Source organism: Streptomyces sp. BK340 (assembly GCF_007827595.1).
Taxonomy (GTDB): domain Bacteria; phylum Actinomycetota; class Actinomycetes; order Streptomycetales; family Streptomycetaceae; genus Streptomyces.
On record NZ_VISR01000003.1, the window covers coordinates 564,779 to 622,449 of the forward strand.

Consider the following 57,671-nt stretch of genomic DNA (forward strand, 5'->3'; position numbering starts at 1 on the left):
TTCGTTGATGCCCTCCTCGGTGCGGCCCGTCGCGAGCAGCAGCCGGCCGCGTACGGAGCGGATGTCGGGCAGCACGATCGTGGACGGGTAGGGCGGGGCGAAGCCGTACTGCTCGGCGATCGCCCAGGCCTCCTCGACATGGCCGCGGGCCAGCAGGGTGTCGACGAGTCCGCAGGTCGACGACCAGTACAGCGGCAGGCCGCGGCCGACGCGCTCGGCCAGCGTCAGCGCCTCGCGCAGCGTGGTCTCGGCGTCGCGTAGCCGGCCCTGCCTGCGGTAGGCGAGGCCGAGGAAGGCGTTGGCCAGGGAGAGGTGGCCGCCGCGCCAGCCGGCGCCGGTGTAGGCGCGCAGGGCCTCGGCGAACAGGCTCTCGGCGCGGTCGAGCCGGTCGGCGTAGGCGTACGAGCTGCCCAGCATCATCAGCAGTTCGATGCCCCACTCGCCGTCGGTCCAGCCGAGGCCGGGTGCGAGGCGGCCGTTGACGAGGGCGCGGTCGCACAGCTGGAGGACCTCCTCGGCGTTCTCGCCGTGGGTCATCGCGTCGAAGCCGCGCAGGATCAGCAGGGCGCGCTCGGAGTTGTCCCGGCCGGTGCAGGTGCCGGCCAGTTCGGCCAGGCGCCGGGAGCGTTCCGGGGAGACGCTCTCGCCGTGGATGCCCTCCCACATGAACTGCACGGCCTGCAGCCGCAGCTTGACCGGGCCCGCCTCGTGCCGGGCGGCCTCGGCCTCGACCGTGCGGACGGCTTCCTCCAGCTGGTCGTTGTGGAGCAGCGCCTGGGAGAGCCGGACCACGGCGTCGACCCGCTGGGTGCCGTTCAGGCCGGGCATGGCGAGCGCGGACTGCAGATGCTCGATGGTGACGGCGGGTGCGGTGAGCAGGGTGGCGTGGCCCAGTTCGAAGAGCACCTGTGCGTGCACGTCGGGGAGCGGCGGCTCGGCCAGGGCGCGCTCCAGACAGCGGCGGGCCGCGTCGGGCGCGCCGACGGCCAGGTGCTCGCGGGCCGCCTCGCGCAGCTGCTCGACGAGTTCCTCGTCGTCGTCCGGGTGCACCTTGAGCAGGTGCCGGGAGGCCTCGGCGGCGCTGTGGCCGGTCTCGGTGAGGATCTGCGCGGCGACGCCGTGCATGGCGGTGCACACGCCCGCCGGGATGGAGTTGTAGACGGCGGAGGCGATCAGCGGGTGGACGAACTCCAGCTCGCCTTCCTCGGTCTCGGAGCCGGCCGCCTGGTCTGGTTCGGTGAGGAAGCGGGCGGTGCGGAGCAGGTCGGCGCAGCGCTCGGCGGTGTCGGGGTTCATGGAGGCGAGCCGTGCGACGAGGTCGACGGAGATGCCGGTGCCGAGGATGGCGGCGGCCCAGGCGAACTGGGTGGCGTCGATGCCGAGTCCCTTGAGCCGGTCGACCAGGCCGCCGCCGCGGGCGGAGCGGTTCAGGTCGCGCAGTTCGCCGGCCCGGGACTCGACCGGATGGACCTCGCTGTCCAGCACCTTGGCGAGGAGTTCGACGGTGTCGTACGGGTTGCCGCCGGTGACGGCCCAGACCTCGCGGCAGAACGGGTCGTCGGCGTGCCGGCCGACGGTGGCGCGGGTGAGCCCGGCGGTGGCCTCCGGGGTCAGGGCGCTGAGGTTGCTGACGGGATGCCCCGCCGTGGCGGCGACCGCTTCGAGGAGGCGGGCGCTCTCGCCGCTCACCTCGCCGGGGCGGCGGGCGACCAGGACCAGCACCGACAGGTCGTCCAGGCGTTCGGCGAACGCGGCGAGCCAGCGCAGGGTCTCCTGGTCGGCCCAGTGTGCGTCGTCGATGATCAGCACCAGCGGCCACTCACGGCGGGCGAGCCGGCGCACGGCCGCGACGAGCCCGTCGCAGACGTACTGCGGGTCGACGCTGCCCTCGCCCGGTTCCACTATCCCGAGGGCGGGGCCCGCGATGTCGTACCAGTCGCCGAGGTACTCGCGTGCCTCCTCCGGGAGCAGGGAGAGCAGCGCCGGCTGCAGCAGCTGCCGCACCACGTTGAACGGCACGGACTTCAGGGTCTCGCCGCCGCGGGCGTACCACACCGTGCAGCCGCGGCGCTCGGCGATGCGGCGGGTCTCGGCGAGCAGCGCGGTCTTGCCGAGTCCGGCCTCGCCCCGGAAGACCAGCAGGCTGCCCGCGGACGACTGATCGGCGCACAGGACGTCGAGCGTCCGCGTGACGGTGGCGATCTCCGCGTCCCGCTCCCACAGGGAAGCCGCGGCGGCCGCCGACGGCCGTGCCTCCGTCATCCCGTTACCTCCCCAGGTCGCCCGAATGACGTACAGACCACGAGCGTAGCCGTCCGGTGGGATGTGTGGAGGCCGGTCCGGGCACGTGTTGCCCCGCCGGGTGAACGATGAGGCGAGTGGGCGACGCGCATGCCGTCCCACCAGCCGCTGTGGATCCGACGAACCGTCAACAGGGCCTGGAATGAAGCTGATTTTCGAACCCCCCGGAGATCGCGGGGGCCATGGGGAACGACACGACCGCGACGAACGGGACGACCGCGACCACCGCGGCGTCCGCGGCGACACGGCCGCCCGCACGCCGACGGTGCGGGCGGTGGCGGCGGGGTCGGTGGGCAATCTCGTCGAGTGGTACGAGTTCGGCGTCTACGGCTATCTGGCCACCGTCCTCGCCGAGCGGTTCTTCACCCCGGCGGGCGCGACTGCGACCGACGGCCTGGTGCGCACGTACGCATCCTTCGCGCTGGCGTTCTTCTTCCGGCCCCTCGGCGCGGCCCTGTTCGGCAGGCTGGGCGACCGGATCGGGCGACGGCCGGTGCTCATCGCGGTGATCGCGCTGATGGCGGCCGCGACGACGCTGATCGGCGTGCTGCCGACGTACGCCACCGCGGGCGCCCTGGCACCGTGGCTGCTGACGTTCCTGAGGGTGCTTCAGGGACTCTCGGCAGGCGGTGAGTTCGGCGGCGCGGTGGCGCTGATGACCGAGTTCGCCCCGCCGGGGCGGCGCGGACTGTACGGCGCGTGGCAGTCGTTCACGGTGGCGCTGGGCCTGCTGGGCGGCGCGGGTGTCGCGGCGGCGACTGCCATGGTGCTCGGCGAGGACCAACTCGCCGACTGGGGCTGGCGGTTGCCGTTCCTGCTGGCGTTGCCGCTGGGGCTGGTGGCGCTGTGGCTGCGGGTCGGGCTGGAGGAGACGCCGGAGTTCCGGGAGCGGGCGCGGACGGCTGCCGGCCCGAGTGGCGCCGGGGTGGTGGCGTCGGCGGTGCTGCTCGGTGTCGGGCGGGTCATGGGCTGGTCGGCGGCCGGATACACGTTCCTCGTCGTCCTGCCCTCGTATCTCCAGGCCTCGCTGCACACGGGTGTCCGGGATGCGCTGCTCACCACCGTGCCGGCCAACCTCGGGTTCGCCGCGGCGATCCTCCCGGCGGGGCTGCTCAGCGACCGGGTCGGGCGGCGCCCGGTGATGCTCACCGGGGCGGTGCTGGTGGCCGGACTCGCCGTGCCGTTGTTCGACCTGCTGCAGAACGAGGGGACTTCCGCCGTGGCGAGGGGCATGGCCACGTGTGCGGCGGGCGCCGTGGTGGGGCTCATGGCCGGGCCCGGGCCCGCACTGCTCGCCGAGATGTTCCCGGCACGGGTGCGCTGGACGGGCCTCGGGCTGGCCTACTCCCTCTCGAACGCGGTGTTCTCCGGAAGCGCGGGACTGATCATCACGGAGGCCGTACACCGGACCGGGAACGTGGACGTGCCCGCCTACTACGCCGCGACGGCCTGCGCGCTGAGTGCGCTGGCGCTGATGAAGCGGCAGACGGGAAAGGTGAGTTGAGCGATGCGGGTGATCGGGCTCATGTCGGGGACGTCGTACGACGCGGTCGACGCGGCGGCCGCGGATCTGCGGCTGGACGGGGACACGCTCATGCTGAAGCCGCTGGGGATGGTGAGCGCGCCGTACGACGACGCACTGCGCGAAGCGCTCGCCGCTGCGCTGCCACCGGCCGCCGTTCCGCTCGCCGAGGTGTGCCGCCTCGACACCCTGATCGGGCGGGCGTTCGCCGCGGCGGCGGTCCGGGCGGACCGTGAACTGTGCGGCGGACAAGGCGAATTGGTGGCCTCGCACGGGCAGACCGTCTACCACTGGGTGGACGGCGGCCGGGTGCACGGCACGCTCCAGCTGGGGCAGCCGGCGTGGATCGCCGAGGCGACCGGGCTGCCGGTGGTCGCCGACTTCCGGTCCCGGGACGTCACCGCCGGCGGCCAGGGCGCGCCCCTGGTGAGCCTCGTGGACCTGTTGTGGCTGCGGGGCAGGCCCGGCACGCCGGTGGCGCTGAACATCGGCGGGATCGCCAACCTCACCGCGCCGGACGGGACCGCCTTCGACACCGGGCCGGGCTGCGCGCTGCTGGACGCGGCGGCCAGGGAGTACAGCGGCGGGCGGCTGGCCTACGACGCCGGCGGGGCGCTGGCCGCGCGGGGCCGGCCGGACCTGCCGCTGCTGGAACGGCTGCTCGCCGAGCCGTACTACGCGCTGGTCCCGCCCAAGACGACCGGCAAGGAGCTGTTCCACGCCGGGTACCTGCGGGGGGCCGGGGTGGACGGCCTGCCCGCCCCGGACGTGCTGGCGACGCTCACCCTGCTGACGGCCCGGACCATCGCCGACGCGGTGCGGTCCGTCGGCGCCACGGAGGTGATCGCCTCCGGCGGAGGCACCCGCAACCCGGTGCTCATGTCCCACGTCCGGGAGCTGCTCCCGCGGACCGCCGTACGCACGTCGGACCAGCTGGGCCTGTCCGCCGCCGGGAAGGAGGCGTACGCCTTCGCGGTCCTCGGTTTCCTCACCGCCCACGGCCTCCCCGGCACCGACCCGCGCAGCACGGGCGCCCGGCACCCGAGTGTGCTGGGCTCGCTGACACCGGGGCGGGAGGGGCTGCGCCTGCCGCCGGCCCCGCGGGTGGGGCCGGTGCGGCTGGTGGTGACGGTGTGAGGAAGCCCGCCGTGCCGTACCGCACGCCGGTCCGACTGTGACGGCCGGAACGCGGGAGTCCTCGGCGAAGCGCGGAAATCCGGGATGAAGGCCATTGAATCCGAGGTGAAATGTACCGGTCCGAGGAATTGGCGGCGGATCCTCTCATCCGGCTTTCACCGATGCCTCATACGGTGGGGGCATGACGCAGGTGACTCCTCCCGGGTGGTACCCCGACCCCGGGCAGACGAATGACGGTCCGCCCACCGAGCGCTGGTGGGACGGCAAGGCCTGGACCGACCAGACCCGCCCCGCCGGGACGGCCGCCACGTGGGGTCCCCCGGCGCAGCAGTTTCCCGGCGGCCCGCAGCCGGCTGCCCCTGCGTACGGGGCCGCCTTCCCGGGATATCCGGTGTACCCGGTCCAGCCGGCCGCGCCCCGGCGCGGTCTGCGCACCGGCATAGCCGTCGTGGCGGCGGCCGCGGTCCTGGTGAGCATCGGGGTCGGGGTGTACGCGCTCAGCAAGGACGGCGGGAACGGCGGGGGGGACGACCGCGCCGGTTCCCAGCAGGGACCGGGCGGACAGAACGGCGGGCAGGGCGGGTCCGGCGGTCCGGGCGGCTCCGGTGGTCCGGGCGGGTCGCCGTCCCCGGGGCAGTCCGCGGCGCCCAAGATCCGGGGCGGCGGCACGGTGCCGGATCCGGTGAACGGGATCAGCATGCCCGTGCCGAAGGGCTGGACCGGGCAGACGATCAGCGTCGGCGCGCAGGTCACGTCCGACAACTCCTACAAGTGCCCCGGCAACAAGGAGCAGACGTGCACCGCGGGCGGCGCCTACTCGGCCCCCGCCGTCGCGCTCGGCACGGACGGCGACACGGCCGAGGCGGTCGCCAAGGCGGACATCGCGGCCAACGCCAAGGAGTCCTACGGCGGCACCTCCTACGGCAGCATCACCTCGCACGAGGTGCTGGCCTCCAAGCCGGTCACGGTGGCCGGGCAGAAGGGCTACCTGGTGCGCTGGAAGGCGGTCACCGCCAACGGCTCCGACGGCTATGTCGAGTCCGTCGCCTTCCCCTCGCCGAACGACACCAAGCGGATCGTCGTGGTGCGCTTCGGTGTGGACGTCGGCCAGAAGGTGTCCGTCATCGACGACATCCTGCAGGGGATCAAGGTCTCGTCGGGCGGCGGGAACGGCCAGAACGTCTGAGGACGCCGCCGGACAGAAGTCGGCCGGGTGGGATTCCCCTCCGCTCAAGGGGAACCCCACCCGGCCGGGGGGTGCGCGCCGCCCCCGTCCCCACGGTGCGGCGCCGGCAGGTCACCGTTCAGTCATCCCGTGAACGGCGGCCTGGGTCCTGGGTCAGTCCGAGTGCGGGCAGCACGGCGGACTCCACGAAACGGTCGAGATAGTCGGCGTCGGCGTACTCGCCGCTCAGCACCGGGCGCACCCGCAGGACGCCGAACATCATGGCCGGGATGTACTCCAGTGCGGGGTGGTCCGCGCGCACCTCGCCCCTTCGCACACCCCTCTCCAGCATCTCCTGCAGTGCGGCGATCTCCGGCGTGACGAGTGCGTCACGCAGCGCCTGTGCCAGTTCGTGGTCGGCCGTGACCGCGTGACCGAGTGCCTGCAGGAGCCGGGCGTCCTTGTTGGACCAGTCGCCCGCGGCGCGTGCCGCCTGGCGCAGGTCCTCGGCGAGTGAGCCGGTGTCGATCCCGGCGAAGCGCACCTTGCGGTTGGCGCGCAGCGCGGCCGCGACGAACTGGGGCTTGGTCTTCCACTGCCGGTAGAGCGTGGACTTGCTGCACCGGGTGCTCGCGGCGACGCCTTCCATGGTCACGGAGTCGTAGCCGCACTCGCGGATCTGCTCCAGCACAGCGTCGAAGAACTCCCGCTCACGCTCGGGCGTGATCTTGGAGCGGCGCGAGGCGGCGACCGTCTCCGGTCCGTCCGCGGCCTGCGACGTCATGCGTGGCTTCCCCTCACTCGTACCCGGTCCGCTGAAGATCCGCGCAAGGACGGCCGCGGACCCTGTCTCCAGTGTGTCGCACATCAATCGATACGCAAGTGTACCGGTACTCAAGCGTATCGGTACACTGCCGTATCGGTACACTCCCGTATCGGTACTGGGAAGTATCGGTACTCAGCCGTATCGATGAGCCCGGACCCCGGTCCGGGCCGCAGCCCGCACCACCACACGCACGACCGTCAGCGAAGGGGCCGGGGGATGAATGCCCGAACCGAGCCTGCAGAAGCGGAGCCGGACGCGATAACGCGCCCGCCGCTCCTCCGCGAGTTCCTGCTCGTCGCAGGGCTCTTCCTCGTGTACAAGCTCGGGCGGCAGCTGGCCACCGGCCATACCGCGGACGCCTTCCGCAACGCCCACCGGGTGTGGGACCTCGAGCGGACCCTGCACCTTCCCCACGAGACCGCCGTGCAGTCCGCACTGCTGCACGGCGACGCCCTCGTGCATCTGGCGAACACCTACTACGCGACCGTCCACTTCCCCGCCACGCTGGCCTTCCTGGTGTGGCTGTACCTCAGCCGGCCCGCGCACTACGTGTGGGCCCGCCGGGTTCTGGCCGTGGTCACCTCCGCGGCCCTGGTCCTGCCGTTCGTGTTCCCGCTGGCGCCGCCGCGGATGCTGACCGGCACCGGCCTGGTGGACACCGCCCGGGTCTACGGCCCCTCCGTCTACGGCCCGCCGTCCAGCGACCACCTCTCCAACCAGTTCGCGGCGATGCCGTCGCTGCACTTCGGCTGGGCCCTGATGGTGGCGATCGGCCTGATCGCCGCCACCCGGTCGCGCCTGCGCTGGCTGTGGCTCCTGCACCCGCTGATCACCCTGCTGGTGATCGTGGGCACGGCCAACCACTACTGGCTGGACGCGATCGTCGCGACCGCCATGCTCGGCGTGGCGCTCGCGGTCGTCCACCCGCCGAAGCGGACGTCCAGTACGGCGGGACGCGGTGCCCGGCGGCTCGCCCCGAAGGAGCCCGTCCTGGTGGGAGCGGGCCGATGAGCCCCGCCGTTCTCCTCGCCGTCGGCCTGTCCCTGATCTCGGCCGTCGCCTACGCCGCGGCCGCAGTCGCCCAGGAACGCCTCGCCTCCCGCAGCGCCGGGCCCGGCCTCCTGCGACTGCTGGGCACCGGCGCCTGGTGGTCGGCGGTCGGACTGAACGCGGCCGCCGCCCTGCTGCACGTCGTGTCCCTCAAGTACGGCCCGCTCACCGTCGTCCAGCCGCTGGGCGCGCTCACCCTCGTCGCGGCCGTGCCGCTCGGGGCGCGGGCGGCCGGGCGGCGGGTCAGCGCGGTGGAGTGGCGCGGTACGGCACTCACGCTGCTGGGGCTGGCCGCGCTGCTGGTCACCGCGTCGGGTCCGGCACCCGAGCGGGTGCTGAGCCTGACCCAGGCGCTGGCGGTCGCCGGTACGACCGCTGCCCTGATCGGGATGCTCTCCCGGCCCGGCGCCCGGCCGGGCCTGCGGCACGCGACCGCCTCCGGATTCGCCTCGGGTGTCGCCTCCGCCCTCACCCAGACGGTGACGGTGGCGGCGACGGACCGCACGGGCCCGGCACTGAGTACCGAGGTGATCGTGGTCGCCGTCCTGGTCGCCGCGTTCGCCACCGGCGGCCTGCTGCTGTCACAGACGGCCTACCGCGGCGGTCTCGGCGGCCCGCTGGCAGTCGTCACCCTGGCCAACCCGACGGCCGCCGCGGTCATCGGCCTGACCCTGCTCGGGCAGGGCCTGCGCGGCGGAGCCGGCGGTGTGCTGCTGGGGCTGGCCGGGGCGGGGCTGGCGGCCTGGGGCGTGGTCCTGCTGACCCGGTCGGCGCCCGAACCCGACCGGTCCGACGAGCACGACGACCACCCGGTCGCCGCGGTGCTGGCCCTGGAGCCGGGCACGGCGGCGGCGGAACCGGTGCTGGTGCCCCGGCAGCCGGAGCAGCCCGGGCATCTCACCGCACACTGAGCGGACACCCGATCCGGCCGGACACACGGCGGCGGCCGGTGCGCGCGAAGTCCGCGTGCACCGGCCGCCATTGCCGTACTCCCCGTGCGGAGTCCGCTCAGTTCCAGCCCCGCGAGTCCTGCTTGAGCGCGGTGTCGACGGTCAGAGCCGTCGCCACGACCAGGCTCAGCAGCGGCTCGGGCAGCTGGTAGTGGATCTGCAGGACGTAGTTGTCCGCCGTCGTGAACAGCGTCTTGGCGAGGCCTTCCCAGGTCTTGGTGATCCGGGCCACCTCGTTGTCCGAGTGGTCGACGATCGCGAAGTTCCACGCCCGCCAGTTCTCCGCCTTGATCGCGCCGACCTGCTGGCCGTTCACGTTCATCGCGAAGTTGATCTTTCCGATCATGTTCTGCTGGACGATCTCACCGACCGGGGAGCCGTCCGGACGGGTCACGATGACCCGGGACTTGAAGATCTTCGCGGGGCGGGTCAGCAGCAGCTGCGGCTGCCCGTAGGCGTCGCGGATCTCCAGCTTGTGGGTCAGGAACTGGTCCCAGTTGGAGATGAAGCGGAAGATCTTCCGCAGCGCGCTCTGGCCGACCTCGGTCACGGCGCCGAGCTCGCGGCCGTTCTGGTCCATGACCTTGTACTCGTTGGTGAGCTCGATCAGCTTGGCCTTCTGGTTCACCACCAGGACCGGCTCGGTGAAGAGAGTGCCGCCGCCGGGACCGCCGGCCGCGACTCCGGCCTGCTGCTGCACCTGGCGCTGCACCTTGGCGTCGGTGGCCTGCTGGTGCGGGATGTGGGCAGCGGGCTGCCGGGGCGCGGCCTGCTGCTGCGGAACCTGCGCGGCGGCCTGCTGGGCCGGGTTCGTGTGGTCGGTCCACTGCGCGCCGTCCCAGTAACGGAGCGTCTGGGCAGCCCCGTGCGGATCGGGGTACCAGCCTGCAGGAGTGTTCGATTGCGTGGTCACCGGGGCACACTACCCTGATGTGACCGGTACCTGACCAGCCCGCACGGAGCGCTGTTCATCGCCAGTTCACGCCGTTCACACGGTGATGATGGCCGGGTCGCTGACGCCGGCGTGCCCGTTCTCCACGTGGCCGGCGAAGGCGCGCAGGAAGGCCGGGTCGCTGTCCGCGGTGACCGTGAGGTCGTACCACCGCTTGCTCGCCGTGAGGGCGACGGTGTGCCTCACGGTGGCTCCGGGCCGCACGGTGACGGCGACCGGGCTGCCGCCGTAGCGGTTCACCAGCTTCAGCTTCACCGTGCCGGTGCCCTTGTTGGTGAAGGTCAGCTCGATGTCGTCGCCGGCGTAGCGGGCCGTGACCTCGGGTCCGGCGACCTTGTTGCGGCCCTTGAACTGGCGCACGAAGCCGTTCGGGCCGTGCACGGCGAGGTCGTACGAGCCCCCGGAGTAGACCGAGTTCCAGGTGTCCGAGAGGGTCTTGCCGGCCTCGGTGGTGTAGGGCCAGGGACCGTCGGTGCGGTTGTTCGAGGTGACCAGGAACGCGGCGCCCGCGTGTGCGCCGGAGGCGAAGGAGAGCGTGAACTTCCCGGCCGACGTGTCCGCGGAACCGTCCACGACGGGGGCGTACTTGAGCGGGCGGGTGGGCCGGCAGCCGCGCTCCTGCTTGGGCAGGGCGGGGTTGGCGGGCGGGACGGGCACGTAGTCGGGGTGCCTGTCGTGGTCCGGCGGCTGGTAGCCCGCCGTGGACGGCAGCGTGACCGGCTTGGTGTCCTTGCGGGAGAAGTCGAAGGCAGCGGTCAGGTCGCCGCAGACCGCACGGCGCCAGGGCGAGATGTTCGGCTCCTGGACACCGAAGCGACGCTCGATGAACCGGATGACCGAGGTGTGGTCGAAGGTCTCGGAGCAGACGTAACCGCCCTTGCTCCAGGGCGAGACCACCAGCATCGGCACCCGCTGGCCGAGCCCGTAGGGGCCGGCGGGGTGGCCGATGTCGCCCTTGTACAGGTCGAGCGAGGGGTCGACGGTCGACAGGCCCTGGGCGGCTGAGGCCGGCGGGAAGGGCGGGATCACGTGGTCGAAGAAGCCGTCGTTCTCGTCGTAGGTGATGAACAGCGCGGTCCTGCCCCACACCTCGGGGTTGGAGGTGAGTGCGTCCAGGACCTGGGCGACGTACCAGGCACCGTAGTTGGCGGGCCAGTTGGGGTGCTCGGTGAAGGCCTCGGGGGCGACGATCCAGGAGACCTGGGGCAGCCTGTCCGCCTTGACGTCCGCCTTGAGCCGCTCGAAGAAGCCCTCGCCCTGGCGCGCGTCGGTGCCGGTGCGGGCCTTGTCGTACAGCGGGTCGCCGGGCTCGGCGTTCCGGTACTGGTTGAAGTAGAGGAGGGAGTTGTCGCCGTAGTTGCCGCGGTAGGCGTCGTTGATCCAGCCCCAGGAGCCGTTCGCGTCCAGGCCGTCGCCGACGTCCTGGTAGATCTTCCAGGAGACGCCGGCCTGCTCCAGGCGCTCGGGGTACGTCGTCCAGCCGTAGCCCTTCTCGTCGTTGCCGAGGACCGGACCGCCGCCCTTGCCGTCGTTGCCCGTGCAACCCGTCCACATGTAGTAGCGGTTGGGGTCGGTCGAGCCTATGAAGGAGCAGTGGTAGGCGTCGCAGATGGTGAAGGCGTCGGCGAGCGCGTAGTGGAAGGGGATGTCCTCGCGCGTCAGGTACGCCATCGTCGTGGACGACTTGGCGGGCACCCACTTGTCGTACTTGCCGCCGTTGAAGGCCGCGTGACCGTCGTTCCACCCGTGCGGGAGGTCCTGGATGAAGGCCAGGCCCAGGTCGTCGGCGTCCGGGTGGAACGGGAGGATGTCCTTCGTGCCGTCGGACTGCTTCCAGACGGACTTGCCGTTCTGCGTCACCGGACGCGGGTCGCCGAAGCCCCGCACGCCCCGGAGCGAGCCGAAGTAGTGGTCGAACGAACGGTTCTCCTGCATCAGGACGACGATGTGCTCGACGTCCTCGACCGAACCCGTGCGATGGTGCGCGGGCAGTGCGGCCGCACGCTGGATGCTGCTGGACAGCGCGGTGAACGCCGTTGTGGCGCCCGCGAGCTGGAGGAAGCGCCGCCGATTGACTTCGGTCATGAGTGAGGGTCCTCTCGTCCTGACGTACGTAGTTGCCGCTAGATGACGGAATCTGCGCGCAGCGAGTGTTCCAAGAGCAGCAAACGTCAGGGAAGGGTCTGATGGCGGCGATGTGAAAGTCGTCGGTACGGAGGGGGTTGGGGCGACTGCGCCCTTTGCCCCCCGGTTCGGAGAAGTCCTCATATCGGAGGATCGAAAGGGTGAAGAGATGTAATATCCCGCGCACATGACGTCAGCCGAGCCGCTCTCGGCGGTGCGGGAGGGGGCGGAAATCCATGATCAGAAAGTGCGCGCTCACACTCGGGGCATTACTGCTCGCGAGCGGCTGCGGCAGCGGCTCGTCACACGACAGGGCGAGCACGGAGGGGTCCCCGTCGGCGGACGTCTCCGCGCCGGCCTCCGACACGGCCCCGGAGACAGCGGACATCGGCAGCTCCTCCCCGGATCCGACCCCCACCACGCAGGAACCGGCCGAGGAGACAACCGCCGAGGAGAGCGCCACCTCCGACGCTCCGGACAGCTGGAGCGGCAGCGACACGACGGAGGACGACGACCGGTCGACGGCAGGCGGGAGCCGGGACTGCGGCAGCCTCGCGGGCAGTGGCACCTTCACCGACCCGCTCCAACTCGGTGTCGTGGACGACCTCGTGACGGCCCGGGACTGTGCCCCGCTGACGTCTGGCGCACCGTTCAACGTCCGCTACTTCTCGTTCACCCTGTCCGGCACACCGGGCGCGAACGCCCACGCGGGGGCGTCCTTCGCTCTCACCCAGGACGCGCTCGGCCCGGTGTACCCGGCGATCGTCCAGCCGAACGGATGGGTCCTCAAGAACAGTCTCGGCTCCGGGTACTGGACCGGAACGGACCCCGACTTCACCGGCCGCTACCAGGAGATCTCGGACCTGGCTCCGGGCACGTACATCCTCCGCACGGAGAAACTCGACTCTCCGTTGCACTCCCTGTCCACGCCTTCGTACGACGTCGTCGTCGACGCGGGCGGGTCCTGAGACCACACGGGACACAGGAATTCACTTCTGTTCTTTATTGACCGAATGTGAATTGACGGCTCTTTAACGCACATTATCCCTTAAACTTTCCTGCATCACGCCAGGAAGCGCGCTGGGGGGCGCGTCGGGGGGAGCTGGTTCTCGTGCGCCGTGGATTCTTGTGCACAAGCCCCTTGAGCTGCGTCGCGTTACTCCTGCCGCTGTACCTGTCCGCGGCGCCTGCGCACGCCGCGGACCCGACCGCGCCCTATGCCGAACTGAGCCAGGACTCCGGGGAGATGGCGCCCGGTGGCGACCCGCTGACCGTGGATGCCACGTTCCACAACACGCTGGACAGCGACATCACGGACAGCTTCGTCGTCGCCGTCGGCATCCGGCTCGCACCGCCCGCCGAGCGGCTGACTCCCGATCAGGTCACCGTGGAATGGTTCGACGCCGGCCCGTCCGTGTGGCGGCCGGTGGAGTTGACTTCCGGGGACACCGCGCTGAGCGGCTACCTCAGCACGGACGCCGGACTGCCCTCCGTGGGATCGCTGCCGGCGGGCGACTCGGCCCGCATCCCGCTGCGCGTCTCCCTGGCCTCCGGAGTGCCGGCGCCCTCCACGCTCCAGTTCGTCACGCAGGGCCTGATCCAGCCCACGACCTCGGTCGACCCGGCGCCCCTGATGGACGGCAAGGCATCGTACTCGGTGGTCGAGCAGGCGACGTCCCCGGCACCGACACCGACGCCGGACACGGCCTCGGCCTCGGCGGGCCTCGCACAGGAGAGTCCGGTGCGCGAGGCGACGACACCGGCCGGCAGCCCGTCCCCGGCACCTTCTTCGCCTCCTCCGTCCGCCACCACCCCCGCCCCGTCGGCCCTGTCCGACGGAACCGCGGAGGACGGGAGCGCGGGCGGCGCAACCGCCGCGGCTGTCGTGGCCGCCGGCGTGGCAGGCCTCGTGTTCGCCGTCGTCGTCACCGTCGGCGTGGCCCTGCGGCGTCGCCGCAGCCAACGCTGAACCCGCAGTGGCCGAGGCGGACCGCCCGTCCGCACACGCGCACCGCCCGCCCATCCGTCCGTTCTCACGGGAGGAACCCATGCACCACCGCACGGGCCAGGACGTCCTGCGCGACGTGGTCCGCCGCGTCGCTCCGGCCGAACTGGACAAGCTGGACGAGACCTGCCGGGCCTACCTGGCCCGGCCCCATCCCCCGCAGCGCCTGCACCGGCCGGCCGGGGACCCGCTGGGCATCGGCTTCGAGTCGGCGGTGCTGCTGCCGGTTCTGGTGTCGGTGGTCTCGCAGGTCCTCGCCGACCTCGCCTCCGGGCGCATACAGGCGGGCGGCACCCGGCTCAAGCGCTGGTGGCGACGTCGCCGCGGGACCGAAACCGAGGGCAGACGGGCCGCGCTGACCTCGGCCGTCCCGGAACTCTCCGGGGTGGCCCGGCAGGAACTCGCCGACTGGACCCTGGCCGTCAGCCGGGCTGCCGGAATGTCCGCGGCCGAGGGCGAGAGCTGCGCGGAGGTCATCGTGGTGGCCGTGGTGCGCGGGAACTCGGGGGCACGGTCCGTGCCGGATGCAGTGGTTGCGCCGACCACGCCGGTTGCACCGGCTGCTCCGACGGCCCCCGGGCACCCGGCAGAACCGGAGTCTGTTCGCCCTGGCGCTCCGGACCCGAGGGCTGCGACCGCCGGGGCGGGCGACGACGCGGGGGCAGGACTCCCGTCGGAGACCGGTGACGCGCCGGAGACCGGTGGCACGCCGGAGACCAGTGGCACGCCGAACGCCGGTGCCGCATCGGCGGCCGCGAACGCGTCGCTGTCGTGAGCACCGCGCCGGACCCCCAAGGCCCGCCCCGCCCCTCCCACTCCCCCACCGCCACCGCCACGGCCACCGCCGAGCGGCCGGACGTAGCCCGCGCGCTCGTGTCCAGCCCCCTGCCGCTGCCGACCACCACCCGGCTGGCCCTGCTGGTCCTCGTCGCGGGCGCCGGTGCCTCGTTCGCCACCTGGTGGTGGCTGGTCCTGGGCCGGGACAACTGGCCCGGGGCCCAACTCGCCTGCCTGCCCGGCACCGACGCCGCGCCCGACGAGATACTCGCCCGCTTCACCGGCTGCGTGAACGACGTACGGCTGGCGCAGTCGGCGGTGGTGCTGTGCGGGCCGCTCGCCCTGCTGGCCCTCGCCGTGCTCTGCCGAGCCGCCGGGCGGCGGCTGAGCCTGTGGCGGTGGCGGGCCGTGCCGGACCTGTCCTCGGCGCTCGCCCGGCGCCTGGCCGCCGTGGTACCCGAAGGAGGGGGTCCGCGGCCGGTGCTGTGGGTGCGCGGCCGGGGCGTCGGGATCCGGGCGCGTGCCTCGGGCACCGTCCGCCGGCCCCGGATCGTGGCCGACTCCTACGTCCTCAGCCTGTCCGACCGGAGCGTGGACGCGATCTTCCGGCATGAACTGGCCCATCTGCGGCTGCGGGACGTGGGCCGGGTACGGCTGGCCACGGCGGCCGGGTGGCTCCTGCTCCTCGGCGTCACCCTGCCGATGGTGGTCGCACTGGCGCGCGACCCCGGGCTGCTGGGCGCCGGCCTGCTGGTCCGGATGGCGATCGTCCTGGTCGTCGTGCTGCTCACCCTGTGCGCCGTGCTGCGTGTGCGGGAGCATGACGCCGACCTCGCCGCGGCGGCGGATCCAGGCGCGCCACCGGACGCGACGGCAGCCCACATCGGCTCGGCCCTCGCGCCGCGCCGCACCGAGCGGCTCGTACGGTCCCTGGGCCTGGCCACACATCCCACCCCGGCGGCCCGCCTCGCCGTGCTCGCCGATCCGGCGCGGTCCTGGGGGCTGTCGTCCCTGGAATGCCTCACCACAGGGCTCGCCGCCGGCCTGGTGTTCACCGACCTCACCCTGCTGGTCGCCGCTCTGATGCCGGATCACACCCAACTCGCCTACATGATCGGCGGATTGCTGACGGGCTGGGTCGTCGCCGGCGTGGTGACCGTGGCGTGGTGGCGGGCCGTCGCCGTGGGACACCGGGACGCGTCCGGCCGGCGCGCGGCACCGGCCGGGGCCGCGCTCGGACTCGGTGTGCTCCTCGGCAGCCAGCTCGCCGGGCGGGCGGCCGGTGACTGGGTACGGGACACGGGCACGGCGGACGGACTGGCGACCGCGCTGTCCCTGACCCAGGTACCGCGCGTGCAGGCGCTGGCCCTGGGGGTGGCGCTCGTCGTCGGCGGAGCGCTGTTCGCCCTCTGGAGCACCTCCCTCGCCAGAGCACTGGGGGCCACGGTGGACGGTCCCCGTTCCGCACACGCCTGCGCGGCCGCCGTAGGACTGTCCGGGCTCCTGCTGGCCGTGCCACTGGGCAGTTGGTTCCTGTTCGCCCGGCTGACGGCGGCCCGCGCCGCTCCCGGCATCCGGTGGGCGGTGATCGACACGCCCTGGTGGGTGGCCGGGGTACTGACGGCCGTCGCCGGCGCGCTGGTGCCGGCAGCCGCGGCTCGCGGGGCGCGGCTCGCGGGGACGCGCGGCGCCAGGCAGCCCCGCCCCCTGGTCCTGTGGGCGGCCGCCACGGTCCTGGTCACGGCCGGGACCGGTTGGGCGGCTTTCGGCAGCGAGCCGAACCGGGCTCCGGCCACACATGTCTCCGGCGGCTCCGAGGCATCCGCAACCCCGGGGGTGTCCGCAACCCCGGGGACGGCCGCAACCCCGACGGACTCGGTGAACTCGCCGGACCCGACTGCCTCACCGGCCTCCGGCAGCGGTGACCGTACCGTCCCCCTGGACCAACTCCCCCTGCTGCCTCCGAAGGCGGAGCGGACGGACGCCCTGCGGTCGGACACCGCCCTCGTCTGCCGTGCCCTGTCCCTGGGCGGCACCGCCGTCTGGACCGAGCCCCGACGCCGCGCCGACATGGCCCAGTTGCTCGGCGGCCTCGACGACCCCGTGCTGCGGGCCGCCTCGGCCGTCCTTCGGCGCGCCCCGTCGGGCCCCGTGGACAGCCATGCGCCGGTCGCCTCCGTCCTGCGCTGCGACCTGTACTTCCGCTACGGCCGCTGACCGGCCACGCCCGACGATCCACCCGCCCTCCGAGGAGGTACCCGTGAGCCCGAGGACCGTTGCGATGTCCGCCCTCGGGCACCGACGGCTCGCCGCCCTGCCGGTCCTGGCGGCGCTGCTGGCCGGTACGGCCCTCAGTGGCTGCGACAGCCCAGGCCGACGGTCGGACTCCGTGGTGCCGACTCAGGCACCCGCGCCGTCCGCCTCCCCCGGCACCGAGGACCTGGCCGCGGCCCTGCTCACCACGGCCCAGTTGCCGGCCGGCTATGTGAAGACCGTCCCGCGAGAAGATCCCCCGACGCGCTCCGACCGTCCCGTATGCCTCAACTCGATCAACTCCCTTGAATCTGCACGCGTTTCCCACCCCGACGCCGTCGAGGCCAGGGTCGACTTCGCCATGAGCCAGAGCGGCCCCTTCCTCCAGCAGGTACTGCGCCGGCTGCCGGGATCCGGGGCACGGCAGGACCTGGAGCAGGCCGCGCGCACGCTGTCGGGCTGCCCCGAGTTCTCCATCGGCTGGAGCGACGGCTCCACGGGTACGGAGCAGGTGGAGCCGCACGGCTCGGCAGGCATCGGCGACGCGTCGTGGCACGCCACGGTCACCGCGACCACCGGGACGTTCACCGTCCAGGAGACCCTGGTCCTGGTGGCCGCGGGCAGGACCCTGCTCGTACTCAGCGATGCGGGCAGCCCGGCAGCACCCGAACGCTCCCGGACACTGGCTCTGGCCCGCACCGCCCTCTCCAGGCTCCCCCGACGTCCCTGACCGGTCACTTGGAGGGCTGCCTGCCGCCAGGACACCGGGCGGGACTGCCGACTGCCCGCCGACGCCTCAGCTCGGCAGCTTCCAGTTCTGGGCCGCCGTACCGTTGCAGGTGTACAGCTGGAGCTGGGTGCCGTTCGTGGTCGACGAGCCGGGGTCGTCCAGGCACAGCTGCGACTCGGGGTTGACCAGGGACCCGTTGGCTCCGGCGGTCCACTGCTGGGCGCCGGTTCCGTTGCAGGTCCACAGTTGGATCAGCGTGCCGTTCGTGGTTCCGCTGTGCGCGGCGTCCAGGCATTTGCCGAGGGTCCGGACCGTTCCGTCACCGGCGACGATCCAGTCCTGGGCGTACGTGTTGTTGCAGCCCCAGATCTGGACGTGGGTGCCGTCGGAGGTGCCCGAGGACGCGTCGTCCGCGCACAGGCTGGCGGCCACCGCGGAGGTGAGCGGACCGATCCGCGGCGAAGCCGGCGCCGTGGTGTCCCCCGCGTACGAGGGCGGGGCCGCGGTGGCCGCGGTCGCCCACGACGTGTTGGCGCTGGTGCCCAGCGTGAAGTCCAGCGTGCCGCCGGCCGTGATCGCCGTGGTGGGAGCGTAGGCGTTGTTCCACGCCGTGCCGTTCCACACGGCGGACTGGACATAGGGGGCGTTGTCGGCGGCTCCGCTGCCGTTGACGGTCAGCGTCCTGCCGGAGGGAAGGGTGATGACGGCCTGCGTGAACAGCGGTGATCCCAGGGCGAGATCGGAGGTTCCGGGTGTCTCGGGGAACATGCCGAGCGCCGACCAGACGTACCAGGCACTCATCGCGCCGAGGTCGTCGTTGCCGTCGGCCAGGCCGCCCGGGGTGTTCGACCAGATCTGGTCCTGGATCGCCCGCACCGTGCCCTGCGTCTTGTAGGGCTGCCCCGTGTAGTCGTACTCCCACGGCAGTTCGATGCTCGGTTCGTTGCCGACCCATGCGTAGCCGTTGGCGCCGGTGTAGCTGCGCAGCACGGTGTCCAGGTAATGGTTCATCGCGGTGTTGCCGCCCTTGGCGTGCGCCAGGCCGCCGATGTCGAACGGGACCATTCCGGTGTAGATCCACGAGTCGGCCTCGACCATGTCCGTTCCGCTGGTGGGATCGAAGCCACCGGTCCACGAGCCGCTGACGTTACGGGGTTCGACGAAACCGGAGGCTGGGTTGAGCACGTTGCGCCAGTCCTGTGCGCGGTTGGCGTACGTCTTCTGGTTCGCGGTGTCGCCGAGTGCCCCGGCCATCGCGGAGAGCGCGAAGTCGGCGGTGTCGTACTCCAGGGTGGTCGCGACCGGGCCGTAGAAGTTGCAGCAGCCGTAGCTGCCGTCGTGGGGCATGTATCCCGGCGAGTTCAGGTAGCCGAGGCCGGGCCGGTCGTTGTTGGCCCTGCTCGCCTGCTTGACCATGTCGGCCAGGGCGGTCGTGGCATCGAAGTCCCGGGCGCCGAAGGCGTAGTAGTCGGCGAGGATGGCGTCCGCCGGGTCGCCGACCATGACGTACGACTCGCCGTTGTTCTCCGACCACTTGGGGAAGATCCCGGTCTGCGCGTAGTCGTCGACCATCGACTGTGCGGTGTCGGAGGCGACCCGAGGAGCGACCAGGGCTTCGAGCTGGGCCTGCGAACGGTAGATGTCCCAGCCGGAGTAGTTCGCGTACACGGCGCTGTGGCCGGCGTCCACGGTGTGCGTCTTCCCGTCGAAGCCGTAGTACTGGCCGTTGGTGTCGCTGATCATGTTCGGGTGCAGCAGCGAATGGTAGAGCGCGGTGTAGAAGGTCTGCTGCTGCGCGGCCGTCCCGCCGGCGATCTGCACCTTGCCGAGCGTGCTGTTCCACGCGTTCTGCGCCGCGGTGCGGGTCGCGTCGAAGTCCCAGCCGGTGTTCTCCGCGGTGCGGTTGGCGACCGCGCCCGCCACCGACACGTAGGAGATGCCGACCTTGGCCTGCACGACCGGGTCGGCGGTGGTGTTGAAGGTGACGTAGCCGTTCGAGGCGGCGGCATCCGGGGCAGCGCCGCCCTTGGCGGACTTCGTGGACTTCGAGTCCGAAGCGCTGGGGTTCTTGCCGTGCAGCACCGGCTTGTTCGGTCTCTCGGCGGCGTTCTTCGACGCCTCGGCCGGCGCCGTGGGAGGCGCGGACGCCTTGGCGGCCGAACTGCCCTGCGAGACGAACGGCTTGTCGAAGACCATGTCGAAGTAGACGGTGTACGTGTTCGCGGCGCCGCAGAAGCGGCCACTGGTCACCTGCCCGCTCACCTCGGTGCTCGACACCTTGGTGAACTGCGTCGAGGTGGCACCGTTCTGACTTGCCGTCAACTTGAAGACAAGGTTGGCCTGACTGGTCGAGGGAAAGGTGAAGCGCGCCATACCGCTGCGCGTCGTGGTGGTCAGCTCGGTGGTCACCTGGTTGTTCAGCGCGACCTTGTACGACCCCGCGGAAGCCGACTCGTTGCCGTGCGAGAACGCGTCCGTCGCACCGGTGTTCACGGCCCCCACCGTGGGCAGCACCGGTATGTCACCGGCCGCGCCACAGCCGGGTCCGGCGATGTGGGTCAGACTGAAACCGGTGATCGACGAGTCGTTGTACTCGTAGCCCCCGCCGTCGGGACGCGACGGGGTGTCCGGGCTCCACTGCACCATGCCGAACGGGACGTCGGCCCCCGGAAAGTCGTCGGCCTGGTTCGACGTGCCGATGAACGGGTTGACCAGAGTCGCCGGCGCGGTGACGAGCGCAGCCTTCCCGGCCGCCCACGCAGGGGTGCACAGCCCGGCCGCGGCCAGCGTCGCAGCGGCGAGGAGACCCATCGCCGCGTTTCTCGGTCTCGCCAGTGGTGTCATCACGGGGTTTTCTCCTCTACTCGGCAGCGAGGGCCGACAACGTTGTCTCCGTGCCGAGAGAGCAACCCCGGGTGAGAGCGAGCTTGCCGGGACGTCCGGATCCGGATCACCGAGGTCTGACAACGTTGTCCAACCGTGGAGATGAGGTGCCTGGAGTGCGAGCGCTTCGATGGCGCCCTGGGGCTGCGGACGCCCGGGGACGCAGGGGAACTCCTCGCGAAGCTAGCCATAAGGCAGGGGCATGTCAACGACTGGTGCGGGCAAGCCCCTTGAGCGCGAGCCCGGGGAGACCCGGCGGACCGGTCCGCGTGGCGGACGTTCCGGACGGCGCCCCGGACCGCCGGGACCCGGTCCTCGCGGCGGAGGAGCGGGCCGCGGGCGACACGATGACGGTCTGTGTGGTCCGGTGCCGGGGCGCTCACCTGGTGGCGGAGCTGTGATGCTCGGGCCGGGTCAGGGCGTGAGGTAGGCCTCCACCTCGCTGAACTGCCCGGCCGGCCAGCCCGTGTTGGCGCTGACGCTCAGGCGCAGGTAGCGCAGGCTGGTGCCGCCGGGCAGGGTGACGGTGGCCGTGTTGCCGGTGGCCGGGTCGAAGCGGTAGCCCTGGGAGCCGGCCACGGTGGAGTAGTTCGAGCCGTCGGTGCTGCCGAGCACCGTGATGGTCTGGGTGCGGGCGCCCCAGGCCGGGGACGGGGGCAGCTTCAGCACCAGCCGGCGGACCGCGTAGGAGGAGCCGAGGTCGACCGTCCAGGACTGCGGGAAGGCGTTGTTGGTGGACTCCCAATAGCTGTTGGCGTCTGCGTCGACCGCCTTGCCCGGGGTGTAGACGTCCTGGGAGCCGGTCGCGGTGGCCGGGCGGCCCTTGGCGAGGTTGCGGTTCGGGTCCGGGTCGGGGTTGCCCTGACCCGGCTGGGGCCAGGTGGAGCAGTCGGGCCAGGTGCTGGACCAGCCGGAGTTGCCGCCGCCGTCGGTGAGTGCGAAGGAGCCGGAGTTCGCCGGGTAGGGGCAGTTGTAGATGCCTGCGGCGCCGACCTGGGTGGCGGTGACGTTGCGGAAGGCGGCCGCGCCCTGCGCCTCGGCCTGGACGACGACCGTGCCCGTGTTCCGCACGGTCGCTCCGGTCACGTTGACGTTCCGGACCGGGTAGCCCTGCCCGCCGCCGGAGACGAACTCGAAGGCGCTGTAGGGACTGTCGGTGATCGTCGTGTTGGTGATGTCGACCGTGGCGTTGATCGCGCTGTCGTAGGAGTCGACGCGCAGGGCGCCCATCGGATGGTTCCAGTTGGGGTTCATGGCGCCGGCGCGGACGAGGGTGTTGCCGTCGACGGTGATGGTGCCGGACAGGGGGTGGAAGGGGTCGAGGAACTTCTGGTTGGAGATCGCGATGCCGCTGCCGAGGGCGTTGGTGTCGGAGATCAGGTTGTTCTTCACCGCGATGTCGGTGCCGCCGTAGATCGCGATGCCGTTGGCCAGGTTGGGCTGCGAGACCGTGTTGTTCTCGAAGCTGGAGTTCGTGTCCGGGGAGTACAGCGACCACATGGCGAGCGCGTCGTCGCCCTGGTTGCGCAGGAAGTTGTTGCTGACGCGGACGCCCTTGGCGGTGCCGTTGAGGTTGAGGCCGTCGGCGGTGGTGTCGAGGATGCGGTTGTTCTCGACGACCAGGTTGTCATTGTTGCCCATCAGCCAGAGGCCGACCTTCATGTGCTGGATCCACATGCCGGAGACCGAACTGCCCGGTCCCAGAGTGCCGTTGACGAAGTTGTCCGGGCTGGAGTCGACGCGCTCGGTGACCTCGCCGATCACCGCGAAGTCCTTGATGTGCACGCCTCCGGAGGAGCTGGACTGGTCGATGAACCGGGAGGTGTGCACGACCGAGTACCAGCTGCCCGCACCCTGCAGGGTCACGTTCTGGACCCCGCCCAGCGAGGAGGTGATCCGGTAGTCGCCCGGCGGGATCCACACCACCCCGCCCTGGGCCGCCGCGATGGCGTCCCGGAAGGCCTGGGTGGAGTCGCCGTTGCCGCTGGGGTCGGCGCCCTTGGACACGACGGACACCGAACCTGCGGGCTGGGCGGCGGCGGCCGCGACCTGCTCGAAGTCGGCGACGTCCACGGTGACCTGGGTACCGGTCGACTCGAAGGCGATCCTGTCGCCCGCCTGGACGTTCTGCCCCAGCAGCAGCCGGGCGTCGTCGAAGAAGTGGTGGGTCTTCGCGCCCGGGATCCAGCCGGTGTCGATGTAGGAGTACTTCGACGTCACCGGGAGCGTCCTGGCGATCCTGGTGCCGTTGACGTACACGTCGAGCGAACCGGACTGCCCGTCCGGGACGCTGTAGGCGACGTTCACGGCGTTGGACGCACGCGGCACGGTGAACTCCACCCGCTGCCCGGAGGTGAGCCGTACGGCCTGCCGTCCGGAGGCCTCCGAGGCTAGGGTGCCCTGCGTGTAGTCGGGGCCGATCTTCGTACCGGTGGTGCTCGCCGACTCGGCCTCGACGGAGGTGAAGGGGAGCGTGGCGCCCGAAGCCGCTCGGGCGGCGGGGGCCACGGCGACGAGCATGCCGACGGCCAGGGCGACGACCGCCCCGATGGCTGGCATGCGCCTGACATGTCCGGCGGTACTCCTGTGCATGTGCTCATCCCTTCGTGGTGGGGGTGCGTGGGACAGCAAGGGGTGCCGGGGGCGGCTCAGGCGCGCAGCCAGGCCGCCGTGTCCTGCGGGAGCCGGCCCCGGTCGTCCAGCGGGCCGCTGCCGAGCAGGAGTTCGCAGTGCGCGGGCAGTTCGGCGGGTGCGGCGGCGAGGTTCACGACGCACGTCACGCCCTTCGCGCGGGAGAAGGCGAGCACGCCTTCGGGGGCGGGCAGCCAGGTCAGGGGTCCGTCGCCGAAGACCGGCCGGGTGGCGAGGGCCTCGCGGTAGAGGGTCAGCATGGAGGACGCGTTCCGCTGCTGACGGTCGACCGCGTACGACGGCCAGTCTGCCGGTTGCGGCAGCCACGGCTCCTCGCGTGAACCGAATCCCGCGTACGGCGCGTCGGCCGTCCAGGGCAGCGGCACCCGGCAGCCGTCGCGGCCCGGGTCGGCCCCGTGCGACCGGAAGTACATCGGATCCTGGATGCGGCCGACCGGGATCTCGGCCTCCGGCAGGCCCAGCTCCTCCCCCTGGTACAGGTACACCGCCCCGGGCAGCGCCAGCGACAGCAGTGCCGCGGCCCGGGCCCGGCGGGTGCCGAGCGCCAGGTCCGTCGGGGTGCCGAAGGCCTTGGTGGCGAAGTCGAAGGCGGTGTCCTCTCGGCCGTAGCGGGTGACCGTGCGCGTCACGTCGTGGTTGCACAGCACCCAGGTGGCCGGGGCGCCGACCGGGGCATGTTCGACGAGGGTGCTGTCGATGGCGGCGCGCAGCCGCTCGGCGTCCCAGGGGCAGGACAGGAAGGCGAAGTTGAAGGCGGTGTGGAGTTCGTCGGGGCGCAGGTAGCGGGCGAAGCGTTCGGGGTCGGGGAGCCAGACCTCGCCGACGAACACACCGCCGTAGACGTCGGCCACGGCCCGCCAGGAACGGTAGATGTCGTGGAGTTCGTCGCGGTCGACGAAGGGGTGCGGCTCGGGGTGCGCGGCGAGGTCGGGCAGGTCCGGGTCCTTGGCCGGCAGGGCCGCCGAGTCGATGCGCACGCCGGCCACTCCGCGCTCGAACCAGAAGCGCAGGATGTCCTCGTGCTCCTGGCGGACCGCCGGGTGGGCCCAGTTGAGGTCGGGCTGCTCGGGAGTGAACAGGTGCAGATACCAGTCGCCGTCGGGCAGCCGGGTCCAGACGGGTTCGGTGGAGCCGGCGAACTGCGAAGGCCAGTCGTTGGGCGGGAGTTCGCCGTGCGGGCCGCGTCCGGGCCGGAAGTGGAACAGCTCGCGCTCGGGGCTGCCGGGCCCTGCGGCGAGGGCGGCCCGGAACCAGGGGTGCTGGTCGGAGACGTGGTTGGGCACGATGTCGACGATGGTACGGAGGCCCAGCTCGCGTGCCTCGGAGATGAGCTTCTCGGCCTCGGCGAGGGTGCCGAAGGCCGGGTCGATCGCCCGGTAGTCGGCGACGTCGTAGCCGCCGTCCTTCATGGGTGACAGGTACCAGGGGTTGAACCACAGTGCGTCGACGCCGAGTTCGGCCAGGTACGGCAGTCTCGCGCGGACCCCGGCGAGGTCTCCGGTGCCGTCGCCGTCGCCGTCCGCGAAGCTGCGGACGTACACCTGGTAGATGACGGCCGAGCGCCACCAGCCGTGGTCCGTCGTGGCATGGGTGGGCTGTCCCACTGGGCTTGCCTTTCTGTAGACGGGGCCGCTGTCTCAGCCCTTGGTGCTGCCCGCGCTGATCCCGGCGATGATGTGCCTCTGGAAGACGAGGAACAGCGCCACCATCGGGACACCCGCGATCACCATCGCGGCGATGAGCACGGTGAGCTGGATGTTCTGCGACAGCTGGACGAGGGCCACGCTGATCGGCTGCTTGTCGGTGTCGGAGAAGACCATCAGCGGCCACAGGAAGTCCTGCCAGACCGCGACCAGCGCGAAGATCGACACCACGCCGAGGACCGGCCGGGACATGGGCAGCACGACCGACCACAGGATCCGCAGCTTCCCCGCGCCGTCGATCTCGGCGGCCTCCAGGACATCGCGCGGCAGCTGGTCGAAGAACCGCTTCAGCAGATAGAGGTTGAAGGCGTTGGCGACGGCCGGCAGCCAGATGGCGAGGGGGTCGTCGAGCAGGCTGGTGTGGATCAGCGGGAGGTCGGCGACGGTCAGGTACTTGGGTACGACCAGTGCCTGGGCCGGGACCATGAGGGTGGCGAGGATGCCGCCGAGGATCACCTTGCCGAAGGCGGGCCGCAGCTTGGACAGGGCGTAGGCGGCGGCCGTGCAGAACACCAGCTGGCAGGCCCAGGCGCCGGCCGCCTGCACCACCGTGTTCCACAGGTGCTGCGGCAGCTGCATCAGGTCCCAGGCGTCGGTGTAGCCGGCGGTGTGCCAGTGCTGCGGGATCAGCGTCGGCGGGGTCCGGGCCACCTCGTCAGGGGACTTCGCCGCACCGGTCACCATCCAGTAGACCGGGAAGAGGAAGGCGAGCGCGAAGAGCAGGACGACGCCGGTGAACACGGTCCAGTAGACGGCCCTGCCGCGGGGGCGGGCGAGCGTGGCCGGGGAGATCAGGGTCCGGGTGCTCATGCGTCCCCCTCGGTTCGGGTGAGCCGCAGATAGCCGGCGGAGAAGGCGCCGAGCAGCACGAGGAGCATCACGCTGAGCGCGCATGCGCCGCCGAAGTCGTTGTAGAGGAAGGCGTACTTGTAGATGAGGTAGAGGACGGTGACCGTGGCGTTCTCCGGTCCGCCGCCCGTGATGACGAACGGCTCGGTGAACACCTGCATGGTGGCGATGATCTGCAGGAGCATCAGCATCAGGATGACGAACCGGGTCTGCGGGACCGTCACGTGCCGGATGCGCTGGAGCAGGTTCGCGCCGTCGAGTTCGGCGGCCTCGTACAGCTCGCCCGGGATGGACTGCAGGGCGGCCAGGTAGATGAGGACGGTGCCGCCCATGTTGGCCCAGGTGGCCACGATCACCAGGGAGATCAGCGCGGTGTCGGTGCCGTTGGTCCAGTTCGAGGTGGGCAGGTGCAGGAAGCGCAGCGTCTCGTTGGCGAGGCCGGCTCCGGGGTCGTAGAACCACTTCCACAGCAGGGCGCTGACCACCGGCGGGATCATCACCGGCAGGTAGACCACGACCCGGAAGAAGGCCTTCGCGTGCCGCAGCTCGTTGAGGACGAGGGCGAGGACGAAGGGGACGGCGAAGCCGATCAGCAGGGCCAGCAGCGTGAAGGTGAGGGTGTTGCGCCAGGCCGCCGTGAACTCGGGGTCGTGCCAGACGCGGGTGAAGTTGGCGGTACCGGCCCACTCGGGCGAGGAGCCGGGCGTGTACGTCTGGAAGGCGATGACGACCGCGCGGATCGCCGGGTACCAGGAGAACAGCGCGAAGCAGATCAGGCCGCCGAGCAGGAAGGCATAGGCGCGGGCCTGGTCGGCGAGGCGGCGCCGCCCCCGGCCCCCTGCCGGGGACGGCGCCTGCACCGGCTGGACGGCGGGCTCCTCGACCGGGCGCCGCTCGGCCGTCTTCGTCATGGCGGTCAGCTCCGGGCCAGAATGCTGTCGATCTTGCCGGACGCGTCCTTGAGCAGGTGGTCGACGTCCGCGTCCTTCTTGGTGAGGACGGCGGAGACGACGCCGTCGAGGACGGAGTAGATCTGCTGGGCGTCCGGCGGCTCGATCTTCATCCGCAGCTGCTGGTTGCCGTCGAGGAAGGCCTGGTAGTTCTCCACCGGGACGTTGGCGTTGGCCTTCTTGACCTGCTGGTCCTTGGCGTCGGCGGCGCCGGTGAACAGGCGTGGCTCGGGCAGGCCGACGGGTGCGTCGTTCTTCTTGGCGCGGGCGTAGTCGCCGAGGAAGCCGGATCCCGGGGTGAGGAACATGTGGTCGAGCCACTTCAGGCCGGCGCGGATCTGGGCGGGTGTGTCCTTCTTGTTGAACATGTAGCCGTCGCCGCCGATGAGGGTGCCCTTGCCGCCGGGCATGGGGGCGAGGGCGAGGTCCTTGTAGTCGCCGCCCTTCTCCTTGACCAGGATCGGGATGTTGTCGGGGGCGCTGAGGTACATGCCGAGCTTGCCCGAACCCATCATCTGCTGCACGTCGTTGATGACGAGGAGCTGCTTGCTGCCCATCGAGTCGTCCGTCCACCGCATGTCATGCAGGTTCTGCAGGACGGCGTGGCCCTCGGGGGTGTCGACGGTGGCCTTCTTGCCGTCGGCGCCGACGACGTCGCCGCCCTGCGAGTACAGCTCGGCGGTGAAGTGCCAGCCGCCCTGGTTCTGTGCGCTGTAGTCGGCGTATCCGACGGTGCCGTCGCCGAGGGCGGCGATCCTCCTGGCGTCGGCGCGGACCTCGTCCCAGGTCGCCGGGGGCTTGTCGGGGTCGAGTCCGGCCTTCTCGAAGAGCTTGCGGTTGTAGATCAGCCCCATGCTGTAGCCGGTACGGGGTATGCCGTAGACCTTGCCGTCCACGGTGTAGATGTCCCGCAGCTGCCTCTGGATGGTGTCGTAGCTCCTGAGTTCCTTGAGGTACGGCGTGAGGTCGGCGGCCTGGTCGATGTCGACGACGTGGCCGGCGTCGGTGAAGTACGTGTAGAAGACGTCCTCCATCTGGCCGCCGGCGAGCTTGGCGTCGAACGTCTTCGGGTCCTGGCAGGGGAAGGCGTCGTGTGCGACGACCTCGATGTCCGGGTTCTGCTTCTCGAACGAGGCGATGTCCTGCTCGAAGAACCGCCGGTCGACCTTGGCGCTCTTGGGCGGCTCGCAGTTGACCGTGATGCGGGTCCTGCCGCCCGCCGCGCCGTCGTCGCCCGACCCGCAGGCGGACGCGGCGAGAGCGAGGGAGGAACAGACGCCGATCGCGGCGAGGGTACGGCGGAACCCGGTGCTTCTCATCGGTGGACCCCTCAAGGCAGGAGCGGTGGGCGCCGCACACTCAAGCACCGACGACATCGGACCGCAAGATGTCGCGCAGAATTTGAAATTATTCGACAGACGGGTGGATGTCAGGAACGACGCACCTGCGCGGTCGACCCGCGGACCACCAGTTCCGGTTCGAACAGCAGCTCCTCCGCCGGTACGGCCGTCCCGCCGATCTGCGCGTTCAGCAACTCGACCGCCGCCCGGCCCATGGCCTCGATGGGCTGGCGGACGGTGGTCAGCGGGGGTTCGGTGCAGTTCATGAACGCCGAGTCGTCGTAACCGACCACGGAGACCTGGGACGGGACGTCGAGCCCCTTGCGGCGGGCCGCCCTGATCGCACCGAGCGCGAGCGGGTCGCTCGCACAGACGATGCCCGTGACGCCCTGGTCGATCAGCCGGGAGGCCGCCGCGTGGCCGCCCTCGACGGAGAACATGGCCCGGGCGACGAAGGCGTCCGGCAGGTCACCCGCGAACGCCCGCGCCGCCGCCAGCTTCCGCGCCGACGGCACATGGTCCCCGGGCCCGAGCACGAGACCGATCCGCTCGTGCCCGAGGGAGGCCAGATGCCGCCAGGCCTGCTCGACGGCGACGGCGTCGTCGCAGGACACACCCGGGAAGCCGAGGTGCTCGATGGCCGCGTTGACCAGCACGACCGGGATGTTGCGGTCGGCGAGCAGCCGGTAGTGGTCGTGCGGGGCGTCGGCCTGCGCGTACAGACCGCCGGCGAAGACGACGCCGGATACCTGCTGCTGCAGCAGCAGCTCCACGTAGTCCGCCTCCGAGACCCCGCCCTTGGTCTGTGTGCACAGCACCGGAGTGAGCCCCAGCTGCGCGAGGGCACCTCCGATGACCTCCGCGAACGCCGGGAAGATGGGGTTCTGCAGCTCCGGCAGGACCAGGCCGACGAGACGGGCGCGTTCGCCGCGCAGCTGGGTGGGGCGCTCGTAGCCGAGGACGTCGAGGGCCGTCAGCACCGCCTGCCGGGTGGCTTCGGAGACGCCGGGCTTGCCGTTGAGCACCCGGCTGACCGTGGCCTCGCTGACCCCGACCTTCTTCGCCACTTCCGCAAGTCGTCGCGTCATGCGCGCAAGAGTAGCGCAAGTTACGCAAGCCGTTTGCGTTGACGATGCATGGGATGTCACAGGGCGGACATGGAGTGCCGTCGGGCGGAGGGGGATTCCGGCCCGGCCCCGTCGGCGACCTGAACGCCGACGGAGCCGGGTCAGTCCTCGGGGTCGGGAACGACCACCAGATGGGTGCCCGCACCGCGCGCCCGGCGCGGCCGGCGCGATGCCGCGGCCGGGCGGCGGGCGTCACGCAGGACCATGGTCAGGCGGGCGCAGCCGATCTCCTGGAGCGTCCGGGGCGTCTCCTCGACGATCCGGCACTCGGTCGGGCCTCGCCGCGGATCGGGGTGGACGAGCAGGCGTACGGCACCGTCGAGCTGTGTCCCGGCCTCGCCGACGGCACGGATCCAGTGCGGCAGACCCTGCCGGTAGGCGGCCTCCATGATCGGGTCCTGGGCGATGTCCCGGCGCACCGCCTGGAGTTCGTGGTCGTGGCCGTGGCGCTCGACGGCGGTCTTGAAGTGGGCCAGCATCGGCAGGCACCAGCCCGCCTCGTGATCGCCGAGGATCTCGGCGGCGTCGGGGTGGAACAGGACGAACCGCAGGAAGTTGCCCCCGGGCATGGCCGTCGGATGAGGGCGCACGCCCCGAAAGAGTGTCTCGAACGCGCCGTTGGCCAGCACCACGTTCCAGCGGTGGTCGACGACCAGGGACGGGAGCGGAACAGCCTCCAGAAGCGTGGCGTAGTCCTGTAGGTACGCCTGGACCTCGAAGCCCTCGGGGACGGGCGGCGGCGCCGGCCACTGCCCTCCTGCCTGATGTGCCATCGGGAGGTCACCCCTCTTGCCTCTGCGGCCTTCACGCGGCGAAGCGATCCTGCTGCTCCGACGAGAGCCATGTCAACTATCGTGGCATTTCATGTCGGTTGACGGCTGAAATTCGCCACAGTTGTGGCGAGACCTGGCTGCGAGTTCGACGCACCCGCTACTCTCCGGGAAGTTCACGACAACCGCTTGTGAGAAGCGACGTACCTCAAGCCCTCGAGAGACGTAGGAGTTCTGTCGGTGACGGATGGCCACGAGGATCCGGGCGCCACGGAGACCGCTCAGCTGCCGGCCGTCGTCGCCCGCGTCACCGCACTCGCCGACCGGCTCGGCGTGCCCCACGCCGAGGTCTTCGACGTCGGGCGGCTCTCCGTCGCCTGCGGTGTCCCGGAACCGGTGGTCAAGGCCCTGCTCAGCGGCCGCCCGGCGGGCGAGCCGGACGTACAGGCCCGCTTTCTTCAGCGCCTGGACCTGCTGCGCCGCACCCGGCTGAAGACGAACGGCCGCAAGTACACCCAGCAGGAGATCGCCGACGGCGCGGGCATGTCCCGGCAGCAGGCCGGCGCGCTCATCAACGGCGACCGGCGGCCCACCATGGAGCACTGCGACGCCTTGCAGCGGTTCTTCCGGGTGCACGCCGGCTTCCTCACCGCGGAGGACCCCGAGGCCCTCGCGGGCGCGCTGCAGCGCACCGAGCAGGACCTGCTGCAGAAGCTCGCCGACCGGGAGCGGGCCGCGGCCGAGGCACCGGACGATCCGCTGGAGCGGCTGCTGCAGGACCACGGGGTGCGCGGGATCGCCTGGCGGGCGGCGCAACTGCCCACCGACCAGCACCGGGACAAGGTCGCGGAGTGGCTGGACATGCTGCTGGAGAGCGTCAAGCGGCCCGAGTCGTGAACCAGGGGAGGACTGTGGGCATCGGCAGGGACATGCGCCGGTTGTGCGCCGAGCTGGTCGGGGACCTCACCCTGCCCGCGCCGGCCCCGCCGCACGAGCTGTACGGCGCGCTGTGCGACACGATGAGCCGCCGCCGCGGCCGCCCCGTCCACTTCCGTACGGCCGCCTTCCCGCCCGGTACGGCCAGCGGGCTGTGGCTGGACATGGCCGATCGCGACCTGGTCGTCGTCGAGCAACGCACCGCGCCCGCACACCAGTTGGTCATCCTCGGTCACGAGCTGTGGCACATGCAGGCCGACCACTGCGGCCATCACCTCGACCATGCCGGAATCGGCGTCGCGACCCGGCTGCTGAGCGACGACACCGACCAGGCCGCGCTGCAGGCCACGATCCACCGCGTCGCCGCCCGCACCCGCTTCGACCAGTCGGAGGAGCTCGAAGCCGAGACCTTCGGCCTCCTCCTCGCCAGCAAGTGCCGCACCTGGCTGTCCGGTTCGGCCCTGCGCGGCCCGGGCCGCCGGGACGACGTGGCCGGCCGCATCGAGGCGTCACTCGGATACCCGGGACCACAGGGCTGACCCGCCCGGCACCCCGCCGCGAACCCCACGCCGCACCGCGTTCGCCCGGCCCCGGCCCGGTGCGCAGCCGTACCGCCCGGGAACGGTCGCGGCGGGCCGGCCACCCCTGCATCCAGGGGATTCCGGTGGCGTTTCACCTCGGCTGAGCGGGCGAAACGAGGCAGAGCCGAACGGCGTTGTCAGTGGTGGACGGCAAGCTGGAGGTGTGCGCCGTACGACTGCGGTGCACGGCGCCGCAGGGCGCGCGACCGTGACGCCGAACCGGGGAGAGCCGACCGATGCCCACCGCCGTACTGACCGACCGTGAGCGCACCGCCGTACAGGCCTATCTGAGGCTGCTGCACACCGTCCGCGCCGCCTTCGACGGCGCCGTGGACGGCGGCCGGCCCGTCATGGTGCCGCCCGCCGTGCTCGCCGAGGCGGACGGGGCCCTGGCCCGGGCGGGACTCGCGGGCAACGAGGAGGAGTTCTTCAGGCTGCTGCGCCACTGGTGCCCACCCGAGTGAACGGGGCGACGGGTGGCCGTCCGGTTCAGCGGTGCGGGACGGTCACCGTCGTCAGCACGAGACCGTCCGACACCAGCCAGCGGCCGTCGAACCCGGTCAGGCGTACGCCGTCCACCTCCGGCCCCGGGACGAGGAGCCGCGCGTGGAAGCGGCCGCGCGTGCCGGGTCCGGGTTCGGTGACCAGCTCGATGTCGGCCTCGGAGAAGTCCAGCCAGGCGCGGGCGAGGGGGAACCACGCCTTGTAGACGGACTCCTTGGCGCTGAACAGCACCCGGCCCCAGTGCACCCCGGGCCGGCCGGAGCACAGCTGACGGTGGCGGTCCTGCTCGGCGGGCAGGGCGATGCTCTCGAACACACCCTCCGGCAGTGGTCCGTGGACCTCGGCGTCGATCCCCAGGGAGGCCAGATCCGCGGCGCGGACCAGTGCGGCGGCCCGGTATCCGTCGCAGTGGGTCATGCTGCCGAGCAGCCCGGCCGGCCAGCGGGGCGCACCGCGCTCGCCGGGCAGCACGGGCTGCGGCGGCACGCCGAGCTTCTCCATGGCACGCCGGGCACAGACCCGTACGGCGGCGAACTCCCGGCGGCGCTTGGTCACCGCCCGTTCCACGAGCCGGCGCTCCTCCGGGTACAGCGAGCTCTCCTGGTCCTCGTGGTCACCGAACGCTTCCACGGCCACCACCGACTCCGGGAGCAGCTCCTCGATCACCGGGTTCGACCTCCATCGGCAGGATGCGGCGCGGCTGCCCCGGGGGTACCGAGCGCTTGCGCCATTCACGGGGGTATCCCACGGACACCTCTTCGAAGCGGACACCCTCGTGCCAGGTGGTCCGCGGGATGTGCAGGTGTCCGTAGACCATGGTCTCGACCCGGAACCGGCGGTGCCAGTCGGCGGTGAGGGCGGTGCCGCACCACATGGCGAACTCCGGGTGCCAGAGCACGTCCATCGGGTGCCGGTCGAGCGGATAGTGGCCGGCGAGGACGGTGGGCAGGGCCGCGGGCAGCTCGGCGAGCCTGCGCTCGGTCTCGGCGACGCGGGCCCGGCACCAGTCCTCGCGGGTCGGATAGGGATCGGGGTGGAGCAGGTACTCGTCGTTGCAGACGATGCCGGTGCTCTCCGCGTAGGCCAGCCCCTCCTCCTTCGTGGCGCAGCCGGCCGGCAGGAAGGAGTAGTCGTACAGCAGGAACAGCGGGGCGACGACGACCGGGCCGCCCGGACCGTGCCAGACCGGGTACGGGTCCTCGGGCGTGGTCACGCCCAGTTCGCGGCAGAGGGCGACGAGATGCTCGTACCGGGCCACGCCGCGCAGGGTGACGGTGTCCCTCGGATGGGTCCACAGGTCGTGGTTGCCCGGCGCCCACAGGACCTTGCGGAAGCGGCCCGCGAGGGTGGCGAGCGTCCAGCGGATGTCCTCGACGGTCTCCGCGATGTCCCCGGCCACGATCAGCCAGTCGTCGTCCGTCCCGGGCCGCATGCGCTCGACGAGCGCGCGGTTCTCCGGATAGGAGATGTGCAGGTCACTGATGGCCAGCAGCTGTCCGGCCCCGGCCGTCGACTCCACCCCGCACCCCTTCCGATCATCCTGTCCGCACCACGACAACACATTTCACCGGCCGGGGACAAGGGGATCCCGAGCCGGTCGGGTCCCGCTGGACGGGCGCTGGAAATCCGTAACATCCGCGTTGCACGCCGGGGCTCTTGAAAGCCGTATGATCGCCCCGACGCCAGCGCCCTAATCCCCCTTCACTCAGGGCCGTTTGGTGACCCTTCCTCCCTCCTGCCCGGGCACGGGCCGCTGAGCCCTGCCCGAAAACCCTGAAAGGCGGCCTGCATGCTCTCTCGCGTACGCGTCTGGCTCAACCGCACGTACGCGGAGAACGTGTTCTTCATGGATCAGCTGCGGAGAAATCCCAGCGACCGCGCGGTCGAGATCCATGCCACGCACGGGGACGCCGACTCCCCCGTGCTGGCCGCCGCCGACACCGCCGACCTGGAGCCGGAGGGCCTGTCCCCGGCGGCGTACGTCGAGTACGCCCTCGACCAGTGCGCGCGGCGCGGCATCGACGTGTTCGTGCCCCGGCTGCACCAGGCGGCGATCGTGGCGCACCGCGCCGATTTCGCGGCGGTGGGCACGGCGCTGCTGGCGCCGACCCCCGAGGCGGTGGCCGTGTTCGAGGACAAGGCGACCGCGTACGAGGCGGTCCGCTCGGTCGGTGTGCCGGTACCGCCGTGGTGGCGGGTGCGTACGGCAGACGAACTCGTCGCCGCGGTCGAGGAGTTGGAGGCGGCAGGGCACAGGGCGTGCTTCAAGCCGGCCGTCGGCGCGGGTGGGGTCGGTTTCCGCGTGATCACGCGCGCCCCCTTCTCCCTCATGCACCTCAACGGCTTCCCCGGCCCGCACGTCCAGCTGGATCTGGTCGTCGAAGCACTGGAGCGGGCCGAGGAGGACGTGGACTGGCTGGTGATGCCGCGCCTGGAGCAGCCGGAGGTGTCCGTCGACTGCCTGACCGGTCCGGACAACCGGATCCGGATGGCCGTGGGCCGCACCAAGAACGGCCGCCGCCGGGGCTTCACGCTGCACGAGCAGTGGCTGCAGCCGGCCCGGCTGATCGCTGAGGGCTTCGGGCTGCACTACCTGTCCAACATCCAGTTCCGCATGTTCGGCGACCGTCCGGTGCTGCTGGACGTCAACACGAGGCCCGCGGGTGGGCTGCACCAGCTGTCGCTCTGCGGGGTGAACGCTCCTTGGGCGGCCGTCCAGTTGGCGCTGGGCGAGGAGCCGGGCGTGGTCGAGCCGCCGTTCCTGGGGCAGGACTACACGGTGGTGTCAGGGCCGCGCCCGTTGCGGCCGGTGTCGCTGCCGCAGCAGAGGGCGGAGGAGGCGGAGGTCCTGTTGCCGGCGGTACCGACGCCCGCTCCCCAGGTCAGCACGGAGGCCGGCGCACCCGCCACCGCCCCCGCATGACATCGACACCCACACCGGTCTGGACCAATCTGAGTTCATCCCCTTGACACCCCGATTGGTCCATACCAACTTGGTTGGCGCACCCCCCACTCCCCTGCACACTCCCGAACACCCCATTCCCCACAGGGAGATCGCGTGCGCCACACACTCAGACGTTCCAGACGTCGGCTCCTCGCCCTCCTCGGCACCGCCGCCCTCGCGCTCGGCGGCGCCGTCGCCCTCCCCGGCACCGCTCAGGCCGCCAACATCCTCACCAACCCCGGCTTCGAGTCGGGCAGCCTCTCCCCCTGGAGCTGCACCGGCAACCTCGGCTCGGTCGTCTCCTCCCCCGTACACGGCGGTTCCAGGGCCCTGCAGGGCGCGGTGACCTCGAGCGACAACGCGCAGTGCAGCCAGACCGTCGCGGTCCAGCCGAACACGACGTACAGCCTCAGCGGGTGGGTCCGCGGCTCGTACGTGTACCTCGGCGTCAACGGCGGCGCCTCCACCTGGACGACGTCCCCGTCCGCCTACAGCCAGCTCAGTGTCTCGTTCACGACCGGTGCATCGCAGACCAGCGCCACCATCTATGTGCACGGCTGGTACGCACAGGGCACCTACTACGCCGACGACATCAGCCTGGACGGGCCGGGCGGCGGCGGAGGCGGCGGGGACACCCAGGCGCCGACCGCGCCCAGCGGGCTCACCTCGACCGGCAAGACCTCGTCGAGCGTGTCGCTCCGGTGGAACGCCTCCTCGGACAACGTGGGCGTGACGGCCTACGACATCTACAGCGGCTCCAACCAGGTGCTCAGCGTGTCCGGCACGTCCGCCACGGTCGGCGGGCTGTCGCCGAGCACGGCCTACACCTTCACGGTCAAGGCGCGGGACGCGGCCGGGAACACCTCGGGGGCCTCCAACTCCCTATCCGTCACCACGGACGCGGGCAGCGGCGGCGGCACCGGCTTCAAGCAGGCTGCGCCGTACCTGTACGAGGGCTGGGGCGATCCGCCGAACCCGAGCACGGTGATGAGCGCGACCGGCGTCAAGTGGTTCACGATGGCGTTCGTGCTGGACTCGGGCGGCTGCACCCCGGCCTGGGACGGCAGCCGGGCGCTGACCGGAGGTGTCGACCAGACCGCCATCAACCAGATCCGCTCGGCGGGCGGTGACATCGTCCCGTCGTTCGGCGGCTGGCAGGGCAGCAAGCTGGGCGCCAACTGCTCCTCGTCGAGCGCGCTCGCCGGGGCCATCCAGAAGGTGATCGACGCCTACTCGCTCAAGGCGATCGACATGGACATCGAGAACACGGACGAGTTCGAGAACGAGGCCGTCCAGGCGAAGATCCTCACCGCACTGAAGACGGTCAAGGCCAACAACCCCGGCCTGAAGACCATCGTCACCTTCGGCACCTCGACCACCGGCCCGACCTACTACGGCAACCGGCTGATCGAGCAGGCGCAGTCGCTCGGCGCCGGCATCGACGTCTTCACGATCATGCCGTTCGACTTCGGCGGCGGCTCCGACATGTACGGCAACACGGTCAACGCGGCCGAGGGGCTGAAGAACAAGCTGAAGTCCACCTTCGGCTGGGACGACGCGACCGCCTACTCCCACATCGGCATCTCCGGCATGAACGGCCTGTCCGACCAGCAGGAGAACACCACGCCGGCGATCTGGACCCAGATCCGCGACTGGGCGAACTCGCACCACATCGCCCGGCTCGCGTACTGGGCGGTCAACCGCGACCGGCCGTGCCCCGGCGGTGGCGTGGTGAGCAACTGCTCCGGCATCAGCCAGAACACCTGGCAGTTCACCTCGATCACGGCCGGGTTCACCGGCTGAGCACGGCACCGGAACGACCCGGATCCCCCGGCTCCCGAGCCGGGGGATTTTTTTCCGCCCGGGGGTGTATCAGGCGGCGACCTGCCCGCTCTACATACAGGAACGGGGAACACGGGGGATCGGAAACACGGGGGATCAACGGGGGAAGCACCAACGGGGGATCGGGTCGGTCGGTCGCAGTCACGGGGGGCGACCGGCCGACCCGATGCACATGTCCCGGGGCCGAAGCGGGTGCACCGCCGTCAGGAGCGGCCCGCTCCCCGGTAGAGCTCCAGCTCACCGTCCAGTTCCACCGCGAGCACCGTGGCGTGCGGGTCGAGGTCGGCGGGCGCGGGCGGCTCGATCCACAGCACTCCGGGCGCCTCGTGCAGACCGCCGGTGACCCGGTGGGCCAGCTCCCTGCCGCTGCCGAGCACACTGACCCGGCGCACCCTGCAGAGCAGCCCGCGTACGTTGATCTCGGCGCGCGGAGCGTCGAACAGCACCAGATACAGGGTGCGGAGGTCCCCGCACAGGGTGCTCGGACCGTAGTGGTGCCCGGCCGGCAGTCCCCGCACGGTCCCGTATACCGCCTCCGCGTGTCCGCGGATCCAGTCGCCGAGCCCCTCCAGGCGTTCGGCCTGCTCGGCCGGGATCGTCCCGTCCTCCCGCGGGCCGACGTCGAGCAGCAGGTTGCCACCGCCGCCGATGGTCTCCGTGAAGTACCGGATCAGCTGGTCGAGCGACTTGTGGTTGTGGTCGTGGTGCCGGAAACCCCAGGAGTCGTTGACCGTCAGGCACAGCTCCCAGGGCCCGTCCGGCGGAACCACCGGGGCGCCCTGCTCGGGCGTGGCGTAGTCGCCCTCGCCGAGCATGCGGGCGTTGAAGACGACGTCCGGCGTGTACGAGCGGATCAGCGCGGCGAGTTCGGGGATGCGCCACTGCTCCTCGCTGCGTTCCCACTCGCCGTCGAACCACATCAGGTCGGGCCGGTAGCGGGAGGCCAGCTCCGTGATCTGGCCGTCCCGGTAGGCGATGAACCGCTCCCAGGCCGCCAGGTCCTCGAACTCGGCCGCGACCTCGGAGTACCGGTTGTCCTCCTGCTCCGGCGGCCGGCCCGGTCTGCGCGTGGAGGCGTAGTCGGGGTGGCTCCAGTCGGAGTGGGAGTAGTAGAGGCCGACCTTCAGGCCCTGTTCGCGCAGGGCCTCGGCGTACGGCCCGATGAGGTCGCGGCCCAGGCCGAGGCCGCCGTGCGCGGTGTCCCACAGGGCGACGCCGTCGTGGTGCCGGCTGGTCAGCACGGCGTACCGGGCACCCGCGCGGGCGAACAGGGCCGCCCAGTCGCGTGGTTCGTAGCGCGCGGCGGTGAACCGGCCGAGCTGGGACATGTACCGGTCGTACGGCACGATGCCGTCGTAGAACGACCAGGACTCCTGGACGCCGTCGACGGCGTAGATGCCCCAGTGGACGAAGATCCCCAACTTGGCATCGGTGAACCAGGGTTGCACGGCCATGGGTCAGCCCACCTCGGCGCGCCGCAGCCGCAGGGTCAGGATCTGGAAGGGCCGCAGGGCGACGCGGACCCCGCCGTCGTCCCGCACGACGGCGTCCTCCAGGGGCCGCTCCAGCAGGTCGGTGACGTGGGCGCCCGCGAGCGGGAATCCGGTGCGCAGCACACCGCGCGCCCGCCCGCCCCGGGACTCGTAGAGCCGTACGACGACGTCACCGGAGCGGTCGTCGGCGAGCTTGACCGCCTCGACCGTCACGCCCTCGCCGGCCACCGAGACGACCGGCTCCGGCGCGCCCGCCGCGTCCGCCACCCGCAGCGGGAGGTTGAGCGCGTAGCCCTCGGCGACCGCGTCCGCGATGTCCGCGCCGGGCAGCAGGGAGTAGGTGAACCGGTGCCGGCCCTGGTCGGCGCCCGGGTCCGGGACGCGCGGGGCGCGCACCAGGCTCAGGCGGACCGTGGTGGTCGTACTGCCGTCCTCGCGGACCGTGCGGGAGACGTCGTGGCCGTACGTCGAGTCGTTGAGGACCGCGACGCCGTAGCCGGGCTCGGCGATGTGCACCCAGCGGTGGCCGGAGACCTCGAAACGGGCCGCCTCCCAGCTGGTGTTGGTGTGGGTGGGACGCTGGACGTGGCCGAACTGGATCTCTGCCGAGGAGTGCGGGGCGCGGACGTCCACCGGGAAGGCGGCCTTGAGGATCTTCTCGGTCTCGTGCCAGTCGATGTCCGTCTCGATGTCGATCCGGGGACTGCCCGCGCGCACGGTGAGGGTCTGGGTGATCTTCGAGCCCTTGCCGAAGGAGCGCGTGACGCGGATCGCGCCGACGAGCGGGCCGCCCTCGACCACGGTGACGGAGTCGGCGTCCAGGAGGTCCGTGTACCGGTTCCTGTAGTGCTTGTCGATGTCCCAGGCGTCCCAGTAGTTGGGCAGGTCGGTGTGGAGGCGCAGGAGGTTGCCCGGCTCGGCGAGAACCTCGCGGTCCGCCCGCAGGTCGTACACGGACGACAGCGTTCCGTCTTCCGCCACCGCCACCCGGACCAGACCGTTGCCGAGGACGCGGCCGCTGACTGTGACCGGCTGCGGGGGTTGCGTGTCCGCGAGGGGCGCGCTGCCGTTCGCGGGCACGCGCACGTACGCCGGCGCCCCCCCGGGCGTGCGGACCACCTCGGCACGGTCGTACGGGCTGGTGTTGAACACACGTGTCCCGCCGGTGCCGAGCGCGGCCACCGCCTCGGCGGTCAGCTCCTCCAGCTCCCCCGCCACGCGGGCGTACTCGGCCTCCGCCTCGCGGTGCACCCAGGCGATGGACGAGCCGGGCAGGATGTCGTGGAACTGGTGCAGCAGGACCGTCTTCCAGAGGCGGTCGAGCTTCTCGTACGGGTAGGTGTAGCCCGGAGCGTGCAGCGCGGCCGTGGTCGCCCACAACTCGGCCTCGCGCAGCCGGTGTTCGCTGCGCCGGTTGCCCTGCTTGGTGCGGGCCTGGGAGGTGTAGGTGGCGCGGTGCAGCTCCAGGTACAGCTCGCCGACCCAGACCGGGGCGTCGGGGTACTCGGCGCGGGCCTTCGCGAAGAACGCGTCGGGGTGTTCGATCTCGACCTTCGGGGAACCCTCCAGGTCCCTCAGCCGCCGGGCCCGCTCCATGATCTCGCGGGTGGGGCCGCCACCGCCGTCGCCCCAGCCGAAGGGGGCCAGGGAGCGCGTGGCGCCGCCCTTCTCGCTGTAGTTACGGACCGCGCGGGCCATCTCCTCGCCGCTGAAGCGTGCGTTGTAGGTGTCGACCGGCGGGAAGTGGGTGAAGATCCGGGTGCCGTCGATTCCCTCCCACCAGAAGGTGTGGTGGGGGAACTTGTTGGTCTGGTTCCAGGAGATCTTCTGGGTCAGGAACCAGTCGTTGCCGGCGAGCCTGGCCAGCTGCGGGTAGGCGGCGGTGTAGCCGAAGGAGTCGGGCAGCCACACGCCCTTGGTCTCCACGCCGAAGTGCTCCATGAAGAAGCGCTTGCCGTGGACGAGCTGGCGGGCGAGGGCCTCGCCGCCGGGCAGATTGCCGTCGGCCTCCACCCACATGCCGCCGACCGGTGCCCACTGGCCCTTCTTGACGGACTCCTGGATGCGGGCCCACACCTGCGGGTAGTTGTCACGCACCCACTCGTACTGCTGGGCCTGCGAGCAGGCGAAGACGAACTCCTCGTACTCGTCGGCCAGGGCGGTCACGTTGGAGAAGGTGCGGGACGTCTTGCGCCTGGTCTCGCGGATCGGCCACAGCCATGCCGAGTCGATGTGGGCGTGGCCGACTCCGGAGATGAGGTGCGCACTCGCGTTCGCGGGCTTGGACAGGGCCGGCCCCAGCGCCTCGCGCACGGCGGTGGCCGAGCCGGAGACGTCGTCCAGGTCGAGGAGGTCCATGGCCCGGTCGAGTGCGTGCATGATCTCGTGCCGGCGCGGGTCGTGCTCGCCCAGCTGCAGCATCAGTTCGCTCAGCACCTGGACGTCGAGGTCGAGGTGCCAGACCTCCTCGTCGAGGACGGCGATGTCGGCGCGGCGGAAGGTGTACAGGGGACGGTCGCCCGCCGTGAGGACATCGCCGAGCGGGGTCGGGCCCGCGAAGTCATTGGCGAGGATGTCCGGGTTCGAGGCCGCCTCGACCAGGTAGTCCACCGTCTCACCGCCCGCCGCCGGACTGGCGATCGGCACGTACTGGTTGAGCGGGTTGACGGCCTTCAGCGGCGTGCCGTTCGTCAGATGGACGAGCGCCTCGGCCTGGTTGCCCGGCCAGTCGCCCACGAAGCCGAGGTCGATGACGGCCTCGACGCGCCGGCCCGCGAATCCGGCGGGCACCCGGCCGCGCATCCGGAACCAGGTCGTGCCCCAGGGCGGTCCCCACGGGGTGTCCGGCGCGAAGGGCTCGTACGGCGCGGCCGCGGCCTCCTCGAAGGAGACCGGCTCTCCCGGTGCCTGCCAGGACTCCACTTCGAGGGGAACGGTGGCCGCGTAGATCGCGGGCTTGATGCGCTGGTGGTGGAGCCGCTCCACGCGCTCCTCGATCCGGCGGCGTTCATCGTGCATGGAAGTCTCCAGGAAGCGGGGAGGGAAAGCGCTTACCCAAGATACGCCAGGCCCGGATGGACCTGGGTGTAGCCCTCGACCAGCCTGCGGGCCACGTTCACGGAGTCGACCAACGGGTGCAGCGCGAACGCCTTCACGGCCGTGGCGCGCGAACCCGACTCGGCGGCGGCGAGCACCTCGCGCTCGACCGCCTTGACCGCGCACACCAGACCGGCGGCGTGGCCGGGCAGCGGATCGACGGCGACCGGGTGGGCCCCGTTGGCGTCGACCAGGCACGGCACCTCGATGACGGCGTCCGGGTCGAGGACCGACAGGGTGCCCTGGTTGCGGACGTTGAGGATCAGGGTGGTGCGCTCGTCCCGGGCGATGGCCCGCATCAGGGCGAGGGCCACCTTCTCGTAGCCGCCGGAGAGGTCGTCGGCGTCGCGTTCACCGGCACCGGCCGTCTCCCGGGCCTCGGCCATGTAGGTCGCCTCGCGTTCGGCGCGGGTGCGGTCCCAGGCGTCGAGGGCGGAGACGTCCGCGCGCCGGGCCTCCTCGTAGAACCGCGCCTGCTGGTCGCGCAGGAAGGCGCCGCGGGTCTGCTCGGCCTGCTGGTAGGCGCGTACGGCCTCACGGCTGAAGTAGTAGTAGTGCAGGTACTCGTTGGGGATCGCGCCGAGGGACCGCAGCCAGTCGGTGCCGAAGAGCTTGCCCTCCTCGAAGGAGCCGAGCAGACCGGGGTCGGCGAGCAGGCGCGGGAGTTCGTCGCGGCCCGCGATGCGCAGGCCGCGTACCCAGCCGAGGTGGTTGAGGCCGGCGTAGTCGATCCACGCCTCGTTCGGGTCGGCGCCGAGGACCCGGGCGATACGGCGGCCGAGGCCGACCGGCGAGTCACAGATACCGATGACCCGGTCGCCGAGGTGCCGGGACATGGCCTCGGTGACCAGTCCCGCCGGGTTGGTGAAGTTGATGACCCAGGCGTCGGGCGCCAGGCGGGCCACCCGCTGCGCGATGTCGACGGCGACCGGCACCGTCCGCAGACCGTAGGCGATCCCGCCGGCACCGACCGTCTCCTGGCCGAGGACGCCCTCCGCGAGGGCCACCCGCTCGTCGTTCGCCCTGCCCTCCAGGCCGCCGACGCGGATCGCGGAGAAGACGAAGTCGGCGCCGCGCAGGGCCTCGTCGAGGTCGGTGGTGGCGGTCACGCGGGGGGCGTCGGCGACGGCCGACGCCTGTTCCTCCAGCACCCGGGTGACCGCGTACAGCCGGCTGTCGTCCAGGTCGTGCAGGACGACCTCGGTGACCCGCCCCTCGGCACGGTCGGTCAGCAGCGCCCCGTACACGAGCGGCACCCGGAATCCGCCGCCGCCCAGAATCGTCAGCTTCACGTCTGCACCCTTCCCGCCAGGACCACTTCGACGCCCGCCTCCGCCAGTGCGGAGCGGGTCACCGGGTCGACCGGCGCGTTCGTCACCACCACGTCCAGGTCCTCGGGACCGCAGACCTTCGCCATCCCCGTGCCCGGGAACTTCGCCGCGTCGGCGAGCAGCACGACCCGGTCACCCGCCTTGATCATGGCGCGCTTGACCGGCACCTCGACGACCGTCGTGTCCATCACCTGCCCGCCCGGGCGTACTCCGCTGGTGCCGAGGAAGAGCCAGTCGGCGTGCAGTTGGCGCAGGTTGTCCTCGGTGAGGAAGCCGACCAGGGAGCGGTACTCGCGGCGGACCATGCCGCCGAGCAGCACCAGTTCGATGCCCTCGTCGTCGGCCAGCTCCTCGTAGACCACCAGGTTGCTGGTGATCACGGTGAGTCTGCGGCCGTGCAGCTGGCGGGCGAGCCGGTAGGCGGTGGTGCCGATGTCGAGCAGCACCGACTGACCGTCCTCCACCATCGCCGCCGCACGCGCCGCTATGGCGTCCTTCTCGGCCACGCGCATCTCGGCGACCTCGGCGAAGGGCTGGTCGCCCTCCTCCGCGACCGCGCCGCCGTGCACCCGGGTGAGCAGGCCGTCCTCCTCCAGTTTGACCAGGTCGCGCCTGATCGTGGCGGGGCTGACGCCCAGCTGTTCGGAGAGGTCGGTCACGGCCGCGGGGCCGCCGGAGCGCAGGGCCCGCAGGATGAGTCGGTGTCGTCGTTCCGCCAGCACGGCATGAACACTACTCGTCATCTTCAATCAAATCCATGCACGCTTCTGCTCGGGTATTGACCAATCTCCCGCAGCGGCGCACGATTCCGTGCACCGAAATTGAACAGTTCTGACGAGCAGTTCCGACGACGAGCCGCTCGCCACGCAGCTTCGGCGGCGACGACCCGGTCCGCCGGGCCCGGCCCGCCTCGCGGGGCGCGGTCGCCTCCGCACCTCGCCCACCTCGTGGGCGACCACCACGTCCACTCCGTCTACAGCCACGACGCCAAGTACACGTTCTCGCAGCAGGCCCAGGCCGCCGCCAAGTACGGCCTGGACTGGATGGTGTTCAACGAGCACGCCAACTTCGGGCACGCCCGCTACGGCGCCGCGCTGGAACACCAGGAGATCCTCAAGGCCCGCGCCGAGAACCCGCGTCAGCTGGTCTTCCAGGGCCTGGAGTGGTACATCCCGGCCGCGGAGCACTGCACGGTGTTCGCCGCCCCCGGCCCCCACGAGGCCGACCTGCTCACCCGGTTCGAGCTGGCCTACGACGGCAAGCTGCTCGGCTACACCGACGGCGCCCCGGGCAGCCCCGACACCGCCCGCAACGAGGCCCATGCCGTCAAGGCCATCCAGTGGCTGGCCGAGCAGCGCCGGACCGGCTACGTCGACGACGTCCTGGTCCTCGCCAACCACGCTGCCTTCCCCGGTCGGCGCGACTCGACGTCGATCCGCGGCGAGTACGAGAACAAGCCGTCCGCCAACTCCTTCGCCGGCTACCCGGCCGACGCCTACCTCACGTACGGCGGCTTCGACTGGGCGACCGCGACGGTCGGCGGCCTGTGGGACTCGATGCTGGCCGAGGGCCGGCTGTTCTCGATCACCACCAACTCCGACAACCACCGGACCGTCTTCGACACCTGGAAGAACGGCGACTGGCAGCCCGGCCAGAACTTCGACAACACCGGCAGGCTGCCCGACCCCGTCGACACGGACACTCCGCAGCCCGGCAGCGACTTCTGGCCGGGAGAGTTCAGCCGCACCCATGTCGGTGTGACCCGCTACGGCTACCGCGCCGTGATGGCGGGCCTGCGCGCGGGCCGCGTCTGGCTGGACCACGGGCATCTGCTCGACGGACTCGACGTGCGGCTGAAGCGGGACTGCGACTTCGGGCGGGGCGTCACGCTGGGCGGACGGCTGCGTGTCCGCAGGGGTGAGAAGGTCACGCTGTATGTGACGGTGACCACCGCCTCCCGGGCCAACCCGCAGGGAATCCTGCCCGAGTTGGCGCACGTGGACGTGATCCGGGGTGCGGTGCGCGGCCCCCTCGCCGACCGCGACAGCTGGCAGGCGCCCGACACCAAGGTCGTCCGGAGCAAGGACGTCAGCGGTCGCAACGGGACGTACACCCTGCGCATCCCGCTGACCGCGGGCGACGAGTCCTTCTACGTGCGCCTGCGCGGCAGCGACGGCCACCGGCACGGCGCCGGATACCTCGGCGCGGCGATCGACCCGTACGGGCCGGTCACCCACGAGCCCGGAAACGGTGACCCGTGGGCCGATACGTGGTTCTATTCCAACCCCATCTTCGTCGACGTGGCAGGAGTCTGATGAGACGTCATCTCCTCACCCTCACCGCCTTATTGGGCACGCTGGCCCTCGGCGCCCCGAGCGCCTCCGCGGCCGAGGGCCCCCAGTGGACGCACACCGGGACGTCGTACACCGACACCCTCGGCGGCGGTCAGGGGCTCGCGAGCCGGGCGGACGGTTCGCTGCTGCACCGCGGTCTGCTGGACATCCCGCTGGACCTGCGGATCAAGGGCTGGAACCACGTGGGCGACCCGGACATCGCGCGCGGCTACGTCTTCGACGCCTACCAGGGCGCCGACTCGGCCACGTCGAAGATGTACGCGGTCACGACGCCCTCCGGGAAGCGGTACGACTACGTGCACCGGCTGGATCCCGGCGAGAGGGTGAACAACTCCTTCGCGACCGTCTCGCCCGACGGCCAGTGGCTGGTGTCGGGCGAGTGGGGCGACCAGAACCGGCTCCAGGTGTTCCCTGCGCCCCTGATCAACCCGGCCACGCCGGCCACCGGCGGCTCGCTGGCGCAGGCCGGGCAGATCAGCCTGGACAAGCCGGTACGGGACATCCAGGGCTGTGACTTCGTCACCGCCACCCGGCTGGTGTGTGCCTCGGACGACGCCTCCGGCACGCTCTTCCCGCAGAGCAGGCCGCTGCTCCGGGTCGACCTGCCGCACCCGCTGGACGGCAAGCCGGTCACCGGCACGGTGACCGGCCTCTTCGGGCTGGAGCAGAAGAGCGTGTGCACCGGCACGTTCGAGGCGGAGGGCGTCGACTACGACCCGGGCAGCGGCACGCTGCGGGCCGAGGTGATCCCGCCGGGCGTGTGCGCGATCGCGACGACCGTGTACGCGTACCGGCAGCAGTAACCGCTCACGCGTAGAAGCGGGAGAGACTCTGCAGGACGGCGGCGGGCTTCCCGCCGCCGTCGCTCTCCACCGTGCCGTCGACGGCGATCCGCACCCCGCCCGGCACCTCCTCGACGGAGGCGAGCCGCGCGGCGAGCCGGATGCGCGAGCCCGCCTTCACCGGAGCGGGGAAACGCACCCTGTTCAGCCCGTAGTTGACCTTCGTGGTCACGCCCTGGACGTCCCGCAGTTCGGTGAAGAGCGGGACGAACAGGGAGAGGGTGAGGTAGCCGTGGGCGATCGGGGCGCCGAACGGGCCCTTCTCGGCACGTTCGCGGTCCACAGTGCTCGCGCACCCGGGGCTTGAGCAGCTTTCGGGAGGCGGTGCGCGGAAGTTCGTCCGCGACCACCGGCGATTTGGGGATCTTGTACTTGGCGAGCCGGCCGGCCGGCGAGGCCGGCACCTCGTCCGGGTCGAGGTCCACGCCCGCCTCGGGGACGACGACCGCGCGGGGCACCTCGCCCCACCTGTCGTCCGGGACACCGATGACCGCGCGAACCCTCGCCGTCATCGGCGAAGTCCCCGTGCCGTGGGGCTCCGGCACGGGGATGTTCACGAGCGGGCGAACTCCGCCGCGGGGGTCAGCAGTTGCCCTTCGTCTCCTTTCCGGCGAACCGGTCGCCGAGCCAGGCCACGACATCGCCCACCGCCTGGGCGTCGCCGGTGAGGTGGTCACCGACGTACGACGTCCACTGGGTCCTGATCCCGGCCGAGCAGTAGGCGCGGCGGGTCTCACTCGCCATCTGCGCCGGGATCACCTCGTCCGCCAGGCCGCGGTACTGCAGCACCGGGAAGCCGATCTCGTAGCGGGCGCCCGAGCCCGGGGTGCCGACCCCGGCGCCCAGTTTGCCGGCCTCGACGGCGTCGCCCCAGGTGGCGCCGTCGGGGCCGTGCAGGGCGTAGATCTGGTCGAGCGTCAGCCCGTCCTTGGTGTACTGCTCGATCCGCGCGCCCGGGAAGCGGCTCACGGTACCGACCGCGCACAGTGACTCGGCGTCCTTGACGGCCTTGTGCCCGCTGTCGTCGAGGAGGTCGTCGAACGGCAGGTCGGGATGGGTGACGGACAGACCGATGAACGCGTCCACCAGGAACCCGGCGAAGAACCGTCCGTCGAGGTTGCTCGCCACCTGCTTGAGGTCGGTGGGTATCCCGCCGGAGGCCGAGCCGACGACGTTCAGTTCGGGGGCGTACGACCGGGCGAGCTGGGCCGCCCACAGGCTGCCGGAACCGCCCTCCGAGTAGCCCCAGATCCCGACCTCGGCTTCGGGGCTCACCCCGGCGCCGGGCACCCGGGAGGCCGCGCGGGCCATGTCGAGGGCGGCGTGACCGGCCTCCGCCCCCGAGGCGTACGGGTGGACCTGGCCGTTCATGTAGCCCTGGCCGTCCGTTGCGGCGACGGCGTAACCGGCGTTGAGCAGCGCCGCGATGTTCGGGCCCTCGTAGGCGTCCTGGTACTGGCCGGCGAGCTGCTTGGAGAACGCGCACTGCGGTCCGATGCCGAGCGTGCCCGGCACGAACGCGACCAGCGGCCGCGCGCCCGGTCCGGTCCACGGCTTCTGCGGCACGACGACGATGCCGACGACGGAGACCGGCCGGCCCCGCCCGTCGGTGGAGCCGTACTGCACCTTCCAGGCGTTCAGCGGGGGGCCGCCGATCACCATGGGCAGCGCGTCGGCCTTGCGGCAGGCGACGACGGCTCCCGGTGCGGCGGTGGGGGTGTCCGGGGGCCGGTAGATGTCGGCGTCAGCGGCGGAGCACGCCTCCGGCGTCCCGGCCTCCGCAGCCACCGCCGGCACTGTCAGCAGTCCGCCCAGCAGGCCCGCGGCGGCGAGCAGTGCGGCTCTTCTCGGCAGCGGCTTCCTGGGCATGGGGGAGTTCACCTCAGAGCGTCCCTTCTGTGGGGTGAAGAGTGAAGCTGAGCAGGCCGAGAGGTTACGGAGGCGTAGGTAACCGCTGATAGTTAAAGGACGACGAACCGGCGGGGTCAGGGCTGTGCGCCGGTGACTAGCGTGGTGGGAGGGCCGATCGGCTCCTCAGGCAACCGGGGGCGGGCCGGATGTCGTCCTCCTGATCACCATGCCCACTACAAATCCGGCCGGCTTCCCGGCGTCCCCGATCAGCCAGTTGCTCGACTTCACCTGGACCCAGACCCGGGCCTGCGCCTTCGCGATCGCCCTGTTGTCCGGAGTGGCGGCATCGGCCCTGCTGCCACCGCTGCCGGTGGCCCGCTACGACCTGCTCGCCTGCTACGGCGTGCTCCTCACGCTGCTGTTCTGGCGGCGCGGCTGGGAGAGCGGACGCGACGTCGCCGTCATCGCCGCCTGCCATGTCATCGGTCTCGCCTTCGAGCTGGTGAAGGTCTCGCTCGGCTCGTGGAGCTACCCGGAACCGGCCGTGCTGAAGTTCGCGGGCGTCCCGCTGTACGGGGGCTTCCTCTACGCGGCCGTAGGCAGCTACATCTGCCGGGCCTGGCACCTGTTCGACCTGGAAGTGGTCCGCTACCGGCCACGGGCGACGGCCCTGGTGGCCGCCGCCGTCTACGTCAACTTCTTCAGCCACCACTGGCTGCCCGACGCCCGCTGGCCCCTGGCGGCCCTCCTCGTGGCCGTCACCGCGGGCACCACGGTGCACTTCACGGTGCGCGGGACACGGCGCCGCATGCCGCTCGCGCTGTCCTTCACCCTGATCGGGTTCTTCCTGTGGCTGGCGGAGAACCTCGCCACCTATGTGGGCGCGTGGCGCTACCCGTACCAGTTGCACGGCTGGCAGCCCGTCGACGTCGGCAAGTTCGGCGCCTGGGCGCTGCTCATCAGCGTCACGTTCGTCCTCGCGGCGTTCGGCCGGTCCAGGACACCCCCTGCGCCTCGGTGACTGCCGTTGCCCCCGGGCTCCCCATGCGGGGGCCCGGGGCCGGTCTCCGACAGGTGACCGCGTCGGGGCTCCGGTGGAGGCGGATGTGCGGTCAGCCGGACAGGCCGGCCAGCAACCGCCGGTCCCGGGGGGCCGGTTTGCGGTCCAGGCGGGCGTCCAGGAGGCGACGGGCGGCGTCACTGCGGCCCGCCGCCACCAGGGCGTACAGCAGTGTCTCCTCGACGACCTCCCGCTGGGCCGCGCTGCCGCCGACGCTGCGCAGTACGGGCAGCAGCGCGTCCAGGCCACGGGCAGCCTCCACGAAGCGCTCCTCGACGAGCGCGGCCAGCGCCTCGCACAGCGGCGCGACGACCTCGCGTTGCACCTGGTCCGCCCCCAGGGCGTGGTCGCGCAGCCGGCGCAGGGCGGGCAGATCCCCGGCGGCGGTGCGGGCGACCGCGACATGCAGCGCGGTGAACGCGGTCGCCGGCCGCTCCAGCACCTCCAGCTCGACCGACTCCAGCACGTCGGCCGCGGGCAGTTCACCCCACCAGCTGTCGCTCAGCCGCGCCCGCCACAGCAGTGAGCCCGAGTCGACCAGGGCCCGCATTCCGCTCACCCGGCCGGGCGCGAGCTGCGCGAACCAGCGCCTGCGGACCGCAGCCGGGTCGTCGAGGGCGAGTTCGTGCAGCGCGATGTGCCAGGAGAAGTGCGCCCGGTGGACCGCGCCCCGGCCCCGGCCCGACACCCAGCGGTCCAGCCAGTCACGTCCGGCCTCGTGCGCACCCGACTCGTAGTGCACGTGCGCCAGGGCGTGCACGGCGTGCCCGGAGGCGGGCTCGACGGCCAGCGCCCGGTGCGCCAGCTCGCCCGCCTCATGCAGCCGGCCCTCCTCCTGGCGCAGGAAGGCGAGCAGCGAGGTGTGGAACCAGTGCCCGTCGTACGCCGGTGACGTCAGTTCGAGCAGACCGAGCGCGTCGTCGTCGTGCAGGTCGCTGACACCGGAGAAGGCGATGGTGGGCACGGCGGCGGCCAGCGCGAGCGCGTCGGCGGGATAGGTCCGCAGGTGTCGTACCAGCGCCTCGTCCCCGTCGTCGCCGGTGATCCGGCGCGTGACCACGTCCACGAAGGACCGCTCGCGCGTGTCGGCCCGCTCGCGTGCGCAGCGCTGTGCGTCGGCGAGGGCGCGGGGTACGTCGACTGCGGCCCCGCACTCGTGGCCCAGCAGGGCGAGGGCCGCGTGGCCGAGGGCGAATCCGGGGTCGAGGGCGACCGCGCGGGCGAAGCCCTGCGGGGCTCCCGAGCGGACCTTGAGGACCCGGTCGAGCCCGCCGCGGTAGGCGGCGGCCGCCTCGGCGTGGGTGGTCAGGGCGAGGCCGTGTCCGTCGACGGGTCGGCGGGTCGTTCGGCGCCTCGGGGCGAGCGGGGCCAGCAGCTGCTGGGCCAGCTCGACGGCCTGGACACGGATTTCGGGCATCGCGGTGGTCTCCCACAGCTCGCCCCGGCGCGGGGCGCCCAGCGTGAACAGCGGGAGCCCGGCACCGCCCCGGGCGTCCAGGAGGCGGCCGTCCCGGGTCGCGGCGCCCATGCCGAGCGGGCCGGGAACCGCCGCCCCGGACGCGAACAGCCCACGCCACAGCGGGTCGTCGAGGCCCCGTCCCGGGCCGGTGCAGTCGACCACCCAGCCCACGTGCAGCGTGCGGCCGCCCGAGAGCTCGACGGCGAGCCCTGCGCCGTCGGCCCCCGTCACCCGCACGACCGTGCCCGTGTGGACCTGGAGGCGGCGCGCGGTGCGGGCCCGGGAGACGTGCTCCGCGGTGGCGGGGGACATGCGGTGGCGGTGGGTGTTCCACAGGGCGCCCTCGCGGGCGAGGAAGTCCTCCCGCTCCTCGGGGGTGAGGCTGCGCCACAGTCGCGTGGTGTGGGGGCGGAGGCTGTCGAGGCCGGGGCGCCAGTCGCCGTGGGTGCGGACCGAGCGGCTGAGGTGCCGGTAGACGGCACGACGCAGCCGGCCCAGCGAGGTGTCGTGCAGGTCCTGGGGCGCGGGCATGACGGCGGCCGGGCCGAGCGCGTGCGGCTGGGGCAGCAGGCCGTTGCGGGAGAGGGCGTGGAGGGTGCGGCCGGGGCGGTCGAGGGTCAGCGCGAGGTCGACGGCGGTCAGGCCGGTGCCGACGAGCAGCACGTCGTCGCTGCCGTCCCGGGCGCCGTCCGGGGCACCCGCCAGGGCCCCGTCCAGCGCGCCCGGCGCCCACGGCGTGCCGACGAAGCGCGCCGAGGCGCGCAGCGCGGGCGGCGCCCATGCGGAGGTCGCGGCGGCGGGGCCGGTGGCGAGGACGGCGGCGTCGGCGGTCAGGTGTCCCCCGTCGGCGAGGCTCAGCTCCACCCTGCCGCCGGGGGTGCCGGTACAGCCCTCCGCCCGGGTGCGCAGCCGGCGTACGGCGACCGTTCCGTGGGCGCGGACGATCGCCTGGCCGAGGGTGTCGGCGAGGTAGGCGCCGTAGCGGTAGCGGGTGGCGTAGTCGGCGCCGGTGACCTCGGGTTCGCCGTGCCGGCACAGCCAGCGGGTGAAGTGACCCGGATCGTCGGGGTAGGCGCTCATGTTGCCGGCGGGCACGTTCAGGCGGTGGCGTGGGTCGCGGGTGGCGTAGGCGGTGCCTCGGCCCGCCTCGGGGGCCGCGTCGATCAGGACGACGTCGAGGGGAGTCCGGCGGCGGGTCGCCGTCTCGCAGAGCTGGACGGCGGTCAGGGCGCCTGCCGCGCCGGCTCCGACGATGGCCACGGTGTGCCGCTTGCGGACGTCGGTCACGGATACCTCCGGCGGGTCGGTGAAACTTTTTCTTCACTCTTCCGATCGGGTCCGGGCCCCCACAACCACGACTTCCAGCCGTCTCGGCGTGTCTTCATCCGAATCTCAGGGAGCACCCCACGGATTCAAAGGGCCGGCCCAGACAGCCGGCGCAGGATGCCCACGCACGGACAGACAACTCAGGAAGGCGTGTCGTGGGCGTCTCGCTCATATCGAACCGGTCCGGACAGCGGTCGCGCGGGTGGTCCCGGCGCGGGATCCTCGCCGCTCTCGGAGCGGTACCGGCTGCCGCCGCCCTGGCGGGCTGCAGCTCCTCCGCGGGCGCCTCGGCGGCCGCGGACGGCAAGGGCGCCACGGCGTCCGCGCGGACCGCCACGACGAAGAGGGCGACCATCGCCGTCACGCCCGCGGCCGGCGCGAGGAAGGCGGACTTCACCAGCCCCGTCGAGGTCACCGTCACCGACGGCACGCTGGCCTCCGTCCACGTCACCGGCAACGACGGCTCCACCCTGGAGGGCACTCTCAACTCGGCCGGAACCAAATGGATTTCGGCCCGAAATCCCTACTCGGGCACGAAGTACACGGTGACGGCCGAGGCGGCGGGCGCCGCCGGGGAAACCGTGTCGACGTTCACCACCAGGTCGCCCGGCGCCACGTTCGTCGGCCGCTTCACGCCCGAGGCGGGCTCCACCTCCGGCATCGGCAGACCGGTGTCGGTCAGCTTCACGCACGCCGTCGCCGACCGGGCCCGGCGACGAGTACGACATCCCGGACGTGCCGCACGCCCAGCGGCTCACCACCTCGGGCACCTTCGTGCACGGCAACTACTGGGCGTCCACCGCGGTGCTCGGGCACCAGGACGCCAGTCACGGCTGCATCGGCCTGCACGACACCAAGGGGGCGGGCGACAGCTCCGTGGCCGGCTACGAGTTCTACGAGAGTTCGATGCTCGGCGACGTGGTGATCGTGAAGAACTCCGATGAGAGGACGGTGGACCCGGCCAACGGACTCAACGGGTGGAACCCGTCGTGGGCCGACTGGAGGGCGGGCAGCGCGGTCTGAGCCGTTCTGGGTGCCTTCATGGGGTGAACTCCCGTGAGGCGAAAGGAGTTTCCCTGCTTTAACTCTTGACGGCCGCAGGGCCGGGGAGCACATTGGCGGCACCTTGAGAGCGCTCTCAGGCCATCGTGGGAGCGCTCTCACAGGTCTCCCGCACTCCCCTCCGTACCCGAGAGGCCCCCCTCATGAGCGATTCCTCCGGCATACCCAGACCCCGGGCGTTCCGCCGCGCGCTGGTCGCCGTGGCCGCCACGCTCGGTCTGGCAGCCGCCGTGGCGACGGCGGCCACCGCACCCGCCAGCGCCTCGGCCCCGACTCCCCCGTCGGGCTGGACGCAGGTCTTCCTCGACGACTTCAACGGCTCGGCCGGCACCGGCGTCAACACCTCCAACTGGCAGTACGACACCGGGACTTCATACCCTGGCGGCGCGGCGAACTGGGGCACGGGCGAGGTCGAGACGATGACCTCCAGCACCAACAACGTCTCGCTGGACGGCAACGGCAACCTGCTCATCACCCCGCGCCGCGACGCGTCCGGCAACTGGACGTCCGGGCGCATCGAGACGACCCGTACCGACTTCCAGCCACCGGCCGGCGGCAAACTGCGCGTGCAGGCCCGTATCCAGATGCCCGACGTCACCGGCGCGGCCGCCAAGGGCTACTGGCCGGCGTTCTGGATGCTGGGCGCGCCCTACCGCGGCAACTACCAGAACTGGCCGAGCGTCGGCGAGCTGGACATCATGGAGAACGTCCAGGGCCTGAACACCGACTGGGCCACGATGCACTGCGGCTCCAACCCGGGCGGCCCCTGCAACGAGACCTCCGGCATCGGCAACTCCACCTCCTGCACCGGCAGCACCTGTCAGGCGGGCTTCCACACCTACGCGATGGAGTGGGACCGCTCGACCAGCCCCGAGGAGATCCGTTTCTACCTCGACGGCGTCAACTTCCACACGGTCAAGGCCAACCAGGTCGACGCGACGACCTGGGCCAACGCCACCGACCACGGCTTCTTCGTCATCCTGAACGTGGCGATGGGCGGCGGGTTCCCGGCCGCCTTCGGCGGCGGCCCGGACAGCGGCACCGAGCCGAACCACCCGATGGCCGTGGACTACGTGCAGGTGCTCCAGGCCACGGGCGGCGGGACCACTCCCCCGCCCTCCGGCAACCGGGACGCCTACAGCGCGATCCAGGCCGAGTCGTACGACAGCCAGTCCGGCGTGAGTTCCGAGGCCACCACGGACTCCGGCGGCGGCCAGGACATCGGCTCGCTCGCGAACGGCGACTGGGCCCTCTACAAGGGCGTCAACTTCGGCTCCACCGGGGCCACCCAGTTCTACGGGCGGGTGGCGAGCGGTGCCGGGTCCGGGGTGAGCGGCCTGGTCGAGGTGCGCCTCGACAGCCGCAGCAACGCCCCCATCGGCAGCTTCGCCCTGTCCAACACCGGGGGCTGGCAGAGCTGGAGGACGATCCCGGCGAACATCACCTCGGTGACCGGCACGCACGACGTCTATCTCACCTTCACCAGCGGCCAGCCGTCCGACTTCGTGAACGTGAACTGGTTCGACTTCGGCCACTGACAAGGGTGCTGACGCCGCCCCGCCGGCAGGACCGGCGCGGTCGGCACATCCGGCCCGGTCCGGGAGCGGGTTCACGCGCTCCCGGACCGGGCTGATGCACGCGTGGCGGGGCTGCGAGGATGGGGTGCGTGGTGACCGACGCGGAGTGGGAGCGGATCCGGCGGAGCCTTCGCTTCGGGCAGGCCTTCCGGGGCACCGTCGCGAAGGTGCCCAGGCCGGGGTCGATCGGGATCTTCGTGGACATCGGCCTGGCCGTCGGTGGCTTCGTGGACGTCCTGCTGCTCCCTGAACAGGAAGATCTCTGGCCCGCCGAAGGCACGGTCGCCGATTTCGAGGTCTGGTGGGCGGACAGCCGACAGCAGATCCGGCTGAAGCCGTCCGATCCACGCCACCTGCGGAGCGACTTCGCGGAGTACACCGCACGCTTCAGGCCCGGCTGGACGTCCGACATCGGCCGGCCGGTACTGGCCGGCTGACCGGCACTCGCCGGCCGACCGTCGTCGCCGTCAGACCGACTGCGGTCGCCGCAGTCCCCGAAGGAGCAGTTCGACCAGTCGGCGCGGGTCGTAGCGAGGGTCGTCGTCGCGTCCGACGCAGAGGTTGCCGATACCGCGCATCAGTTCGTACGGGTGCGTACCGGGCCCGACCTCGCCCGCGTCGGCCGCGGCATCGAGCAACTGTCCGCAGACGGGCACCAGTCGGTCGAGGAAGTAGGTGTGCAGCGTCTCGAAGCCGCCGCTGTCCGACTGCATCGCGTTGGCGAGTCCGTGCTTCGTGACCAGGAAGTCGACGAAGAGGTCGACCCACTGACGGAGTGCCGCGAACGGGGAGTCGGCGTCGGCCAGCAGCCTCGGGCCGGCCTCGGCGCAGGCCTCGACCTGGTGGCGGTAGACGGCGACGACGAGATCCGCCCGCGTCGGGAAGTGCCGGTAGATGGTCCCCACGCCGACCCCCGCCCTGGCCGCGATCTCACGGATCGGCGCATCGACGCCGGAGGTGACGAACACCGCGGCGGCGGCGGCAAGCAGCGTCTGCTGATTGCGCTGCGCGTCGGCCCGCCTGCTTCGGGCGGGCACCTCCCCGGACTGGCCTGCAGCGGACACCACGCTCTCCTCCCGATGATCCTTGCCTAACCGGAACACCGTTCCGTATATTAATCGGAACGTCGTTCCGGTTTCAGGGTAGCTGAAACCGGACGCTCCCGACCGCCGCTCCCGCCGGACGAACGAGACCGGCGGCAACGGCAATCGAAGGGACACACATCATGAGTCGATCGATCCGCACAGCCGGCGGCCCCAGCTCGCCCCCTCCCGTCCTCTCGGTCGGTCCGGTGGTACTGCCCACCCCCGACCGCGCCGTGGACCTCCAGGTGCGCGTCTCCGCGCCGGTGACCGGAAGCGACCTGCCGGTCATCCTCCTCTCGCACGGCCAGGGCCACTCGAACCACCTGTCCTCGCTGAACGGCTACGCACCCCTCGTCAACTTCTGGGCGGCGCACGGCTTCGCCGTGCTCCAGCCCACCCACCTGAGCTCGCGGACCCTGACCCTGGATCCCGGCACCCCCGGAGCCCCTCTGTTCTGGCGATCACGCGCCGAGGACATGACGCGCATCCTCGACCGGCTGGACGAGGTGGAGGCCGCCGTGCCACAGCTGCTCGGGCGCCTGGACCGGGGCAAGGTCGCCGTGGCCGGGCACTCGATGGGCGGGCACACCGCGAGCCTGCTGCTGGGGGCCCGGCTCACCGACCCGGACGACGGAAAGGAAGTGGACCTGACCGAGCCCCGGATCAAGGCGGGGGTACTGCTCGCCGCGCCCGGCCGAGGGGGCGACGCCCTCACCGATTTCGTGGCCGGGAACTGGCCCTTCTTCTCGACCACGGACTTCTCCCGGATGCGGACACCCACGCTCGTGGTCGCGGGCGACAAGGACGACTCCGCCCACCTGACGGTCCGGGGCCCGGACTGGCACACCGATCCGTACTTCCTCTCCCCGGGCCCCAAGTCCCTGCTCACCCTGTTCGACGCGGAGCACGGCCTGGGCGGGGTCTCCGGATACGACGTCGCCGAGACCACGGACGAGAACCCCGAGCGCGTGGCCGCGGTCCAGCGGCTCACCTGGTCCTACCTCCGCAGCCGGCTCAACCCCGGGGATCCCGCCTGGCAGGCGGCGTGCGACGCACTGACGGCAGGCCCGAGCCCGCTCGGACGCGTCGAGTCCAAGTAACCCGAGCAACAGGCTTCACCGCAGCTCCGCCCGGAACGCCGCCGGTGTGACACCGGCGTGCAGCTGGAAGAACTTGGAGAAGTTCGCCGCGTCGGGGAAGCCCACGGCCGCCCCGACGCGGCCGATCGGCATGTCCGTGTGGGCGAGCAGGCGTTTGGCCTCCAGGACCACCCGTTTGTCGATGAAGCCCTTCGGCGTCTCGCCGGTGGCCGCACGGACCGCGCGCACGAGGGTGCGGCGGGAGTAACCGAGCGCGTCGGCGTAGGCGCTGACGCTGTGATTGGCGGCGAACCCCTGCTCGACGGCGTCCCGGAAGAGGGTGAAGGTGGTGTCCGCCTGCCCCTGGGACGACTCCGCCGAACTGGCCGCGAGGTGGGCCAGACGCAGCAGGAACGCGGTCAGCGTGTGCCGGAGCACGGCCGTGTGCAGGCTCAGCGGGAGCGTCGCGGTGTCCTCGTACTCGCGGCGCAGCTGGTCGAGGGACGCCTGGAGCGCGGCACGTTGTGCCGGGTCGGGGTGCAGCAGCGGGGGCAGGTCGTAGCGGTAGAGGCCGGTGGCCTCGACGGTGGCGCGGGGCAGGAAACCGGGCTGCATGGTCAGCACGGTGCCGTGGTACTCGCTGGTCCGGGAGAACCGGTGGACCTGTCCGGGGCGGATCCACAGCAGATCGCCGGCCGACGCCTCGTACTCGGCGAAGTCGATCATGTGCCGCACGGGGCCCCCGGTGAAGAGCATGACGACGTGGAAGTCGATGCGGTGGACGCGATGCAGTGGGGCGTCGGCATGCCAGCTGTGGTCGGTCCCCATGGGGCCGACCTGCATGCCGACGCCGCCGACGGCCAGCTCGGTCGGGAAGGGGAAGGTCCTGATCCCCTCACCGTCGCCTTGGTGTGTTCTGTCCGCCATGTCCTGCTCGTGCCGCCCCTGTCGCCCGATCGATGTCCCAGATTCACCACAGGCTGACACACCTCTCCCTTCCTTCTAAAAAGTCAGACTTTTAGTTTTGAACGCGTCCAGCCAGCGATCACGCACTGAACGAGGACTTCTTGAAGATGAGCACGCAGACATCCGACGGATTCGAGTGGACCGACCTCGACCGGCGTGCCGTGGACACCGCCCGGCTTCTCGCGGCAGACGCCGTTCAGAAGGTCGGCAACGGCCA

Annotated in this window: 44 protein-coding genes and 4 pseudogenes (2 of these 48 running past the window's edge); 24 read left to right on the forward strand and 24 right to left on the reverse strand. The window is 71.6% G+C overall.

Translation table 11 applies throughout. The features are described 5' to 3' along the window. A protein-coding gene (locus FB157_RS09150; protein WP_145877750.1) for an AAA family ATPase crosses the window boundary here: on the reverse strand, window positions 1–2,262 show its 5' portion. 423 nt of this gene lie to the left of the window's left edge; only the first 2,262 of its 2,685 coding nucleotides appear in the window; its start codon is at window positions 2,260–2,262; its stop codon lies beyond the left edge, outside the window. 181 nt (window positions 2,263–2,443) lie between these two features. On the opposite strand from FB157_RS09150, the gene FB157_RS09155 reads away from it, so the two are divergent. The 3 genes from FB157_RS09155 to FB157_RS09165 all read left to right on the forward strand — a co-directional run bounded on the left by FB157_RS09155 (window position 2,444) and on the right by FB157_RS09165 (window position 6,146). Next, the gene (locus tag FB157_RS09155) at window positions 2,444–3,805 is read left to right on the forward strand and encodes an MFS transporter (RefSeq protein WP_145877752.1); all 1,362 of its coding nucleotides are present in this window, start codon (window positions 2,444–2,446) and stop codon (window positions 3,803–3,805) included. A gap of 3 nt (window positions 3,806–3,808) precedes the next feature. Then, window positions 3,809–4,960, forward strand: a complete 1,152-nt coding sequence (locus FB157_RS09160; protein ID WP_145877754.1) for an anhydro-N-acetylmuramic acid kinase — start codon at window positions 3,809–3,811, stop codon at window positions 4,958–4,960. A gap of 181 nt (window positions 4,961–5,141) precedes the next feature. Next, on the forward strand, window positions 5,142–6,146 hold the full coding sequence (locus FB157_RS09165) for a DUF2510 domain-containing protein (RefSeq protein ID WP_145877755.1): 1,005 nt from the start codon (window positions 5,142–5,144) through the stop codon (window positions 6,144–6,146). Between the two features lie 118 nt (window positions 6,147–6,264). Here FB157_RS09165 and FB157_RS09170 read toward each other — a convergent pair whose 3' ends face one another. Next, window positions 6,265–6,909 (reverse strand): TetR/AcrR family transcriptional regulator, encoded by a 645-nt coding sequence (locus tag FB157_RS09170; RefSeq protein ID WP_145877757.1) that lies wholly within the window; start codon window positions 6,907–6,909, stop codon window positions 6,265–6,267. Window positions 6,910–7,167: 258 nt separating this feature from the next. Between FB157_RS09170 and FB157_RS09175 the strand changes: the two genes are divergently transcribed. Together FB157_RS09175 and FB157_RS09180 are read left to right on the forward strand one after the other, a co-directional pair. Next, entirely contained in the window at window positions 7,168–7,962 is a 795-nt protein-coding gene (locus tag FB157_RS09175; RefSeq protein ID WP_145877759.1) for a phosphatase PAP2 family protein, read from the forward strand. Next, complete coding sequence (locus tag FB157_RS09180) at window positions 7,959–8,912, forward strand: hypothetical protein (RefSeq protein ID WP_145877761.1); 954 nt, start codon at window positions 7,959–7,961, stop codon at window positions 8,910–8,912. The genes FB157_RS09175 and FB157_RS09180 overlap by 4 nt, the downstream gene beginning before the upstream one ends. A 97-nt stretch (window positions 8,913–9,009) precedes the next feature. Here FB157_RS09180 and FB157_RS09185 read toward each other — a convergent pair whose 3' ends face one another. Both FB157_RS09185 and FB157_RS09190 read right to left on the reverse strand, forming a co-directional pair. Next, on the reverse strand, window positions 9,010–9,864 hold the full coding sequence (locus tag FB157_RS09185) for a phospholipid scramblase-related protein (protein WP_145877762.1): 855 nt from the start codon (window positions 9,862–9,864) through the stop codon (window positions 9,010–9,012). A gap of 75 nt (window positions 9,865–9,939) precedes the next feature. Continuing rightward, window positions 9,940–11,988, reverse strand: coding sequence for a phosphocholine-specific phospholipase C (locus tag FB157_RS09190; RefSeq protein ID WP_145877764.1), 2,049 nt, complete (start codon window positions 11,986–11,988; stop codon window positions 9,940–9,942). A 275-nt stretch (window positions 11,989–12,263) separates the two neighbouring features. Here FB157_RS09190 and FB157_RS47195 point away from each other — a divergent pair, with 275 nt between their 5' ends. From FB157_RS47195 to FB157_RS09215, 5 genes are all read left to right on the forward strand, one after another. After that, window positions 12,264–12,995, forward strand: coding sequence for a hypothetical protein (locus FB157_RS47195; protein ID WP_186581419.1), 732 nt, complete (start codon window positions 12,264–12,266; stop codon window positions 12,993–12,995). A gap of 173 nt (window positions 12,996–13,168) precedes the next feature. Continuing rightward, entirely contained in the window at window positions 13,169–13,996 is an 828-nt protein-coding gene (locus FB157_RS09200) for a hypothetical protein (protein ID WP_145877766.1), read from the forward strand. 79 nt (window positions 13,997–14,075) lie between these two features. Then, window positions 14,076–14,807: a hypothetical protein gene (locus FB157_RS09205; RefSeq protein ID WP_145877768.1), complete on the forward strand. Its 732-nt coding sequence runs from the start codon at window positions 14,076–14,078 to the stop codon at window positions 14,805–14,807. Continuing rightward, on the forward strand, window positions 14,804–17,026 hold the full coding sequence (locus FB157_RS09210; RefSeq protein ID WP_145877770.1) for a M48 family metalloprotease: 2,223 nt from the start codon (window positions 14,804–14,806) through the stop codon (window positions 17,024–17,026). Before FB157_RS09205 ends, FB157_RS09210 begins: the two co-directional genes overlap by 4 nt. A gap of 43 nt (window positions 17,027–17,069) precedes the next feature. Further along, the gene (locus tag FB157_RS09215) at window positions 17,070–17,792 is read left to right on the forward strand and encodes a hypothetical protein (protein ID WP_145877772.1); all 723 of its coding nucleotides are present in this window, start codon (window positions 17,070–17,072) and stop codon (window positions 17,790–17,792) included. Window positions 17,793–17,858: 66 nt separating this feature from the next. On the opposite strand, the gene FB157_RS09220 is transcribed toward FB157_RS09215, so the two are convergent. After that, window positions 17,859–20,636 (reverse strand): lectin, encoded by a 2,778-nt coding sequence (locus FB157_RS09220; protein WP_261386217.1) that lies wholly within the window; start codon window positions 20,634–20,636, stop codon window positions 17,859–17,861. 308 nt (window positions 20,637–20,944) lie between these two features. Between FB157_RS09220 and FB157_RS48265 the strand changes: the two genes are divergently transcribed. Beyond that, the gene (locus tag FB157_RS48265; RefSeq protein ID WP_385169457.1) at window positions 20,945–21,076 is read left to right on the forward strand and encodes a hypothetical protein; all 132 of its coding nucleotides are present in this window, start codon (window positions 20,945–20,947) and stop codon (window positions 21,074–21,076) included. 13 nt (window positions 21,077–21,089) lie between these two features. On the opposite strand, the gene FB157_RS09225 is transcribed toward FB157_RS48265, so the two are convergent. The 7 genes from FB157_RS09225 to FB157_RS09255 form a co-directional block, all read right to left on the reverse strand. Continuing rightward, window positions 21,090–23,267, reverse strand: coding sequence for a discoidin domain-containing protein (locus FB157_RS09225; protein WP_145877773.1), 2,178 nt, complete (start codon window positions 23,265–23,267; stop codon window positions 21,090–21,092). A 56-nt stretch (window positions 23,268–23,323) separates the two neighbouring features. Beyond that, the gene (locus FB157_RS09230) at window positions 23,324–24,931 is read right to left on the reverse strand and encodes a glycoside hydrolase family 13 protein (RefSeq protein ID WP_145877776.1); all 1,608 of its coding nucleotides are present in this window, start codon (window positions 24,929–24,931) and stop codon (window positions 23,324–23,326) included. Window positions 24,932–24,964: 33 nt separating this feature from the next. Then, window positions 24,965–25,840, reverse strand: a complete 876-nt coding sequence (locus FB157_RS09235) for a carbohydrate ABC transporter permease (RefSeq protein WP_145877778.1) — start codon at window positions 25,838–25,840, stop codon at window positions 24,965–24,967. Continuing rightward, window positions 25,837–26,790 (reverse strand): carbohydrate ABC transporter permease, encoded by a 954-nt coding sequence (locus tag FB157_RS09240; RefSeq protein ID WP_145877780.1) that lies wholly within the window; start codon window positions 26,788–26,790, stop codon window positions 25,837–25,839. The genes FB157_RS09235 and FB157_RS09240 overlap by 4 nt, the downstream gene beginning before the upstream one ends. Before the next feature lie 5 nt (window positions 26,791–26,795). Continuing rightward, window positions 26,796–28,148 carry an ABC transporter substrate-binding protein gene (locus FB157_RS09245; protein ID WP_145877781.1) on the reverse strand — a complete coding sequence of 451 codons (1,353 nt, stop codon included), beginning with the start codon at window positions 28,146–28,148 and terminating at the stop codon, window positions 26,796–26,798. Between the two features lie 110 nt (window positions 28,149–28,258). After that, window positions 28,259–29,257: a LacI family DNA-binding transcriptional regulator gene (locus FB157_RS09250; RefSeq protein ID WP_186581420.1), complete on the reverse strand. Its 999-nt coding sequence runs from the start codon at window positions 29,255–29,257 to the stop codon at window positions 28,259–28,261. Between the two features lie 140 nt (window positions 29,258–29,397). After that, on the reverse strand, window positions 29,398–30,069 hold the full coding sequence (locus tag FB157_RS09255; RefSeq protein WP_145877783.1) for a hypothetical protein: 672 nt from the start codon (window positions 30,067–30,069) through the stop codon (window positions 29,398–29,400). A gap of 237 nt (window positions 30,070–30,306) precedes the next feature. Between FB157_RS09255 and FB157_RS09260 the strand changes: the two genes are divergently transcribed. From FB157_RS09260 to FB157_RS09270, 3 genes are all read left to right on the forward strand, one after another. After that, on the forward strand, window positions 30,307–30,963 hold the full coding sequence (locus FB157_RS09260) for a helix-turn-helix transcriptional regulator (protein WP_145877785.1): 657 nt from the start codon (window positions 30,307–30,309) through the stop codon (window positions 30,961–30,963). A gap of 32 nt (window positions 30,964–30,995) precedes the next feature. Then, window positions 30,996–31,541: a toxin-antitoxin system, toxin component gene (locus tag FB157_RS09265; protein WP_145877944.1), complete on the forward strand. Its 546-nt coding sequence runs from the start codon at window positions 30,996–30,998 to the stop codon at window positions 31,539–31,541. Between the two features lie 278 nt (window positions 31,542–31,819). Then, window positions 31,820–32,047, forward strand: a complete 228-nt coding sequence (locus FB157_RS09270) for a hypothetical protein (RefSeq protein ID WP_145877786.1) — start codon at window positions 31,820–31,822, stop codon at window positions 32,045–32,047. A gap of 25 nt (window positions 32,048–32,072) precedes the next feature. Here the strand turns inward: FB157_RS09270 and FB157_RS09275 are convergent, their stop codons facing one another. Beyond that, a complete protein-coding gene (locus FB157_RS09275) occupies window positions 32,073–32,753 on the reverse strand; it encodes a 4'-phosphopantetheinyl transferase (protein WP_145877788.1) in 681 nt (226 codons plus the stop codon). Then, on the reverse strand, window positions 32,701–33,606 hold the full coding sequence (locus FB157_RS09280) for a metallophosphoesterase (RefSeq protein WP_145877790.1): 906 nt from the start codon (window positions 33,604–33,606) through the stop codon (window positions 32,701–32,703). The genes FB157_RS09275 and FB157_RS09280 overlap by 53 nt, the downstream gene beginning before the upstream one ends. A 270-nt stretch (window positions 33,607–33,876) precedes the next feature. Here FB157_RS09280 and FB157_RS09285 point away from each other — a divergent pair, with 270 nt between their 5' ends. Further along, window positions 33,877–35,010 (forward strand): ATP-grasp domain-containing protein, encoded by a 1,134-nt coding sequence (locus tag FB157_RS09285; protein WP_145877791.1) that lies wholly within the window; start codon window positions 33,877–33,879, stop codon window positions 35,008–35,010. A 135-nt stretch (window positions 35,011–35,145) separates the two neighbouring features. Continuing rightward, window positions 35,146–36,834, forward strand: a complete 1,689-nt coding sequence (locus FB157_RS09290; RefSeq protein ID WP_145877793.1) for a carbohydrate binding domain-containing protein — start codon at window positions 35,146–35,148, stop codon at window positions 36,832–36,834. Between the two features lie 242 nt (window positions 36,835–37,076). Here FB157_RS09290 and FB157_RS09295 read toward each other — a convergent pair whose 3' ends face one another. The 4 genes from FB157_RS09295 to FB157_RS09310 are packed head-to-tail and all read right to left on the reverse strand — an operon-like array spanning window position 37,077 to window position 43,515. Beyond that, window positions 37,077–38,327, reverse strand: coding sequence for an alpha-L-fucosidase (locus FB157_RS09295; RefSeq protein ID WP_145877795.1), 1,251 nt, complete (start codon window positions 38,325–38,327; stop codon window positions 37,077–37,079). 3 nt (window positions 38,328–38,330) lie between these two features. Continuing rightward, window positions 38,331–41,384 carry a glycoside hydrolase family 38 C-terminal domain-containing protein gene (locus FB157_RS09300; RefSeq protein WP_145877796.1) on the reverse strand — a complete coding sequence of 1,018 codons (3,054 nt, stop codon included), beginning with the start codon at window positions 41,382–41,384 and terminating at the stop codon, window positions 38,331–38,333. Window positions 41,385–41,416: 32 nt separating this feature from the next. Further along, window positions 41,417–42,754 carry a 6-phospho-beta-glucosidase gene (locus FB157_RS09305; RefSeq protein ID WP_145877798.1) on the reverse strand — a complete coding sequence of 446 codons (1,338 nt, stop codon included), beginning with the start codon at window positions 42,752–42,754 and terminating at the stop codon, window positions 41,417–41,419. Then, window positions 42,751–43,515 (reverse strand): DeoR/GlpR family DNA-binding transcription regulator, encoded by a 765-nt coding sequence (locus FB157_RS09310; RefSeq protein WP_145877945.1) that lies wholly within the window; start codon window positions 43,513–43,515, stop codon window positions 42,751–42,753. Before FB157_RS09310 ends, FB157_RS09305 begins: the two co-directional genes overlap by 4 nt. Before the next feature lie 132 nt (window positions 43,516–43,647). Between FB157_RS09310 and FB157_RS09315 the strand changes: the two are divergent. Both FB157_RS09315 and FB157_RS09320 read left to right on the forward strand, forming a co-directional pair. Continuing rightward, window positions 43,648–45,108, forward strand: a pseudogene (locus FB157_RS09315) (PHP domain-containing protein); the annotation flags it as partial. Continuing rightward, window positions 45,108–45,950 (forward strand): hypothetical protein, encoded by an 843-nt coding sequence (locus FB157_RS09320; protein ID WP_145877800.1) that lies wholly within the window; start codon window positions 45,108–45,110, stop codon window positions 45,948–45,950. The pseudogene FB157_RS09315 and the gene FB157_RS09320, both read left to right, overlap by 1 nt. A 4-nt stretch (window positions 45,951–45,954) precedes the next feature. Here FB157_RS09320 and FB157_RS09325 read toward each other — a convergent pair. From FB157_RS09325 to FB157_RS09335, 3 genes and pseudogenes are all read right to left on the reverse strand, one after another. Then, window positions 45,955–46,272 (reverse strand): annotated as a pseudogene (locus tag FB157_RS09325) (MaoC/PaaZ C-terminal domain-containing protein); the annotation flags it as partial. Continuing rightward, window positions 46,268–46,483 (reverse strand): annotated as a pseudogene (locus tag FB157_RS09330) (p-hydroxycinnamoyl-CoA synthetase); the annotation flags it as partial. The pseudogenes FB157_RS09330 and FB157_RS09325, both read right to left, overlap by 5 nt. A gap of 88 nt (window positions 46,484–46,571) precedes the next feature. Further along, on the reverse strand, window positions 46,572–47,858 hold the full coding sequence (locus FB157_RS09335) for a lipase family protein (protein ID WP_145877804.1): 1,287 nt from the start codon (window positions 47,856–47,858) through the stop codon (window positions 46,572–46,574). A gap of 208 nt (window positions 47,859–48,066) precedes the next feature. On the opposite strand from FB157_RS09335, the gene FB157_RS09340 reads away from it, so the two are divergent. Further along, window positions 48,067–48,861 carry a DUF817 domain-containing protein gene (locus FB157_RS09340; protein ID WP_145877806.1) on the forward strand — a complete coding sequence of 265 codons (795 nt, stop codon included), beginning with the start codon at window positions 48,067–48,069 and terminating at the stop codon, window positions 48,859–48,861. A 91-nt stretch (window positions 48,862–48,952) separates the two neighbouring features. On the opposite strand, the gene FB157_RS09345 is transcribed toward FB157_RS09340, so the two are convergent. Further along, window positions 48,953–51,646, reverse strand: a complete 2,694-nt coding sequence (locus tag FB157_RS09345) for an FAD/NAD(P)-binding protein (RefSeq protein ID WP_261386218.1) — start codon at window positions 51,644–51,646, stop codon at window positions 48,953–48,955. A gap of 194 nt (window positions 51,647–51,840) precedes the next feature. Here FB157_RS09345 and FB157_RS09350 point away from each other — a divergent pair. From FB157_RS09350 to FB157_RS09360, 3 genes and pseudogenes are all read left to right on the forward strand, one after another. Further along, window positions 51,841–52,708 (forward strand): annotated as a pseudogene (locus tag FB157_RS09350) (Ig-like domain-containing protein). A 182-nt stretch (window positions 52,709–52,890) separates the two neighbouring features. Then, a complete protein-coding gene (locus FB157_RS09355; protein ID WP_145877807.1) occupies window positions 52,891–54,285 on the forward strand; it encodes a glycoside hydrolase family 16 protein in 1,395 nt (464 codons plus the stop codon). Window positions 54,286–54,404: 119 nt separating this feature from the next. Next, window positions 54,405–54,761, forward strand: coding sequence for a hypothetical protein (locus FB157_RS09360; protein WP_391333994.1), 357 nt, complete (start codon window positions 54,405–54,407; stop codon window positions 54,759–54,761). Window positions 54,762–54,791: 30 nt separating this feature from the next. Here FB157_RS09360 and FB157_RS09365 read toward each other — a convergent pair whose 3' ends face one another. Beyond that, window positions 54,792–55,388 (reverse strand): TetR/AcrR family transcriptional regulator, encoded by a 597-nt coding sequence (locus FB157_RS09365; RefSeq protein ID WP_145877812.1) that lies wholly within the window; start codon window positions 55,386–55,388, stop codon window positions 54,792–54,794. Window positions 55,389–55,549: 161 nt separating this feature from the next. On the opposite strand from FB157_RS09365, the gene FB157_RS09370 reads away from it, so the two are divergent. Next, a complete protein-coding gene (locus FB157_RS09370; protein ID WP_145877814.1) occupies window positions 55,550–56,509 on the forward strand; it encodes an alpha/beta fold hydrolase in 960 nt (319 codons plus the stop codon). A 15-nt stretch (window positions 56,510–56,524) separates the two neighbouring features. On the opposite strand, the gene FB157_RS09375 is transcribed toward FB157_RS09370, so the two are convergent. Next, entirely contained in the window at window positions 56,525–57,415 is an 891-nt protein-coding gene (locus FB157_RS09375; protein WP_145877816.1) for an AraC family transcriptional regulator, read from the reverse strand. A 146-nt stretch (window positions 57,416–57,561) separates the two neighbouring features. On the opposite strand from FB157_RS09375, the gene tkt reads away from it, so the two are divergent. Continuing rightward, on the forward strand, window positions 57,562–57,671 hold the 5' portion of the coding sequence (tkt, locus tag FB157_RS09380; RefSeq protein WP_145877818.1) for a transketolase. Its footprint extends 1,966 nt past the window's final position; the window shows 110 of its 2,076 coding nt (coding positions 1–110); it begins with the start codon at window positions 57,562–57,564; its stop codon lies beyond the right edge, outside the window.

Bases quoted from the DNA above. Each gene is read 5' to 3' on its own strand.
- FB157_RS09155 (WP_145877752.1), top strand. From the start codon at position 2,444: ATGAAGCTGATTTTCGAACCCCCCGGAGATCGCGGGGGCCATGGGGAA.
- FB157_RS09160 (WP_145877754.1), top strand. From the start codon at position 3,809: ATGCGGGTGATCGGGCTCATGTCGGGGACGTCGTACGACGCGGTCGAC.
- FB157_RS09165 (WP_145877755.1), top strand. From the start codon at position 5,142: ATGACGCAGGTGACTCCTCCCGGGTGGTACCCCGACCCCGGGCAGACG.
- FB157_RS09170 (WP_145877757.1), bottom strand. From the start codon at position 6,909: ATGACGTCGCAGGCCGCGGACGGACCGGAGACGGTCGCCGCCTCGCGC.
- FB157_RS09175 (WP_145877759.1), top strand. From the start codon at position 7,168: ATGAATGCCCGAACCGAGCCTGCAGAAGCGGAGCCGGACGCGATAACG.
- FB157_RS09180 (WP_145877761.1), top strand. From the start codon at position 7,959: ATGAGCCCCGCCGTTCTCCTCGCCGTCGGCCTGTCCCTGATCTCGGCC.
- FB157_RS09190 (WP_145877764.1), bottom strand. From the start codon at position 11,988: ATGACCGAAGTCAATCGGCGGCGCTTCCTCCAGCTCGCGGGCGCCACA.
- FB157_RS47195 (WP_186581419.1), top strand. From the start codon at position 12,264: ATGATCAGAAAGTGCGCGCTCACACTCGGGGCATTACTGCTCGCGAGC.
- FB157_RS09205 (WP_145877768.1), top strand. From the start codon at position 14,076: ATGCACCACCGCACGGGCCAGGACGTCCTGCGCGACGTGGTCCGCCGC.
- FB157_RS09220 (WP_261386217.1), bottom strand. From the start codon at position 20,636: ATGACACCACTGGCGAGACCGAGAAACGCGGCGATGGGTCTCCTCGCC.
- FB157_RS09225 (WP_145877773.1), bottom strand. From the start codon at position 23,267: ATGCACAGGAGTACCGCCGGACATGTCAGGCGCATGCCAGCCATCGGG.
- FB157_RS09235 (WP_145877778.1), bottom strand. From the start codon at position 25,840: ATGAGCACCCGGACCCTGATCTCCCCGGCCACGCTCGCCCGCCCCCGC.
- FB157_RS09240 (WP_145877780.1), bottom strand. From the start codon at position 26,790: ATGACGAAGACGGCCGAGCGGCGCCCGGTCGAGGAGCCCGCCGTCCAG.
- FB157_RS09245 (WP_145877781.1), bottom strand. From the start codon at position 28,148: ATGAGAAGCACCGGGTTCCGCCGTACCCTCGCCGCGATCGGCGTCTGT.
- FB157_RS09250 (WP_186581420.1), bottom strand. From the start codon at position 29,257: ATGACGCGACGACTTGCGGAAGTGGCGAAGAAGGTCGGGGTCAGCGAG.
- FB157_RS09255 (WP_145877783.1), bottom strand. From the start codon at position 30,069: ATGGCACATCAGGCAGGAGGGCAGTGGCCGGCGCCGCCGCCCGTCCCC.
- FB157_RS09265 (WP_145877944.1), top strand. From the start codon at position 30,996: ATGCGCCGGTTGTGCGCCGAGCTGGTCGGGGACCTCACCCTGCCCGCG.
- FB157_RS09270 (WP_145877786.1), top strand. From the start codon at position 31,820: ATGCCCACCGCCGTACTGACCGACCGTGAGCGCACCGCCGTACAGGCC.
- FB157_RS09285 (WP_145877791.1), top strand. From the start codon at position 33,877: ATGCTCTCTCGCGTACGCGTCTGGCTCAACCGCACGTACGCGGAGAAC.
- FB157_RS09295 (WP_145877795.1), bottom strand. From the start codon at position 38,327: ATGGCCGTGCAACCCTGGTTCACCGATGCCAAGTTGGGGATCTTCGTC.
- FB157_RS09300 (WP_145877796.1), bottom strand. From the start codon at position 41,384: ATGCACGATGAACGCCGCCGGATCGAGGAGCGCGTGGAGCGGCTCCAC.
- FB157_RS09320 (WP_145877800.1), top strand. From the start codon at position 45,108: ATGAGACGTCATCTCCTCACCCTCACCGCCTTATTGGGCACGCTGGCC.
- FB157_RS09335 (WP_145877804.1), bottom strand. From the start codon at position 47,858: ATGCCCAGGAAGCCGCTGCCGAGAAGAGCCGCACTGCTCGCCGCCGCG.
- FB157_RS09340 (WP_145877806.1), top strand. From the start codon at position 48,067: ATGCCCACTACAAATCCGGCCGGCTTCCCGGCGTCCCCGATCAGCCAG.
- FB157_RS09355 (WP_145877807.1), top strand. From the start codon at position 52,891: ATGAGCGATTCCTCCGGCATACCCAGACCCCGGGCGTTCCGCCGCGCG.
- FB157_RS09360 (WP_391333994.1), top strand. From the start codon at position 54,405: ATGGGGTGCGTGGTGACCGACGCGGAGTGGGAGCGGATCCGGCGGAGC.
- FB157_RS09370 (WP_145877814.1), top strand. From the start codon at position 55,550: ATGAGTCGATCGATCCGCACAGCCGGCGGCCCCAGCTCGCCCCCTCCC.
- FB157_RS09375 (WP_145877816.1), bottom strand. From the start codon at position 57,415: ATGGCGGACAGAACACACCAAGGCGACGGTGAGGGGATCAGGACCTTC.